The organism is Rhizobium sp. Root1203 (assembly GCF_001424945.1).
GTDB lineage: Bacteria > Pseudomonadota > Alphaproteobacteria > Rhizobiales > Rhizobiaceae > Rhizobium.
On the sequence record NZ_LMCW01000056.1, the window covers coordinates 170979 to 228649 of the forward strand.

52 protein-coding genes and 1 pseudogene (2 of these 53 cut by a window edge) are annotated in these 57671 nt (G+C 60.7%); 26 read left to right on the plus strand and 27 right to left on the minus strand.

Translation table 11 applies throughout. From position 1 onward, the window contains the following. The 4 genes from ASC97_RS28970 to ASC97_RS28985 form a co-directional block, all read right to left on the minus strand. On the minus strand, nt 1-1125 hold the 5' portion of the coding sequence (locus tag ASC97_RS28970; protein WP_057471777.1) for an FAD-containing oxidoreductase. Its footprint begins 243 nt before the window's first position; 1125 of the gene's 1368 nt are visible here — the first part of the coding sequence; its start codon is at nt 1123-1125; its stop codon lies off the left edge, out of view. Further along, on the minus strand, nt 1122-1583 hold the full coding sequence (locus tag ASC97_RS28975; protein ID WP_057471778.1) for a DUF4126 family protein: 462 nt from the start codon (nt 1581-1583) through the stop codon (nt 1122-1124). The genes ASC97_RS28970 and ASC97_RS28975 overlap by 4 nt, the downstream gene beginning before the upstream one ends. 94 nt (nt 1584-1677) lie before the next feature. Further along, entirely contained in the window at nt 1678-2865 is a 1188-nt protein-coding gene (locus tag ASC97_RS28980; RefSeq protein ID WP_057471779.1) for an acyl-CoA dehydrogenase, read from the minus strand. A 105-nt stretch (nt 2866-2970) separates the two neighbouring features. Further along, nucleotides 2971-3891 carry a LysR family transcriptional regulator gene (locus ASC97_RS28985; RefSeq protein ID WP_057471780.1) on the minus strand — a complete coding sequence of 307 codons (921 nt, stop codon included), beginning with the start codon at nt 3889-3891 and terminating at the stop codon, nt 2971-2973. 320 nt (nt 3892-4211) lie between these two features. Here ASC97_RS28985 and ASC97_RS28990 point away from each other — a divergent pair, with 320 nt between their 5' ends. The 6 genes from ASC97_RS28990 to mmsB all read left to right on the plus strand — a co-directional run bounded on the left by ASC97_RS28990 (nt 4212) and on the right by mmsB (nt 9770). Then, on the plus strand, nt 4212-5417 hold the full coding sequence (locus tag ASC97_RS28990; protein WP_057471781.1) for an ABC transporter substrate-binding protein: 1206 nt from the start codon (nt 4212-4214) through the stop codon (nt 5415-5417). A gap of 7 nt (nt 5418-5424) precedes the next feature. Then, entirely contained in the window at nt 5425-6207 is a 783-nt protein-coding gene (locus tag ASC97_RS28995; RefSeq protein ID WP_057471782.1) for an ABC transporter ATP-binding protein, read from the plus strand. Continuing rightward, on the plus strand, nt 6207-6908 hold the full coding sequence (locus ASC97_RS29000; protein ID WP_057471783.1) for an ABC transporter ATP-binding protein: 702 nt from the start codon (nt 6207-6209) through the stop codon (nt 6906-6908). The genes ASC97_RS28995 and ASC97_RS29000 overlap by 1 nt, the downstream gene beginning before the upstream one ends. Before the next feature lie 4 nt (nt 6909-6912). Continuing rightward, entirely contained in the window at nt 6913-7800 is an 888-nt protein-coding gene (locus ASC97_RS29005; RefSeq protein WP_057471784.1) for a branched-chain amino acid ABC transporter permease, read from the plus strand. Nucleotide 7801: 1 nt separating this feature from the next. Beyond that, nucleotides 7802-8791, plus strand: coding sequence for a branched-chain amino acid ABC transporter permease (locus tag ASC97_RS29010; RefSeq protein ID WP_057471785.1), 990 nt, complete (start codon nt 7802-7804; stop codon nt 8789-8791). 76 nt (nt 8792-8867) lie between these two features. Continuing rightward, nucleotides 8868-9770: a 3-hydroxyisobutyrate dehydrogenase gene (mmsB, locus tag ASC97_RS29015; protein WP_057471786.1), complete on the plus strand. Its 903-nt coding sequence runs from the start codon at nt 8868-8870 to the stop codon at nt 9768-9770. Here mmsB and guaD read toward each other — a convergent pair. From guaD to ASC97_RS29055, 8 genes are all read right to left on the minus strand, one after another. Beyond that, nucleotides 9751-11118, minus strand: a complete 1368-nt coding sequence (gene guaD, locus ASC97_RS29020) for a guanine deaminase (protein ID WP_057471787.1) — start codon at nt 11116-11118, stop codon at nt 9751-9753. The genes mmsB and guaD overlap by 20 nt on opposite strands. A 16-nt stretch (nt 11119-11134) precedes the next feature. After that, the gene (locus tag ASC97_RS29025) at nt 11135-12466 is read right to left on the minus strand and encodes an amidohydrolase family protein (RefSeq protein ID WP_057471788.1); all 1332 of its coding nucleotides are present in this window, start codon (nt 12464-12466) and stop codon (nt 11135-11137) included. Then, on the minus strand, nt 12463-13320 hold the full coding sequence (locus tag ASC97_RS29030) for an aromatic ring-hydroxylating oxygenase subunit alpha (protein ID WP_057471863.1): 858 nt from the start codon (nt 13318-13320) through the stop codon (nt 12463-12465). The genes ASC97_RS29025 and ASC97_RS29030 overlap by 4 nt, the downstream gene beginning before the upstream one ends. A gap of 13 nt (nt 13321-13333) precedes the next feature. Next, on the minus strand, nt 13334-14734 hold the full coding sequence (locus ASC97_RS29035) for an 8-oxoguanine deaminase (protein ID WP_057471789.1): 1401 nt from the start codon (nt 14732-14734) through the stop codon (nt 13334-13336). 14 nt (nt 14735-14748) lie between these two features. Then, complete coding sequence (locus ASC97_RS29040; protein ID WP_057471790.1) at nt 14749-15684, minus strand: ABC transporter permease; 936 nt, start codon at nt 15682-15684, stop codon at nt 14749-14751. Nucleotides 15685-15696: 12 nt separating this feature from the next. Continuing rightward, a complete protein-coding gene (locus ASC97_RS29045; RefSeq protein WP_057471791.1) occupies nt 15697-16740 on the minus strand; it encodes an ABC transporter permease in 1044 nt (347 codons plus the stop codon). Nucleotide 16741: 1 nt separating this feature from the next. Next, complete coding sequence (locus ASC97_RS29050; RefSeq protein WP_057471792.1) at nt 16742-18316, minus strand: ABC transporter ATP-binding protein; 1575 nt, start codon at nt 18314-18316, stop codon at nt 16742-16744. Nucleotides 18317-18391: 75 nt separating this feature from the next. Continuing rightward, a complete protein-coding gene (locus tag ASC97_RS29055) occupies nt 18392-19513 on the minus strand; it encodes a BMP family ABC transporter substrate-binding protein (protein WP_057471793.1) in 1122 nt (373 codons plus the stop codon). A 449-nt stretch (nt 19514-19962) separates the two neighbouring features. Here ASC97_RS29055 and ASC97_RS29060 point away from each other — a divergent pair, with 449 nt between their 5' ends. The 11 genes from ASC97_RS29060 (at nt 19963) to ASC97_RS29110 (ending at nt 30996) form a co-directional block, all read left to right on the plus strand. Then, on the plus strand, nt 19963-20208 hold the full coding sequence (locus ASC97_RS29060; RefSeq protein ID WP_244481617.1) for a hypothetical protein: 246 nt from the start codon (nt 19963-19965) through the stop codon (nt 20206-20208). Between the two features lie 13 nt (nt 20209-20221). Beyond that, entirely contained in the window at nt 20222-20896 is a 675-nt protein-coding gene (locus tag ASC97_RS29065; RefSeq protein ID WP_057471794.1) for a Rieske 2Fe-2S domain-containing protein, read from the plus strand. After that, nucleotides 20896-21528 (plus strand): glutathione S-transferase family protein, encoded by a 633-nt coding sequence (locus ASC97_RS29070; protein WP_057471795.1) that lies wholly within the window; start codon nt 20896-20898, stop codon nt 21526-21528. The genes ASC97_RS29065 and ASC97_RS29070 overlap by 1 nt, the downstream gene beginning before the upstream one ends. Nucleotides 21529-21547: 19 nt before the next feature. After that, nucleotides 21548-23350 carry an adenine deaminase gene (locus tag ASC97_RS29075; protein WP_057471796.1) on the plus strand — a complete coding sequence of 601 codons (1803 nt, stop codon included), beginning with the start codon at nt 21548-21550 and terminating at the stop codon, nt 23348-23350. Beyond that, the gene (locus ASC97_RS29080) at nt 23350-24279 is read left to right on the plus strand and encodes a LysR family transcriptional regulator (RefSeq protein WP_057471797.1); all 930 of its coding nucleotides are present in this window, start codon (nt 23350-23352) and stop codon (nt 24277-24279) included. The genes ASC97_RS29075 and ASC97_RS29080 overlap by 1 nt, the downstream gene beginning before the upstream one ends. 93 nt (nt 24280-24372) lie before the next feature. Continuing rightward, the gene (locus tag ASC97_RS29085) at nt 24373-24873 is read left to right on the plus strand and encodes a thiamine pyrophosphate-binding protein (RefSeq protein ID WP_057471798.1); all 501 of its coding nucleotides are present in this window, start codon (nt 24373-24375) and stop codon (nt 24871-24873) included. After that, complete coding sequence (locus ASC97_RS29090) at nt 24870-25478, plus strand: thiamine pyrophosphate-dependent enzyme (protein WP_057471799.1); 609 nt, start codon at nt 24870-24872, stop codon at nt 25476-25478. Before ASC97_RS29085 ends, ASC97_RS29090 begins: the two co-directional genes overlap by 4 nt. 16 nt (nt 25479-25494) lie before the next feature. Further along, the gene (locus tag ASC97_RS29095) at nt 25495-27057 is read left to right on the plus strand and encodes a GMC family oxidoreductase (RefSeq protein WP_244481618.1); all 1563 of its coding nucleotides are present in this window, start codon (nt 25495-25497) and stop codon (nt 27055-27057) included. A 37-nt stretch (nt 27058-27094) separates the two neighbouring features. Further along, nucleotides 27095-28474, plus strand: coding sequence for an amidohydrolase family protein (locus tag ASC97_RS29100; RefSeq protein ID WP_057471800.1), 1380 nt, complete (start codon nt 27095-27097; stop codon nt 28472-28474). Between the two features lie 10 nt (nt 28475-28484). After that, a complete protein-coding gene (locus ASC97_RS29105; RefSeq protein WP_057471801.1) occupies nt 28485-29360 on the plus strand; it encodes an aromatic ring-hydroxylating oxygenase subunit alpha in 876 nt (291 codons plus the stop codon). Nucleotides 29361-29481: 121 nt separating this feature from the next. Next, the gene (locus ASC97_RS29110) at nt 29482-30996 is read left to right on the plus strand and encodes an aldehyde dehydrogenase family protein (protein WP_057471802.1); all 1515 of its coding nucleotides are present in this window, start codon (nt 29482-29484) and stop codon (nt 30994-30996) included. A 15-nt stretch (nt 30997-31011) separates the two neighbouring features. Here ASC97_RS29110 and gcvA read toward each other — a convergent pair whose 3' ends face one another. Then, nucleotides 31012-31905, minus strand: coding sequence for a transcriptional regulator GcvA (gene gcvA, locus ASC97_RS29115; RefSeq protein WP_057471803.1), 894 nt, complete (start codon nt 31903-31905; stop codon nt 31012-31014). Nucleotides 31906-32035: 130 nt separating this feature from the next. On the opposite strand from gcvA, the gene ASC97_RS29120 reads away from it, so the two are divergent. The 4 genes from ASC97_RS29120 to ASC97_RS36120 all read left to right on the plus strand — a co-directional run bounded on the left by ASC97_RS29120 (nt 32036) and on the right by ASC97_RS36120 (nt 36202). Continuing rightward, nucleotides 32036-32740 (plus strand): SDR family oxidoreductase, encoded by a 705-nt coding sequence (locus ASC97_RS29120; protein ID WP_057471804.1) that lies wholly within the window; start codon nt 32036-32038, stop codon nt 32738-32740. A 206-nt stretch (nt 32741-32946) separates the two neighbouring features. Then, on the plus strand, nt 32947-33510 hold the full coding sequence (ahpC, locus tag ASC97_RS29125) for an alkyl hydroperoxide reductase subunit C (protein ID WP_057471805.1): 564 nt from the start codon (nt 32947-32949) through the stop codon (nt 33508-33510). 102 nt (nt 33511-33612) lie between these two features. Next, the gene (gene ahpF / locus ASC97_RS29130; protein WP_057471806.1) at nt 33613-35193 is read left to right on the plus strand and encodes an alkyl hydroperoxide reductase subunit F; all 1581 of its coding nucleotides are present in this window, start codon (nt 33613-33615) and stop codon (nt 35191-35193) included. Between the two features lie 22 nt (nt 35194-35215). Further along, nucleotides 35216-36202 carry a LysR substrate-binding domain-containing protein gene (locus ASC97_RS36120; RefSeq protein ID WP_244481619.1) on the plus strand — a complete coding sequence of 329 codons (987 nt, stop codon included), beginning with the start codon at nt 35216-35218 and terminating at the stop codon, nt 36200-36202. Here ASC97_RS36120 and ASC97_RS29140 read toward each other — a convergent pair. Beyond that, complete coding sequence (locus ASC97_RS29140) at nt 36157-36684, minus strand: hypothetical protein (protein ID WP_057471807.1); 528 nt, start codon at nt 36682-36684, stop codon at nt 36157-36159. The two genes, ASC97_RS36120 and ASC97_RS29140, sit on opposite strands and share 46 nt — an antisense overlap. Before the next feature lie 483 nt (nt 36685-37167). Here ASC97_RS29140 and ASC97_RS33675 point away from each other — a divergent pair. Continuing rightward, nucleotides 37168-37841 (plus strand): annotated as a pseudogene (locus ASC97_RS33675) (SDR family oxidoreductase); the annotation flags it as partial. A 68-nt stretch (nt 37842-37909) separates the two neighbouring features. On the opposite strand, the gene gabD reads toward ASC97_RS33675, so the two are convergent. From gabD to ASC97_RS29175, 6 genes are all read right to left on the minus strand, one after another. Next, a complete protein-coding gene (gabD, locus tag ASC97_RS29150; RefSeq protein WP_057471809.1) occupies nt 37910-39364 on the minus strand; it encodes an NADP-dependent succinate-semialdehyde dehydrogenase in 1455 nt (484 codons plus the stop codon). Between the two features lie 209 nt (nt 39365-39573). Then, nucleotides 39574-40320, minus strand: coding sequence for a ThuA domain-containing protein (locus tag ASC97_RS29155; protein WP_057471810.1), 747 nt, complete (start codon nt 40318-40320; stop codon nt 39574-39576). A 13-nt stretch (nt 40321-40333) separates the two neighbouring features. Further along, nucleotides 40334-41419 (minus strand): ABC transporter ATP-binding protein, encoded by a 1086-nt coding sequence (locus ASC97_RS29160; RefSeq protein ID WP_057471811.1) that lies wholly within the window; start codon nt 41417-41419, stop codon nt 40334-40336. Nucleotides 41420-41440: 21 nt separating this feature from the next. Beyond that, complete coding sequence (locus tag ASC97_RS29165; RefSeq protein WP_057471812.1) at nt 41441-42352, minus strand: carbohydrate ABC transporter permease; 912 nt, start codon at nt 42350-42352, stop codon at nt 41441-41443. 1 nt (nt 42353) lies between these two features. Beyond that, nucleotides 42354-43241 carry a carbohydrate ABC transporter permease gene (locus ASC97_RS29170; protein ID WP_057471813.1) on the minus strand — a complete coding sequence of 296 codons (888 nt, stop codon included), beginning with the start codon at nt 43239-43241 and terminating at the stop codon, nt 42354-42356. An 83-nt stretch (nt 43242-43324) separates the two neighbouring features. Continuing rightward, nucleotides 43325-44617, minus strand: coding sequence for an ABC transporter substrate-binding protein (locus ASC97_RS29175; RefSeq protein ID WP_057471814.1), 1293 nt, complete (start codon nt 44615-44617; stop codon nt 43325-43327). Nucleotides 44618-44817: 200 nt separating this feature from the next. Between ASC97_RS29175 and ASC97_RS29180 the strand changes: the two genes are divergently transcribed. The 3 genes from ASC97_RS29180 (at nt 44818) to ASC97_RS29190 (ending at nt 47935) form a co-directional block, all read left to right on the plus strand. Next, complete coding sequence (locus ASC97_RS29180) at nt 44818-45822, plus strand: Gfo/Idh/MocA family protein (protein ID WP_057471815.1); 1005 nt, start codon at nt 44818-44820, stop codon at nt 45820-45822. A 9-nt stretch (nt 45823-45831) separates the two neighbouring features. After that, nucleotides 45832-46830, plus strand: a complete 999-nt coding sequence (locus ASC97_RS29185; RefSeq protein ID WP_057471816.1) for a LacI family DNA-binding transcriptional regulator — start codon at nt 45832-45834, stop codon at nt 46828-46830. A gap of 154 nt (nt 46831-46984) precedes the next feature. After that, nucleotides 46985-47935: a lytic transglycosylase domain-containing protein gene (locus tag ASC97_RS29190; RefSeq protein ID WP_057471866.1), complete on the plus strand. Its 951-nt coding sequence runs from the start codon at nt 46985-46987 to the stop codon at nt 47933-47935. Between the two features lie 46 nt (nt 47936-47981). On the opposite strand, the gene ASC97_RS29195 is transcribed toward ASC97_RS29190, so the two are convergent. Next, nucleotides 47982-48413: an Lrp/AsnC family transcriptional regulator gene (locus ASC97_RS29195; RefSeq protein ID WP_057471817.1), complete on the minus strand. Its 432-nt coding sequence runs from the start codon at nt 48411-48413 to the stop codon at nt 47982-47984. 124 nt (nt 48414-48537) lie between these two features. Here ASC97_RS29195 and ASC97_RS29200 point away from each other — a divergent pair, with 124 nt between their 5' ends. Next, entirely contained in the window at nt 48538-49641 is a 1104-nt protein-coding gene (locus ASC97_RS29200; protein ID WP_057471818.1) for a saccharopine dehydrogenase family protein, read from the plus strand. 122 nt (nt 49642-49763) lie between these two features. Here the strand turns inward: ASC97_RS29200 and ASC97_RS29205 are convergent, their stop codons facing one another. The 6 genes from ASC97_RS29205 to ASC97_RS29235 form a co-directional block, all read right to left on the minus strand. Beyond that, the gene (locus ASC97_RS29205) at nt 49764-51041 is read right to left on the minus strand and encodes a DUF3422 family protein (RefSeq protein ID WP_057471819.1); all 1278 of its coding nucleotides are present in this window, start codon (nt 51039-51041) and stop codon (nt 49764-49766) included. 217 nt (nt 51042-51258) lie between these two features. After that, nucleotides 51259-52803, minus strand: coding sequence for a DHA2 family efflux MFS transporter permease subunit (locus tag ASC97_RS29210; protein WP_057471820.1), 1545 nt, complete (start codon nt 52801-52803; stop codon nt 51259-51261). A gap of 204 nt (nt 52804-53007) precedes the next feature. Continuing rightward, complete coding sequence (locus ASC97_RS29215; protein WP_057471821.1) at nt 53008-54036, minus strand: Ldh family oxidoreductase; 1029 nt, start codon at nt 54034-54036, stop codon at nt 53008-53010. Between the two features lie 119 nt (nt 54037-54155). Beyond that, a complete protein-coding gene (locus ASC97_RS29220) occupies nt 54156-55067 on the minus strand; it encodes a dihydrodipicolinate synthase family protein (RefSeq protein WP_057471822.1) in 912 nt (303 codons plus the stop codon). A 160-nt stretch (nt 55068-55227) separates the two neighbouring features. Further along, entirely contained in the window at nt 55228-56370 is a 1143-nt protein-coding gene (locus ASC97_RS29225) for a M24 family metallopeptidase (protein WP_057471823.1), read from the minus strand. Between the two features lie 586 nt (nt 56371-56956). After that, a protein-coding gene (locus ASC97_RS29235) for a GntR family transcriptional regulator (RefSeq protein WP_057471825.1) crosses the window boundary here: on the minus strand, nt 56957-57671 show its 3' portion. It continues 5 nt past the right edge of the window; the window shows 715 of its 720 coding nt (coding positions 6-720); the start codon falls outside the window, past its right edge — the gene reads right to left on this strand; it ends in the stop codon at nt 56957-56959.

Here is a 57671-nt window from a genome sequence, read left to right on the forward strand (position 1 = left end):
GCTCATCGGCCGGGTGGAGATCAGGATCTCGCGTCCTGAGGCACGCGCCTCTTTCTCCGTCATGCCGACACGGCCGAGTGGCGGATCGATGTAGAGCGCATAGGCTGGAATGCGGTCGCTGAGCTTGCGATCCTCGCCGTCGAGCAGATTGGCGGCGGCGATCTCGAAGTCGTTGTAGGAGGTATGGGTAAAGGCACCCCGGCCATTGCAATCTCCAAGCGCCGAAATACCTTCAACGTTTGTCGCCAGCTTGTCGTCGACGATGATATAGCCGCGCTTGTCGGTTGCGACGCCGGCAAGATCGAGCCCGAGATCATCCGTATTGGGAGTGCGTCCGGTAGCGACGAGCACGTGGCTCGCCAGGACGTCCGGCCTGCCCGCGGCGACCGAGACGGCGATCCCGTTGCCGGATTTCGCAAAGGCGATCCCGTCTGCATCGGTCTGCACCGTGATTCCCTCCGCACGGAGAATATCGGCGATCGCATCCGAAATATCCGCATCTTCACGCGACGCGAGCTTCGGCCCACGCTCGATGACCGTCACGTCAGCACCGAAACGCCGATACATTTGCGCGAATTCGAGGCCAATATAGCTGCCGCCTATGACCGCCAGATGCTTCGGCAGCGTATCGAGCTGGATGATCGAGGTGCTGGTGAGGTAGTTGATGTCGGCAATGCCCGGCATATCGGGGATTGTCGGCCTTGCGCCGACATTGAGGAAGAAGCGGGGAGCCGTCAGCCTCTCCCCGTTGACGGTGACGGTTCGTGCATCTTCGAAGCTAGCATGTCCATAAATGACGGTCATGTCCTGCATCCCGTCGAACCAGCCGATCAGCCCGTTTCGCGCATTCATGGTGACGGTTCGGGCGCGGTCCCGTACCACACGCATGTCGATCCCGATTTCACCCGGGATCGTCACTCCATAGTCGCCGGCACCGCGAGCGACATGGGCCGCGCGTGCGCTTGCCACAAGCGTCTTGGTCGGCATGCAGCCGGAGTTTACGCAGGTGCCGCCCAGGAACTTGCGTTCGATCAGCGCGACCGTCATGCCCTTTTCGACCATGCGGGCAGCGAGAAACGGCCCGGATTGACCGGCGCCGATCACGATTGCGTCGAAGGTCCTCATGACGCCGCCACCACGATGATGATGGCGCCGACGATCGCGACCGCGTCCTCGATGAAGGCAGCAGGCGGGTCCTTGCCGAAGAGTGCGGCGAGCCTGCTGCGCGCTGCCGCGCCGCCAAGCGTGCCGACAACGGCGCCGAGAACGCCCGCAATCAATCCGCCGACAAGCACGCCGCCGGATGCGCCGATCGTCGCGCCGGCCAGCGCGCCCATGATAACGCGCGCGCTAAACTGTATCGGGACCTTTCGCGAAGGTGTCGAGGGCAACTGGTCGGTGACGAATTCCAGCAGCGCCAGCAGGGTAAAAATCCAGGGTGTCCAGGCGTTCGCCATGAATGCGAGCGGCGTCTGCGACACGCCGAGCCAGCCTTGAGCCGCGCCCCAGGCAACGGCCGCGGGTGCCGTCATGGCGCGCAGGCCCGCAATGATGCCGATCAGAAATGCAAGAACCAGAAGCATGTGAGGTCCCCCTTGCGACACGGGTTCGTCCCGAGGTCAACAGAGGCTTGCACATTGTAAGGCCGGTTTCAATTTGTCCGACGACGATTGTGTCCTAATTCGCAAAAGCCGCGATGCCGGTGATGGCTCGGCCGAGGATCAGCGCATGGATATCATGGGTGCCTTCGTATGTGTTCACGACCTCGAGATTGACGAGATGACGGGCGATGCCGAACTCATCGGAGATGCCGTTGCCGCCGAGCATGTCGCGTGCCGTCCGGGCGATATCCAGAGCCTTGCCGCAGGAATTGCGCTTGACGATGGAGGTCAGCTCCACCGGCGGATGGCCGTCTTCCTTCATGCGGCCAAGGCGCAGGCAGCCCTGCAATCCGAGCGTGATCTCGGTGGCCATATCCGCAAGTTTCTTCTGGATCAACTGGTTGGCGGCAAGCGGCCGGTCGAATTGCTTGCGGTCGAGCACATATTGGCGGGCCTTGGCATAGCAATCCTCGGCCGCACCAAGTGCGCCCCAGGCGATCCCGAAACGGGCAGAGTTCAAGCAGGTGAACGGACCTTTGAGGCCAGTAACATTGGGAAAAAGGTTCTCTTCCGGCACGAAGACATTGTCCATCACCACTTCACCGGTGATCGAAGAGCGGAGCCCGATCTTGCCGTGAATGGCGGGGGCAGACAGTCCCTTCCAACCTTTCTCAAGGATGAAGCCCCGGATGACGCCGTCCTCGGTCTTGGCCCAGACGACGAAGACATCGGCGATCGGGGCGTTGGAGATCCACGTCTTGGCGCCGGTCAGATGATAGCCACCGTCGACCTTCTTGGCTCGGGTTACCATCGAGCCGGGATCGGACCCGTGATTGGGTTCGGTCAGGCCGAAACAGCCGATCCATTCGCCCGTTGCAAGCTTCGGAAGGTATTTCTGTTTTTGGGCCTGCGACCCGAAAGCATCGATCGGGACCATGACGAGGGAAGATTGTACGCTCATCATCGAGCGGTAACCGCTGTCGACGCGCTCGACCTCGCGGGCGATCAGGCCGTATGCGACATAGCCGAGGCCGGCGCCGCCGTATTCGGGGGCAATGGTCGGGCCGAGGAGGCCGAGTTCGCCCATTTCACGGAAGATAGCAGGATCGGTCTTCTCGTGACGAAAGGCCTCCAGCACGCGGGGCGCGAGCTTCTCCTGGGCGTAGGCGTGAGCCGTATCAAGCACCATGCGCTCCTCGTCCGTCAGCTGCTCGACAAGCCGGAACGGATCGGCCCAGTCGAAGATCTCGCGGCTGTGCTGCATGGTTCATCCTCCTCGAATGTGTTGCCGGGTGCCGCCGGCACCTGTTTGGCATAGCTCCGCGGACATGGTGCGTCAACACGCCGGCGCAGGACGGTCGCGGAGCGCCTATCGCTTCGCCCAGGGCGGAACGAACCGTGCATCCTCGCCCGCAGCTGCTTCGCGCAGAAAGTCGAAGACGGCACGAACGCGCGGCGATTGCAGCAGGTCGCGATGACAGCTGATCCAATAGTGCCGCTTGAGGTCTATCTCGCCGGGCAGCACGATCTGAAGTTCCGGGTAACGGCTCGCGAAGAAATAGGGCAGAATACAGAGGCCCAGCCCATTTCTGGTCGCGGTCAGCTGCGCGAAAATGCTGGAGCTCTGAAACTTCGGCTTGATGCGCGGGTGCACGTCGCCGAGATAGTCCAGCCCGGGTGCGAAGATCATCTCCTCGATATAACTGATGAAGGGATGCATCAGAAGGTCGTCGCGAGTGGCAATGGGCGCGCTTCTCGCGAGATAGTCCCGCGAGCCGTAGACCTGCAGATGATAGTCCGTCAGCTTTTCCGCCAGATAAGGCCCGCCCTTCGGTTCATCGAGCACGACGGAGATATCCGCCTCCTTGCGCGATAGTGACATGATCTGCTGGATCGTCACCAGCTCGAGCGACAGGTGCGGATGTCGCGCCGCGAATTGCGCCAGCACCGTTGCGAAGAAGAAGTTGGAAAAGCCCTCCGGCGCGCTCAGCCGCACAACGCCCCGCTGGGTCATCGATCCATCGGCAAGATCGGTGCGCAGGCGCTCGGTCTCCTGCTCCATCTTTTCCGCGGTCTCGACGAAACGCGTGCCCATACCGGTCATCACATAGCCACGGGGGTTGCGCTCAAAGAGCTTGACGTTGAGGGCAGATTCGAGCCGGTCGATCCGTCGAGAAACCGTTGCATGGCTGCTGCGCAGCTGCCGGGCTGCCGTCGAAAGCTGTCCGGTGCGGGCGACAGCCAGAAAGAACTGAAGGTCGTCCCAGGTAAACTGCGGCCGGTTGCTCATCCATGCCTTCCCATTGGCCCAACGATAACGAGGGGTCGGCGATTGGTCTTTCGTCTAATGCCGTCCTGCCTGCACAATCATCTGGTCCGCCCTACTTCCACGACATGTCCCGCAACGCCCTGCATTCATTGGGGGCTGGGCGGCTCGGATCGGCAATCTGTTCAAAAACGAACAGATACTGTTTGGAATTGGTTGTAAAGCGGTCTTGCTTCGCCGATGCAATTCCGTGATCTTGAGGCATGGGCTGGTCGCTTTGAGGAGGGCAGCTGGCCAAATTTGAACAGATCTGTATTCCGGCCAATCTCTGGGAGGAGAGAGACATGCGAAAGAATTTGATTGCATCGATCGCGTTTTTGCTTGCGAGCAGCACTGCTGTGCTTGCCGACGGTGCATCCGACGGAAAGGTGAAGATCGGGATCCTGAACGACCAGTCGGGCGTCTATGCCGATTTCGGCGGAAAATCGTCGGTCGAGGCGGCAAAGATGGCGGTCGAGGATTTCGGCGGCAAGGTGTTGGGGGTGCCGGTCGAGATCGTTGATGCCGACCACCAGAACAAGGCCGATATCGCTTCGAATATTGCGCGCCAATGGTACGACACCGAACAGGTGGACGCGATCATGGAGCTGACGACCTCGTCGGTGGCGCTCGCGGTCCAAGCCGTCGCCAAGGAAAAGAAGAAAATCGACATCGTCACCGGTGCGGCGACCACGGATCTTACCGGCAAAGCCTGCTCGCCCTATGGCTTCCACTGGGCCTACGACACGCATGCACTTGCGGTCGGTACCGGCGGCGCACTCGTCAAGCAGGGCGGCGACACCTGGTTCTTCCTGACCGCCGACTATGCGTTCGGATATTCGTTGGAGCAGCAGACGAGCGATTTCGTCAAGGCCAATGGCGGCAAAGTCGTCGGCTCGGTCCGACATCCGCTGGCGAGCCAGGATTTCTCGTCCTTCCTCCTGCAGGCGCAGTCCTCAGGCGCCAAGGTGATCGGCCTTGCCAATGCCGGTCTCGATACCGCTAACGCCATCAAGCAGGCGGCCGAATTCGGCATTACCCAGGGCGGCCAGCATCTGGCGGCGCTGCTCTTTACGCTTGCCGAAGTGCATGGCCTAGGCCTCGAGGCGGCACAGGGACTGACGCTGACCGAGGGCTACTATTGGAATCGCGACGACGAAAGCCGGGAATTCGGCAAGAAATTCTTCGCCCGTACGGGCAAGATGCCGAACATGATCCATAGCGGCACATACTCGGCCGTGCTGCAATATCTCAAGGCGGTGCAGAAGGCAGGAACTGATGACACGGAGGCTGTTGCCAAGCAACTGCATGAGATGCCGGTCGACGACGTCTTCGGTCGCGGCGGTACCGTCGGCCCCAACGGACGCATGATCCACGACATGTACCTGCTTCAGGTCAAGAAACCTGCCGACAGCAAGGAACCCTGGGACTACTTCAACGTGCTGGCGACCATCCCGGGCAAGGAAGCCTACATCGATCCGGCAAAGAGCGGCTGCGATCTGGTAAAGTAGGCGTCCCATGGTGGTCTCCACGACAAGCACTCAATCAGAGCCGCGGGTGGTCCTTTCCGCCCGTGGCCTTCGGCGTGATTTTGGCGGCTTCACCGCCGTGAAGAACGTCGATCTCGACGTGTATGACGCCAGCGTGCATGCGCTGATCGGTCCGAACGGTGCCGGCAAGACGACGGTCTTCAACCTGCTGACCAAGTTTCTGCAGCCGAGCTCAGGCACGATCACGCTGATGGGAACCGACATCACCCGGACGCCGCCAGACAAGGTTGCGCGCATGGGCCTGGTGCGTTCCTTCCAGATCTCCGCAGTCTTTCCGCATCTGACGGTGCTCGACAATCTCCGGGTTGCCCTGCAGCGGCCGAACCACCTGTCGACCCAGTTCTGGCGCCCGGTCTCGGCGCTCGATCGGTTGAATGACCGCGCCGAGCAATTGCTTGCGAAGGTCGGTCTCTCCAAGGAGCGCGACAGCTTCGCCGCCGACCTCTCCTATGGCCGCAAGCGGGTACTCGAAATTGCCACGACGCTGGCGCTCGATCCAAAAGTGCTGCTGCTCGACGAGCCGATGGCCGGTATGGGGCAGGAGGACGTGAGCGTCGTCTCCGCCATCATCCGCGATGTCGCTCGCGACCGGGCCGTTCTGATGGTCGAGCACAATCTCTCCGTCGTCGCCAACATCTGTCAGCAGGTGACCGTGCTTCAGCGCGGCGAGATCCTTGCCGAGGGCGACTATGCAACGGTCAGCGCCGACCCACGGGTTCGCCGGGCCTACATGGGAACGGAGGACGGCTGATGACCACGCTTCTGGAGGTCCAGGGATTGAATGCCTGGTACGGCGAAAGCCACATCCTGCACGGCGTCGACATGCGGGTCGCCGAGGGTGAAACCATCACGATCCTTGGCCGCAACGGCGTCGGCAAGACCACGACCCTGCGCACGATCACCGGTATTGTGCGCGCCCGCAAAGGCAAGATCAGCTTCGGCGGTTCGGACATGATGCAAGTGCCGTTGCACAGGACGGCCCACAAGGGGATCGGCTTCGTTCCGGAGGAGCGCGGCATCTTCTCGACGCTGACCGTCTCTGAAAATCTGCTACTGCCACCCGTCGTGGCGGATGGTGGCATGACGCTGGAGGAGATCTACGAACTCTTTCCGAACCTATACGAACGGCGTAACAGTTCCGGCACAAAGCTGTCCGGCGGCGAGCAGCAGATGCTGGCGATAGCCCGCATCCTGCGCACTGGCGTTCGCATGCTGCTTCTCGACGAGCCAACCGAAGGCTTGGCACCGGTCATCGTCCAGCGCATCGGCGAAGTGCTGAAGAACCTCAAGCAGCGCGGCATGACAATCCTGCTTGTCGAACAGAATTTCCGTTTTGCTAGCCGGATCGCCGACCGTTTCTATCTAATGGATCACGGGCAGATGGTGTCGGAGTTCCCCGTCGGCGAGCTGCCGCAGCGAATGGATACGCTGCACAAGGTTCTGGGAGTGTGATCGTATGATGATGATCTTCGGCATTCCCCTGCAGGCATTCATGGGCCAGTTGCTGATCGGCTTGATCAACGGCTCGTTTTATGCGCTGCTCAGCCTCGGCCTCGCCATCATTTTTGGCCTGCTGCGCGTCATCAACTTCGCGCACGGCGCGCAATACATGTTGGGTGCGTTCGTCGCCTATCTGCTGCTTGCCTATCTCGGCATCGGTTACTGGCCGTCGTTGGTGCTTGCGCCTCTCATTGTCGGGCTTGCGGGCGCGGTGGTCGAGCGGCTGTTCCTGCGGCATCTCTACGATCTCGATCCCCTCTATGGCCTGCTTTTCACGTTCGGCCTGGCGCTCGCGGTCGAAGGGACGTTTCGCTATCTCTACGGCTCCTCGGGCCAGCCATATGCACAGCCGCCGGCCCTTGCCGGGGCGCTCAATCTCGGCTTCATGTTCCTGCCAATCTACCGCGGCTGGGTTGTGGTCATGTCGCTTGTCGTCTGTATCGGCACGTGGTTGCTGATCGAGAAGACGAAGCTCGGGGCATACCTGCGGGCGGCTACGGAGAACGCCACGCTGGTTCAGGCGTTCGGCGTCAATGTTCCACTGCTCCTGACGCTGACCTACGCGCTTGGCGCGGGTCTTGCTGCCTTCGCCGGCGTCCTTGCCGCGCCCATCTATCAGGTCTCGCCACTGATGGGCTCCAACATGATCATCGTGGTCTTTGCCGTGGTCGTCGTCGGTGGCATGGGGTCGATCATGGGTGCAATCGTCACCGGCTATATGCTTGGTATTGCGGAGGGCCTGACCAAGGTCTTCTATCCGGAAGCATCCAACATCGTGATCTTCGTGATCATGGCGATCGTGCTTCTCATCAGGCCCGCGGGCCTCTTTGGCCGGGATGCTTGAAATGACGGAGATCACCCAGACGATCCATGCAGAAAAGCGCCGCGCGGCCGCCTCGGTGAAGACCGGATTCCTCGTGATCGGCACGTTGCTTCTGCTGCTGGCTCCGTTCTTCTTCTACCCGATCTTTCTGATGAAGCTGCTTTGCTTCGCGCTCTTTGCCTGTGCCTTCAACTTGCTGCTCGGCTACACCGGTCTTCTCTCCTTCGGTCACGCCACCTTCTTCGGCGGTGCTGCCTACTTCACGGCATACACCGTGAAAGAATGGGGACTGTCGCCGGAACTCGGCATTCTCCTCGGCGTCGCGGGCGCCGCCTTCCTCGGGCTCGTCATGGGCTTCTTCGCGATCCGACGTCAGGGCATCTACTTCGCGATGATCACGCTGGCGCTCTCGCAGATGTTTTTCTTCTTCTGCCTTCAGGCCGAATTCACCCACGGCGAAGATGGGATCCAGTCCGTACCGCGCGGGCACCTGTTCGGCATTCTCGATCTAAACAGCTCGACCAATATGTATTACTTCGTGCTGGCGGTGTTTATCATCGGCTTGCTGATCATCTGGCGCTTCATCAATTCACCCTTCGGCATGATCCTGAAATCGATCCGTGAGAACGAGCAACGCGCCATTTCGCTTGGCTATTCCGTGGCGCGATACAAGCTCGGTGCCTTCGTCATGTCTGCTGCTCTGGCGGGATTGGCAGGCGCAGTCAAGTCGATCGTCTTCCAGTTTGCTACGCTGACGGATGTCGCGTGGCAGATGTCGGGGGAGGTGATCCTGATGACGCTCCTCGGCGGCATCGGGACGCTGATCGGTCCGCTGTTCGGCGCAGGGCTGGTCGTCACGCTGGAGAACTATCTGGCGACGTCGGAATTCCCGGTCACGATCATCACGGGCGTCGTTTTCATGGTCTGTGTGCTGGTCTTCCGGCGCGGCATCATCGGTGAATTGTATGCCTCGCGGATCGGCCGCAAGATGGGCTTCGTCTACCGCCGCTGAACTTGGGCGGCTGCATCACGTGGATCGCCGAAGAAGCGGCAGCATCCATCCCGGCAGACAAAAGTAGGAGAGCGACATGACAACCATCGCATTCATCGGTCTCGGCAACATGGGCGGGCCGATGGCGGCAAATCTCGTCAAAACGGGCCACCACGTGACCGGGTTCGATCTCGCGGCACCGATCCTGCAAGCCGCCGAAGCAAACGGTATTCAGCCGGCGAGCCACATCAGCCAGGCCGTGGCGGATGCGGAGGTCATCGTCACGATGTTGCCGCAGGGTAAGCATGTGTTGAGCGCCTGGACAGACATCCTGCGCTCGGCTGCATCGGGAACGCTTGTCATCGATTGCTCGACGATAGACGTCGACAGCGCGCGCAAGGCCCACGAGATGGCGACGGCAGCGAGTTGTCTGTCGGTCGACGCACCGGTCTCGGGCGGTACCGGCGGAGCTGCGGCGGGCACACTGACCTTCATGGCCGGCGGGTCGCCGGAAAGTTTTGCAAAGGCCAAGCCGATCCTCGAGGCGATGGGTAAGAAGATCGTCCACTGCGGCGAGGCCGGGGCGGGGCAGGCGGCGAAAATCTGCAACAACATGATCCTTGGCATATCGATGATCGGCGTCTGCGAAGCCTTCGTACTAGGAGAAAAGCTTGGGCTTTCGCACCAGGCGCTTTTCGATGTCGCCTCGACCTCGTCGGGGCAATGCTGGTCGATCAATACCTATTGCCCGGTGCCAGGCCCAGTCCCGGCATCCCCCGCCAACAATGATTACAAACCGGGCTTTGCGGCGGCCCTGATGCTGAAGGATCTGCGGCTATCGCAGGAGGCAGCCCTTTCGAGCGGAGCATCGACGCCGCTCGGCGCGGAGGCGGCGCAGCTATTCTCGCTGTTCGAAAAGCAGGGAAATGGCGGCCGCGATTTTTCGGCGATCATCGAAATGTTCCGGGACAACGCGGAGCTTAGGACAGACGAACGTTGAGCCCACCAACCCAAGTTGACGCGATATTCGGTTTGGAGGCGGTGTTGATGATCTTCTGCAGGATCTGCTCGCCGGCATCGAACTCGTCGAACAACCGAACGGATCCCTTTTGCGCCTTCGTGTCGATAACGATCGCGTCGAAGAGATAGCCGGGTTTGAACTGGCCGACAGGCAGGTCGAGGGCAACACCGCCGCCCGTCGTTGCGATGTAGAAGGCATCGCGAAAATCGATCTGTGCCGGACCGAAGGTGGCGCGCGCTCTATCATCGAGATTGGGATCGACGCCTGCCTCCAAAGCCCGCGACATCAGGATCGCGCCACGGCAATTCTCCAGCATCGAGGCGCTTGGACCACCGGAAATGTCGGTACCGAGGCCCACATGCAGCCCTTTTTCCAGCGCGGCCAGCAACGGAAAGACGGCATTGGCGAAGTAGACGTTCGACAGCGGGCAGTGCGCCACGGCGGCCTCGCGAACACGAACTCGCTCCATGTCGTCAGCCGTCAGGAAATTGGCGTGGGCAAGGACGCTGCGGCGCCCGAGCAAGCCGAAGCGATCAAGCATTTCGGCATCGGTGGCGCCGTGACGCGAGAGCACATAGCCATGTGCCCAGTCGCTTTCTGAGCAATGCGTCTGGACATGGCAGCCGCATTCCCTGGCGATCGCGCCGAGACCTTCAAGAGTTGCATCGGTGCAGGAAGGAATGAACCGGGGCGTAACTACGGGCAGAACGCGGGCTTCGCCGTTTTCCGGATGAACGGTGATATAGTCAATCAGTGCGCGCGTCCCCTCGATCGCCGCCTCCGGCGAGGCGTCGCGATAATAGTCCGGGCACTCGTCGGCATTGTCCATCGCCACTTTTCCGATCAGCGCGCGCTGACCTTTATCGAGGCAGATATCGACCAGCGCCCGCGTGGCCTCCTGATGGATGGTGGCAAAATAGAGCGCCGTCGTCGTGCCGTTCGCCAGCAGGTCCTCGACCAGCAGGCCGTAGCTGTGTCGCGCGAACGCCAGGTCTTCGTACCGGGCCTCGAGCGGGAAGGTGTATTTCTGCAGCCAGATCTCAAGTGGTACATCCAGCGCGCTGCCGAGCTGCGGATATTGCGGCGCGTGCACGTGCAGATCGACGAAACCCGGCAGCAGATACGAACCGGGCGCCAGGCTGACCAGTTCGCCCGTCTCCTCTCGCGCGTCACGTACGGCCCGGTAGTTCGGATCGCCGGGCCGATGGATCGCCTCGATCTTGCCGTCGGCGCCAATGGCGATCAGAGCATTGTCCAAAATGTCGATTTCTCCACGCTCCGGTGCATGAAAGCCGGAGGCGCAGAGGGTCTTATTACGCAAATCCACAAATATATCCCCGAGTTCAGTTGAGGCTTCGACACCTGAGGGCAAGTGCGCGCTCGCGAAATCTATGACGAATTTCCGTCTCGTCTATACCCGGCAGCACGCGGTCTTCCATCAGTATTTGTCCGTCGCAGATGGTGGTGACGACATCGTCTGCGCGCGCTGAATAGACGAGTGCTGCGGCCACGTCGTAGACCGGCATGCAATGCGGCTTGTCGAGATCGACGATGATCACGTCTGCCTTCCTGCCAACTGCAAGGCGACCGGTTTCCGGCCTGTTCATGGCGGCGGCAGCGCCCGTCGTTGCGAGCTCCAGAAGTTCGCTGGTCTTCATGAACTCGACGTCGCCAGTCTTGTCCTTGTGGATCATGCCGGCGAACTTCATTTCCTGGAACATGTCGAGCGCATTGTGGCTTGCAGGTCCATCGGTCGCCAGCCCGACCGGGATACCGGCCTCCCTGACACTGCGGAGACGAAGCGTGCCGGAATTGAGCTTGGCGTTGCAGCAGGGGCAATGAGCGATGCGGGTTCCGGTTTCCGCCAGAATGCGGATGTCGTCGTCATTGAGCTGGGTGGCGTGCGCTGCCGTCACATCAGGTCCAAGGAAGCCGAGCGACTGAACCCACTGAACCGGCGTGGTTCCGTAGGTTTCCTTCACATAGATGATCTCCTGCATGCCTTCCGACAGGTGCGTATGGATAACGACCTTGTGGGCGTCAGCCACCTGGCGCACGAGCTTGAACATCTCCGGACCGCACGAATAGGGTGCGTGCGGCGAGAGTGCGACGTGAACGCGGTCGTTGCGGGTTCGATGATGCAGGGAGACCTTGTCACCGAAGCGATGAAGCGCCTTCCACGACCAATCAGTGATTGGGGCATAAAGGCCGCGATCGGCAAGGCCGTAGCCGAGCGTGGCACGCAGCGGCATCTTGCAAAGTGCCGCGATCTGGGGCTCGACGCGATAGGCGTCGAAGTGCTCGTTGAAGGTCGTAATCCCGGATTTCGCCATCTCGACGAGGCCCATCAGGCTCGCCCAGTAAAGCGTCTCCTCGTCGAAATTGCGCTTAAGCTGCCACATCGTCTGCAGCCATTCAAAAAGCTGGACGTCTTCCAGCAGCCCACGCAAAAGCATGTTCGAAGCGATGTGGGTGTGGCAGTTGACGAAGCCTGGCATGACGACACGGTCGTTGGCATCGATCAGCTTCTTGGCTCCCGCCGTCGAAACGGAGGCCGCTGGCCCGACTGCGGTTATGCTGTCACCGGAGATTGTCAGGCTGCCATTTTCGATCTTTTCTGCGCCGCCCATCGGCAGAATAGTTGCGTTGATGATGGCGATATCGGGAATACTCATGCTGCCATCGCCATCGTACCGTAGGTGATGCCCTTTTCCTTCAGCCAGCGGCGGTAGGCAATCGAGCTTGCATCGGCGCGCGTCGGGATTTCGGCGCGTGCTTCCATCGGCAGCAGCGATGGACGCTGGTTTTCCAGGATGATGCGGTCCTGCAGGAAGATCAGCTGCTGGAAATGCACGAGTTCGGTCGTGGTCGAGACATCGTCGATCAAGAACATGACGGGATGGGCGATGCAGCGGTCCGGTTCCAGCGGCTGCACGAACAGGCAGATCACATCCCAGCGGTTGGTCGCATTCGGGCAGGTCTTGTAGAGCAGGGTCGTGAAAGGCGTCATCACCCGGTAAATGTAATCGGTCATGATGCCGTCGGTCGCCGAAAGCGCTGCCTGCGGCTGGAAGAACTGGCAGTTGGTTGCCCAGACCTCGTCAACGTCGCGACGGATTTCGGCGTTGTAGTGCATGACCTCCGTATGCGGCTCGGCACCCAGGATGTCGGTATGCACGAAAGGAAAATGGGCCATGTCGAGGAAGTTCTCGATGATGCGCAGCCCCGAGGCACGCACCAAGACAGCGCCGCAATTGACCACGCGGCGGTCGTCCTCGTCGGCTTCAGGCAACGCGAACAGGCCGCCCCTGGGCTCGCCGAGCGTTGCCCAGACAAGACCGAAGCGCTTGATGATCGGCAGCGGTTCGGAACGGCCCTCGGCCGTCACGGAGATCGTTCCGTTGGTCGCACTAGTCAGCGACAGATCGAAGCCCAGCAGGCGCGTCGCCGAGTGGCCGAACGCAATCTCCGTCTCGGTGCCAAGCGGATACCACTGGTCGAGGGCTGCCTTGTCCGAACACTGGCTCATGGGATGCTCGCTTTCATTGATCATAGATGCGGTCCATCACAGTCTGGTGGCTTGCCAGCAATCCGTCCACATCCAAATGCCGGAACTGACCGCCCGCGATGATTTCGCGGCCGTTGATAAAGGAATAGTCGACCTTGAACGGGCCGCACATCACGAGCGCGGCCAGCGGGTCACGCTGGGTGCCAGAGAGGCCGAGCTGGTTCAGCTTCACGGCGATGAAATCCGCGCTCATGCCGGGCGCGAGATAGCCGATGTCGTCACGGCCGAGGATCTTGGCACCGCCGCGCGTCGCCATCGTCAGCGCCTCGCGGGCCGAAAGCGCTTTTGGCGATCCGCCGAAGCCGCCGCGGCCGCCAGGGGTTTCGGAAAGATATTTATTGGGCGCGACACGCTGCAGCATCAGGGCAAGGCGGGCCTCCATGAACATGTTGGAGGTGTCGTTTGAGGCCGAACCATCGACGCCGAGGCCGACATTGACGCCCATGTCGAGCATCTCGCGGATCTTGGCGATGCCCTGGCCGCAGCGCATGTTGGCAGACGGGCAGTGGGCAACGCCGGTGCCGGTATCGGCAAAGAGCCTGATCTCGTCCGATGTCATAAAGATCGAATGCGCAAACCATACGTCCGACCCAAGCCAGCCGACGGCATCTGCAAAGCCGACCGAGCGTATGCCGTAGACGTCGTGGCAGTATTTTTCTTCGAAGAGGTCCTCGGCCAGATGCGAATGCAGGTGGACCCCCTTGTGGTTGCGCGCAAGGGCGGCCGCATCCTTCATCAGGCCCGGGGTCACCGAAAACGGCGAGCACGGCGCCAGGATGATACGGCTCATCGAGTGGCGGGAATTGTCGTGATAGCGGTGGATCAGCCGCTCGGCATCCTTGAGGATATCCGCTTCCTTCTCCACGCAGTTGTCCGGCGGCAGGCCGCCCTGGCTCTGGCCGCGCGACATTGCACCGCGCGCAGCGTGGAAACGAAGACCGAGATCGTTGGCAGCGTCGATCGTCGCGTCAAGCGTGCAGTTGTTCGGCAGGATGTAGAGGTGATCAGAACTCGTCGTGCAGCCTGACGCGATCAGCTCCGCCATGGCGACGCGCGCCGAGACGCCGATCGCGTGATCATCGAGCGCCGACCAGATTGGATAGAGCGTCTTCAGCCAAACCAGCAGCTCGTCGTCCTGCACCATCACACGGGTCAGATTCTGGTACATATGGTGGTGGATGTTGACCATTCCGGGCATGACGATATGGCCCGAAAGATCGAGCACCCGATCGGCAACAGCGCCCTCGATGTCGGCCATCGCGCCGACGGCTTCGATCACATTGTCGCGCACAAGCAATGCGCCGTCCTTTATCTCGCGGGCCTCGTCGTCGAAGGTTGCGAGATAGGAGATGTTCTTTACAAGCAGAGTGGTCATGTCATTTCCGGCATTTATCGGACGTCGCGGTAGTAGGGCACGCCGATCGCGGCGGGAGCCGCCATGATCCGACGCATGCGCTGCCAGGCAAGGACCGGCACGATGATGAAGGCCATGGTGCCGAGATAGGGCAGCATGGAGAGGAAGGCGGGCGCAATCGGCCAGCCGCGCGCCTGGCCGACGAAGCCAAGCGCAGTGATGAAGCCGAACAACAGACCCGAGAGGACGGCAGGGATCGGCCGGTATCCGGCGAAGATGACGAGCGCGACCGCAATCCAGCCGCGGCCCGCAACGACGCCGTCCGACCAGGACGGTACGAAGGTCAGCGTCAGATAACCGCCGGCGCCGGCCGCCAGCGCCGAGCCGGCGGTGACATAGGCAAAGCGGATGAGGTTGACGGGAATTCCAGCGGCGTCTGCCGCAGCCGGGTTTTCACCCACGGCACGCAGATTGAGCCCATGGCGCGTGTGGAACATGACATAGCTCAGTCCCACCGGAAGAATGATATAAATGAGGTAGACGAGGATGTTCTGCGAGAAAAAGGCCGGACCAAGGATCGGGATCTTGCTCAACAGCGGCACCTCGATCGGCGAGAAGACTGCCCGTGCAGGCATGCCCGAATAGGCGCGCCCGATCGTCGAGGCGATACCGCTGCCCATCAATGTCAGTGCCAGGCCGCAAAGCACCTGGTTGGCGCGCAAGATAACGGTCGCAAATGCAAAAAACGCGCCGAACAGGGCGCCGACGACGATTGCCGCCAGAAAGCCTATAGTCGGCGACGGGACGGCGGCGACGGTTGCGATTGCCGTCAACGCTCCCATCGCCATCAGGCCCTCGACGCCGAGATTGACGACACCGACGCGTTCGGCAAGGACCTCGCCAAGGGCTGCAAGCGCAAGAACGCCACCGGCAAGGAAGGCCGTAGTAAAGAGGCCTGTCAAAAGATCCATGGTCGCTCTCCTTCAAGCCTTGTCGCGGGCGATACGGTAATGGGCGAGTTCGTCGCCGATCGCTGTCAGGAACAGAATGAGGCCAGTAATCGCGAGCACCGTGGATGTGGTCAGCCCCTGCGTCTGCAGTATGATCCCGGAGTTCAAGATGAATGCCATGAGTGCTGCCGAGAAAATGACGCCGACGGCGGAACTTCGCGCAAGCACCGCGACCATAATACCGAGATAGCCATAGTTGTTGGAAATGCCGCCCTGCAGGCGATGCACCGTTCCGGCAATTTCCAGCATGCCCGCGAGGCCGGCGATGGCGCCGGAGAGCAGCATGACTGTGATCAGGTGGCGGCGGACTGGCATGCCGGCATACCTGGCGGCGGAAGGGTTGGAGCCGACGAGCCGGACTTCATAGCCCCAGCGTGAAAAGGCAAGGAGACAGGCGACCAGGAGCGCCACGATGATGGCGATCGGCAGGCCCCAGTGGATCGAACCCCAGAATTCTGGGATCTCCGCTGAAAGGCGTGGCGTCGCGGAGTTTGCCATCTTGTCGCGCCAGGCATTGGTGGAGACAAAATAGACGAGTAGGATTGCCACGAAGTTCAAAAGCAGCGTGGTGATCAACTCGTTGACGTTGGCATAGGCACGGGCAAGTGTCGGCACGAGGATCCAGAGAGCGCCACCGACAAGCCCCGCAAAGAACATCAGCACCAAGATGAGTGCGGGCGAGCCGGGCACGAAGAGACCAACAGCGGCAGCCGCAAAGGCGCCCGCGTAAAACTGCCCCTCGGCACCGATGTTCCAGGCACCGATCTGTTGGGCAACGGCGACCGACAGACCAGTCAGGATCAGCGGAATGACCAGGACGCCGAGGTCCTCCATGCCGAAGCTTGAGCCAAAACTGGCATCCACAACCTCCGAGGCAAGTTCGATCGGGTTGGCGCCGGTAGCCGAGAGAATAATGCCGGCGAAGACCAGGGCCACAACGATGGCGGCCGCACGGGCGGCAAACGCAATGCCTGGGGACGCTGAGGGCAGGCGCTGAAGACGGAACGAGGCTGCCATACTATGCGACCTCATGCGCCTGGGTGCGGCCGCCCATCAGCAGACCGATCTCGTCGATGTCGGTCTTTTCGTTGTCGACGATTCCCATGATCTTCCCTTCATAAAGTACGGCAATGCGGTCAGAGAGGTTCAGCAACTCTTCGAGTTCTTCGGAAATGAGAATGATGCCGGCGCCTGCATCGCGCAGTTCGACGATGTAGCGCAACATCGTGTTGATGGCGCCAACATCCAGCCCGCGGCTGGGATAGGCTGCAATGAGAACTTTGTCGGCAATGCGCATCTCGCGCCGGGCCACTAGGCGCTGTTGATTGCCTCCCGACAGGTTGCGGATCGGCATAGAGAAATCAGGAATGGCAACTTCGGCAGCGGAAGCGATCTCCCTGGCGAGCGCTGCGGCCGCGCCCGGCCTGTAGGTGCCGCCCGACGACACCGGCTTTTTTTTGTATTCCCGCATCACGGCGTTGACCGTGATACTCAGTGCTGGCGCAAGGCCGCTGTGAAGGCGATCTTCCGGAATGTGACCGATGCCTGCATCTGCAAACGTTGCGGCATTGCTCTTTTCGACCGGACTGCCTGCAATCAGGATCCGGCCGGTGCTCACGGGGCGGATTCCCGTCAGAACTTGGCTCAACTCGCGCTGGCCGTTACCCGCGACACCGGCAACGCCGACGATCTCGCCGGCGCGCACGTCAAGCGAAATCCCGTGCAGCGCCTCGTTGCCGTCGTCACCGATCGCCGAAACGTTCTCAAGCGAAAGCACCGGCATCGCCGACATCGGCGCCGCGCCCGCCGGCCGCTGCCGCATGTCTGCAAGAACGATGTCACGACCGACCATCAGCTTGGCGAGCATGCGCGGATGGCAGTCGGCTGTGTTTTCCGTGGCGATCTTCCGGCCGCCGCGCAGGATGCTGATGCGGTCCGAGATCTCAAGCACTTCGTCGAGCTTGTGGCTGATGAAGATAACGGCGTTGCCGGCGGCCACGAATTCGCGAAGCGCCTTGAACAGGTCGCGCGCTTCGGCCGGCGTCAGGACGGCGGTAGGCTCATCGAGGATCAGGACGCGCGCCTGCCGGGCGAGCACCCTAAGAATCTCGACACGCTGCTGCTCGCCCGTCGACAGGTCGCTGATACGGGCGCCCGGGTTTGTCTTGAGATTGAATTTCTGAGCGAGGGCACGAGTGCGCTGTTCCAGAACCTGTGCGGAGGCGCGGCGCGGCGTTTGCGACCAGCCGAGATGGATGTTTTCGGCAACAGTGAAGGCCTGGACGAGTTTGAAGTGCTGGTGCACCATGCCAATGCCGGATGCAATCGCCTGCAGCGGGGTAGAGAATTCCTTTGCGTAGCCGTCGATGATGATTTCGCCCGCATCCGCCCGGTAAATGCCCGTGAGGATGTTCATCAGTGTCGATTTCCCGGCGCCGTTTTCGCCGAGAAGGGCATGGATCTCGCCCGGCATCACTTCAAGATCGACATTCTCGTTGGCGATGACCCCCGGAAAGTACTTGGCGATGCCCTTCAGCTGGACAAGAGGCGGAGTACCCGGAGGGGGCAGATAGCGGGACGCATTTTCAGTCATGGAATGGCACCGGTGATTGAAGGCGGGAAGCCCGACCGATACTGGACGGCCGGGCTATTGGCTTGGGAGGCCAGATCAGGCGGACAGGCCGGTCACACCGTCGACCGACCAGTCCCAGTTGTAGAGGTCGAGCTCGGTCATCTTCTGCCCGGCCTCGACACGCACCTTGCCGGTTGCGTCCTTCAACTCGCCAACGAAGGGCGACCAGCCGCCTATGATCTTTTCGCGCACCGCGTCGGCGGCAGCGGCAACGTCGGCCGGAACCTTTTCGCCCCATTTGTCACGATCAACGCCCGCGCCCATCGCAAACAGCTGCTCGCTCGGTGTCCAGGTGCCGGCAAGACGCTTGCCGACCTGATCGACATAGAACTTGGTGAAGTCGATGAGGATCGACGAGACGTAGGAGTTCGGGCCGTAACGGCGGATGTCGGTGTTCCACATTGCAGCCCAAACCCCGCGCTTTTCGGCGACCTGGAGGTAGCCGGCTTCGTCCATGATGCCGAACAGGAAATCGCAGCCGTTATCGATCAGCGCCGTGCCGGCCTGCGTTGCCGCCTGCGGGTCGAACCAGGAGTTGATAACGATCGTCTGGACGGTTGCATTCGGGTTGACGGTGCGCGCTCCCATCAGGAAGGCGTTGGTGGATGCATAGACCGAGGCGACCGGGAAGGAAGCGACGTAGCCGAGCTTGCCCGTCTTAGAGAGGTGGCCGGCGGCAACGCCCAGAACATAGGTGGGATACCAGTGCGCGAGATAATACCAGCCGAGATTGTCCATCGTGACATGGCCGTTGCACTCCATGAATGCGACGTCCGTGGCGCGCTTGACGACTTCATGCAGGAAGTCGCCGTTCGACGAGGTGTCGAAAATAATGTTCGCGCCTTCCGAGACAAACTGGCGGTAGGTGCGGGTCGCGTCGGCGGAGTAGGGGATGTTCTCGACTTCGAGGACTTTCTTGAGTTTTGGGTAGGCTTGCTTGACGGCAAGCAGACCCTGATGGTGCGCCCATGTCCAGCCTTCGTCGGAAATCGGACCGACATGGCCGAAGCCGACGACGGCGTCTTCTTCCTTGACCGCCGGCAGCGGGGAGGCTGCAAGCGCCTGGCGGGCAAAGCCGGCAGGCAGCATCATGGCCGCTGCACCTACAGCGCTCATGTTCAGAAATCCGCGGCGGGAAAGCGTACGCAAGTCAATCATGGGATCCCCTTTTGGTTTTGGCGCGAAAGCCGCGTCTATGGTCTGTGACCGTTTCGGTTATGGTGTCTTCAACGCAACAATTATGCCAGTTGCCGCGCATCAACCGGTTCGTCGGACACGAAGCCGGTCAAACCGTTATGCCGTCGCGATCGCATGTCGAGAGGCCTTGGTCGAATTGCCCCGGCGATGCTGCGAATGCCTTTTGCGGAAAGCCCTGATGGGCCGGAAACAACGAGACGAGCCGACACTGGCAAATCGCCACTGTTCCGCATAGAGCGAAATTTCGGATGACGAAGTTGCGTAAAAGGCAACAAGCGGTGATGCAAAGTCTCTTGAAATCCGCTCCAGACAATGCCTAAAATGCCCAAAAGTAAAGCATGAGTAATTTTTATGCATTACGGCGAAGCTTTGGGCATGAGATTGAGGCAAGTGCAGGCGATGAGCGAACAATGTCGGGTGTGATCGAGACGGCGCGCTTCACTTTTCGGGGACAGATGGTGTGTGCGAGCTTCGTGGAGTTCGCGCACCACCGAGCCCGGCGGCTGGACCTGGAAATCGCTGTTGGCGCCTGTGACGCGGCGTCAGCGACGGTGTCGGTCAAGGGACAGGAAGATCTGGTCGACGCCTTCGAAATGGCCTGCAGCCTTGGGCCCTACGATTGCATCATACTCGATATCGAACGCGCAGCGGTGTGAACAGGAGTGAACTATGAAATTGAACGAGGGATGGGTGCCGGTCGCTCTGTCGGCGTCGATCGAGGCCGGGACATCGACAGGCGCCATCGTCGAAGGCAGCGAGATCGTCGTCTGGCGCGACAACAGCGGCAACGCCCATGTATGGGAAGATCGCTGTCCGCATCGCGGCATGCGCCTCAGCTTCGGCTTCGTGCGCGGCGATCACATCGCCTGCCTCTATCACGGCTGGCAATACGATACCGCCGGTCAATGCCGCTACATTCCGGCTCACCCGACGCTGGAGGTGCCTGAGACGATCAAGGTTCCGACATTTCAGGCGAAAGAAAAATACGGGATCGTCTGGACGACGACGGCATCCGAAAATCTGCTGCCGGATGCAGGCCCTTCGGCCGCGATAACACCGGTTAGAAGCGTTTACGTCGATCGTGCGAAGAGCGATGTCCAGGATGTATTCGAACAGGCCGGCATGACGATGCTGTGCGAACAGGTCGGCAAGCTCGTGTCCGGCGACGACGTGCTGCTGCTTGCCTTCCAGGCAAAGGCGGAAGCGAAAACTGCCGTGCACATCGTCATATCAGGCTCGCATGCGATCTATGGCGGCGCCAAGCAGAAGCACTATGCGCAGTGGGCGGAAAATCTCCGCTTCCACCTCGAGCAGGCAACGCCTAGCGCGGCGGAGGTGGCCTGATGTCTGAGATTGCGCTCTACAACTACGAACTCGATGAATCGAGCTACCGCGCCCGCCTGCTTCTCTCCATGCTCGGGCTTCAGTGGACGACGATCGCGGTCGACATGTTCCCCGGCGCCGAGCAGAAGAAGCCGCCGATGCTGGCGCTAAGCCCACTTGGGACGCTCCCGGTCATTCGTGACGGCGACCTCCTGCTGCATGGCACGGGGGCGATCCTGCTCTATCTCGCCAAGGCTCATGATCCCGCAAAGCACTGGCTTCCGGACAATGCTGTGGCCTTCGGACAGGTCTCGATGTGGCTGTTTTTCTCCGAAACTGCATTGGCACCCGCCATAGAGGCCCGGCTACAGGCGCTGTTCGATGTCGCTGGCGACGAAAAGGCGCTGCGTGCCAGCGCGCGCAACGCCTTCCGCATCATGGACGACCACATGACGGCGCGCCATTTCGACGGAAAGGAATGGTTCGTTGGCGACAGGGCAACACTTGCCGATGTCGCTCTGTTTCCGTCCTTTGCGCTCAGCCGCGACTTCGGGGTCGATCACGACGAGTATCCCGCGTTGCGCCGCTGGATCCGGCGTTTCCGCACGCTGAAGGGCTTCCACACAATGCCCGGCATTCCCGATTATCATTGATTTCCAGATTGGAGTTCTCATGAGCACTTTGACCCGTTTTTCCGTGAGGTCGTTGTCGACGCTGACGCGAACGCTGGCTGACGTCGCCTCGGGGCGAAAGGACCCCGATCTGGTAATCCAGGGAGCCCGCGTGCTTTCGACCTACTCCGAGCGTATTCTCCGCGACAGGGAAGTCTGGGTGTCCAACGGGCGCATCGCCGCCGTGAAGCCATCGGGCAGCTTCAAAAACGGCTCTGCCAGGCTTTATGACGCCCGCGGCGGCATCATAGCGCCAGGCCTCGTCGATCCGCATATCCATATTGAGTCCAGTATGGTGACGGCCTGCGCCTACGCGGAAGCAGCGCTTCTCAACGGCACAACCACGATCTTCTGCGACAGCCACGAGATCGGCAACGTCATGGACGTGGCCGGCGTCGAGGCGATGCTGGAGGATGCCCGCCAGGCGCCGCTCTCGATCTTCCTGACAGTGCCAAGCACCGTGCCGGCGACCTCGCCGCAACTTGAAACGGCCGGCGGCAACCTGACGCCGGAGAAGATTGCGGCCCTCTTCGACAAATGGCCCGAGGCCGTGGCGCTCGGCGAGAAGATGGATTTCGTGCAGGTGGCGATGGGCGACGAGCGCAGCCATGCCATCCTTGCCGCTGCCTTGCAACGCGGGCGACCAGTGTCAGGTCACGTCTATGGGCGCGAGTTCGTCTCGGCCTATGCCGCATCGGGTGTCACCGACACACACGAGGCGATCGACCGCGAAATTGCCGACGATATGCTCGAAGCCGGAATCTGGCTCTTCCTTCGAGGTGGTCCGCCGACGACGCCCTGGCACAGCCTGCCGCATGCGATCAAGACGATTACCGAGCTCGGCTCCTCACACAAGCGCATCGCGGTCTGCACAGACGACCGCGACGCCGACGATTTGCTTCTCTTCGGTCTCGACTGGGTGACCCGCGAAGCGGTGAAAGCGGGCATGACGCCGGAACAGGCCTGGGCGATGGGCTCTTTGCATGGAGCAACGCGCTTCGGTATGGAAAATGAAATCGGCGGCCTCGGCGGCGGGCGTCGTGCCGACCTCGTGTTGTTGACCGACGACCTGAAGCCGGTCAACACCTGGTACGGCGGCGAGCTGGTGGTGGAAGACCGGAAGGTGACGCCCATCCTGGAAGAGGCGCTCTCCAGGCCCTATCGCTATCCGCAGGCCGCCTACCACACCGTCAAGCTGCCGAAAAACCTCAAGCTGACGCCCAATCTCCCGACCGAAACCGTGATCGCTCACACGATCAAGACGGAGCTACCCGGCATCACGCTCGGCCACGCAAAGGTCGCCCTGGAGCCCGCCAACGACTGGCAGAGCCATTTCGACCGCCACGGCCTTTGCTTTGTCACCGTCGTCGAGCGCCACGGCAAATCCGCCGGCAATGTCGCGCACGGCCTGCTGAACAGCTTCGGCCTGAAAAAAGGCGCGGTCGCCTCATCCGTCGGCCACGACAGCCATAACATCATCGTTGCCGGCACCAACGAGCGCGATATGCAGATCGCGCTCGATGCGATCGAGGAGAAGCAGGGCGGCGTCTGCGTCGTCATGGATGGGAAAGTGACGGCCATGGTGCCGCTGCCGATTGCCGGCCTTATCTCCGACAAGCGCGTGCACGAGGTTGCCGAGGAGGTGAAGGCTCTGAAGGTCGAGTGGGAAAGGGCCGAGTGCACCATCGCCTACATGGGCTTCAACCTTATTCCGCTGTCGGTCATTCCGGAAATCCGCATCACCGACAAAGGTCTCGTGCTGGTCCCCGAGATGGAGATCCAGCAGCTGTTCGAGACGCTCTGATGGATCCTTACCGTCTGGGACTTGTCGCCACACGCATTCACTACTTTCAGCTGGTCGCAAGGCTAGGCTCGATAAGACAGGCCGCCCAGGCGCTCAACGTCGCGCCGTCCTCCATCAGTCGCATCCTGCGGCAGCTGGAGGATGAACTCGGCACATCCCTGTTCGAGCGCGTGCGCCAGCGCCTCAAGCTGACCAGCGCCGGCGAGTTGATGCTCTATCACGCCCGACTCAGTCTCTCCCAACTGAACCGAGCCTGCAGCGAGATCAACGACCTGCATGGCCTGCATCGCGGAACGGTGTCGGTGGCGGTGATCGAAAGCGTTTCACGCGGCGTGATGCCACAGGCTCTACAGGAATTCTGGCAGCGGCATCCGGCGATCACCGTCAATGTACGCGTCATGGGGTCGCAGCAGGCTGCCAATGCGGTTGCCGAAGGCGAATGCGATCTTGCTGTCGTCTTCGATATCCGGGTGCCACGCAACGTTCGGCGGATCGCTATCGTCTCCTTGCCACTGGGCGTTTTGGCTTTGCCCGACAGCCACTTTGCCGAGAAGAAGGAGCTCAAACTGTTCGATCTCGCCGGCCAGCGCGTCATCCTGTCGGATTCCAGCCTGACGCTCGGCACATGGATAGAGGAAGCCTTCAGCCGCTCCTTCATTGATCTGACGCAACGCGCCCGCACAAATTCTATCGGGCTGATGGTCGATCTCGCCAAGCGCAACCTCGGTACGGTGTTGCAGACGCGTGTCGGCATCGAACAGGAAATCGCCGACGGCGCGCTGAAATTCGTGCCCCTGCGCGACGCCAAGCTCAATCCGCGCAAGCTGATGCTTTTGTCTCGCTCGGAAAAGGAGATGTCGGATGCTGCTTCGGCTCTGGGCAAGCTTCTGGCAAAGTCCATCGAGCGTTCGGGTGAAGACGGCATTTAGGGTGTTGCGTTCGGCGCATCACTTCAATCAGAAAATAAGGACTATTGCGAACAACTGCAGTTTGTCAATTTCGCTCCGAAATGAGGACGCACAATGAAAAAAACTGCAGTTGACGCCGTCATCCGTGGTCTGAAGAAGGCCGGCGTGAGCATCGTTTGTTATCTTCCGGATTCCCTTTTCAAGGAACTTTACCCGGCGCTCGACGCGGATCCCGATATCCGTACCATTCGCGTCACCAATGAAGGCGAGGGCGCTGCCATCTGTGGCGGTGTTTTCCTTTCCGGCAAGCGCGCGGCGCTGATCATGGAAAACTCAGGCCTTCGGGCGTCTGTGGAGCCGCTTGCCCGCATGGGCCTCGGCGCAGGCATCCCTGTCGTCATGCTGATGAGCTATCGCGGCGAGATGGGCGAAAACAACTGGTGGGCCATTCCCCACGGCATCACGATGGAACCGGTCCTCAATGCGTTGCGCATCCCTTATCAGGTGGTTCGCGAAGAAGAGCGCATCGAACGGGCGATTGCCGATGCCTACAACTGGTCCTACGCCGCCTACTATCATTCGGCTGTGGCACTTGGCGGGGAGATCGTTCGATGAAGCGCTTCGATTGCATGACCGTCCTTTCGGCGCGCCTGAAGGACGAGTTGGTCATCCTCTCGCTCGGCGCCAGCGTCGACGAATGGTACAACGCCGCGCCCCATATGCGCCAGGCAAGCCTATTCCAGCAACAGCTCGGTTGCGTCACGCCGCAGGCGTTCGGGTTGGCAGCGGGACTGCCGCGCCGGCGCATCGTCTCGCTCGATACCGATGGCGGCATGATGTTCAACCTGGGCATCCTGGCGACGCTCGGCAACGAGCAGCCAAAGAACCTCTTTGTGGTGGTGTGGGACAACGAATGCTACCAGTCGATCGGCGGCCCCCCGACGCATACGGCCTTCGGCCGAGTGGATATCGCGGCGATCGCCCGCGGCGCCGGCGTCGAGCACGCCTATACCGCCCGCACGCTGGAGGAATTTGAAACTCATTGCAATGCCGCTCTCAAGGCCGACGTTCCCTATCTCGTCGTCGCCAAAGTGGCCGGCACGGTGCAGCCGGATATCAAGCGCAAGCAAAGCGATGGTCGCGAGGACAAGTACATTTTCGTCCGCCATGTTGAAGCAACGGAGGGCATCGTCATCATGGGCCCGAGTGAACACAACTGAGGAAATGCTGCATCCGATGCCTGCTTTGATGATCCCTAGGAGACCCATTTTCGCCGCCTACGACTATATCGTCGTCGGTGCCGGCTCGGGCGGTTGTGCGGTTGCCAGAAGGCTGATTGACGGCAGCGACGCCACCGTTCTGGTGATCGAGGCAGGCGGCCCGGGTATCGGAGTTCCCGAAATCGACGATCCAAAATCCTGGGTGCCGCTCGGGCGGAGCGCCTACGATTGGGGCTACGACTACGCGCCGACGCCGCGGATCAATGGCCGCACGATAGGCATTCCGCGCGGCAAGGTGCTCGGCGGTTCGAGCAGCATCAACGCGATGATGTGGTATCGCGGGCATCCCACGGACTACGACGGCTGGGAGGCAGCCGGCGCCAAAGGCTGGTCGTTCAGCGATGTCCTTCCTTATTTCAAACGGTGCGAAGACTGGCAGGATGGAGAGACGGCACTTCGTGGCGCCGGCGGACCCTTGCGGATAGAGCGCAGTTCATCTCCCCACCCCGTTGCCGAGGCGATGCTGGGCGGATCTGCAGATCTCGGCATTCCTGTGATCGACGATCCAAACGGCCCCAGCAACGAAGGGGCCGCGCTCTCGAACCTGAATATCTCTCAGGGAAAGCGCTGGAGTTCGGCAAAAGGCTATCTCTGGCCAATCCTCGACAACGAGCGGCTGACGATCCTGACCGATACTGTGGCAACCAGGCTCGGTATCGACAACGGGAGATGCGCTTCCGTCGAATACGTGCAAGAGGGAAAGCTGCATGCGGTCAGGGCCACCACCGGCGTGATCCTTTCGCTCGGCGCGATCGACACGCCGCGGCTTTTGATGATGTCGGGCATCGGCGATCCGTCGGAACTGAAGCGGCTGGACATCGATATCCGCCTCGGTCTTGCCGGCGTCGGGCAGAACCTGCAAGATCACCCGCTCGTCCAGGCCTGCGTCTTCCGATCAAGGCAGCCGCTTGGTCCGGTCCGCGACAATGGCGGCGGCACCGTCATCAACTGGAAATCCTCGGCCGCGCTCCCGCAGGCCGATCTTCATGCCTTCCCGGTGCAGGGCAACAGTGCCGAACCCCGCATTCGCGAACTCTACGATCTGTCCGGTGATGTTTTCTCCATCGGCTGCGGCCTGATGCGCTCGAAGAGCGTTGGATACATGCGGCTAATGTCTGCCGTTCCCGGCGGCGCTGTCGAAATCCAGCCGAACTACCTCGCCGAGCCTGGTGATCTCGATGCGCTGGTAATCGCGGTCGAGACCATGATGGAGCTTGCGGCGACGCAGAGCTATGCCGGCTGGTTCGGCGGCTACGCAGCGCCGGCGCGGCGTCTGTCGCGGACCGAGATCGTCGATTATGTGAGAAACGCCTGTTCGACCTTTTTCCACGTGAGCGGCACCTGCGCGATGGGAAGAGGCGATCAGGCCGTTGTCGACAACAGGCTGCGGGTGCGCGGAATCGAGGGTCTCACGATCGCCGATGCCTCTGTGATCCCCGTCATCCCCACCTGCCACACGCACGCGCCGGTCACGATGATCGGAGAACGCGCTGCCGATTTCCTGCTGTCGGCAGCATGACACGGAAAAGACAAACCCGAAGCGAACTGGACAAAGCATGACAGCGGACAAGCAGATTATCGCCGGCGACTACATTCTGACGATGGACCCGAGAAATCGCGTCATCAAGGACGGCGCCGTCCTCATCAATGGCGGTACGATCGAAGCCGTTGCCTCGCTTTCCGAGGTCACGGCCTCCAATCCCGGCGTCATCGTCAGGAAAACTGCCAACTCCGTGATCATGCCCGGCCTCGTCAATGCGCACGCCCACTCCGGATTTCTTCGCGGCACAGCCGAGCATCTGCCCGTCTGGGACTGGCTGACGCTGCACATCAATCCGATGCACCGCATGCTGCAACCGCATGAAGCAGAGGCCGCGTCCTTTCTTTGCTACGCCGAGTCGGTAGTCGGCGGCACGACGACCGTTGTCGACATGTGGCGCTTCATGGATGGCAGCGCCAAGGCCGCCAGCGCTATCGGCAACCGGCTGGTCGCTGTGCCCTATGTTGGCGAGCATCCCGAGTACAACTACTTCGATACGCTCGACATGAACGAGGCGATGATCGAAAACTGGCATCGAAAGGTCGATGGTCGGGTCAACGTCTGGGTCGGGCTTGAACATCTGTTCTACGCGGACGAGGCAGGCCAGCAGCGCGCGATTGCGCTCGCCAAGAAACATAGGACCGGCTTTCACACCCACTGCAGCGAGGCCGAGATCGAGCTTGCCGAATTCGACAAGCGCTACGGCAAGCGGCCGATGTATGCGCTTCACGACCTTGGCTTCTTCGAGGCGCCGCTTACGATGATCGCCCATGGCGTTTGGCTGGATTCGGCCGAAGTTGAGCTCATCTCGAAGTACAATGTATCGGTGGCGCACAATCCCGTCAGCAACATGAAGCTTGCGAGTGGCATCGCGCGGGTCGGCGAAATGCTCGCGGCCGGCGTGCCGGTCGGGATAGGCACCGATGGCGAGAAGGAAAACAACAACTTCGACATGTTCGAGGAGATGAAGGTTGCTTCCCTGCTGGGCAAGCTGAAGGATCTGGACGCCGCCGCCATGGACAGCTGGGATGTCCTGCGCATGGCGACCATCGAAGGCGCCAAGGCCATCGGCCTCGATCATGAGATCGGCTCGCTGGAAGCCGGCAAGCGCGCCGACCTCATCGCTGTGCGAACCGATACGCCGCGCATGACGCCGGTCTTTGGTGAGGGCGCCTATTTCAACCTGCAACACAATCTGGTCCACGCGGTTCGCGGCAGCGATGTCAGCCTGACCATGGTGGATGGCAGAATCCTGGTCGAAGACGGGGTGCTGAAGACAGCCGACCTCAAGGATATCATCGCCGAAATTCACCGCATTGCTCCGCCGCATTTTGCGCGCCGCGCCGCCTGGCTCGCCGACAACCGCGAGGGAACCCCGCAATGGACGAAAGGCTGAGGAGGAGATCATGTCAAAGACGACCGACAAGGCTGTGCTCAACGAATGGTACGCGGTCGAGACTTCAGCAGATCTGACCGGCCAGCCGATCCGCTCGCGCCTCCTTGGACAGGATATCGAACTCTTCCGTCGCAAGAACGGTGAGCCCGTCGTCCACGAAGTCGTGGCTGGCCGGCCTTCCGTCCCGGCCCTGGAGGTGCGGGAGAAATACGGATGCGTCTGGACGACGCTCGGTCACCCTAACAAGGACGTCTTCGAGATATCGGAAGCAGATGAAGCCGATCGCCGTTTCGTGCCCTGCGGCTGGGTAAAGATGCGTGCCTCTGGGCTCAGGGTCGTGGAAAACTTCCTCGACATGGCGCATTTTCCCTTCGTGCATGCCGACATACTCGGCTCCGAACCGCATACCGAAGTGCCAGGCTATCTCAGCGAAATCCGTCGGGACGTTGATGAGGTCTGGGCAACGAACTGCACATTCTTCCAGCCGCGCATCGCCGCGACCGAAAGCGAAGGCGGCTTCGTGCAACTCACCTACCGTGTTCCTGCTCCGTTTGTCGTGATGCTCTATCGCGTCTGTCCGACCGCCCCTGAGCGGCTGGACGCTATCGCACTCTTCATCCACCCGCTCGAGGAACACCTTTGCCGGGCTCAGCCCGTGATGTACCTGGTCGATACCGCATCGACCCAGACCTCGCTCCTCAACTTCGAACAGGTGATCTTCCTGCAGGATCGTATCATCGTCGAGAACCAGCGCCCCTTGCTCCTACCGCTTGAGCCGCGGCAGGAAATCCCGACGCGGGCCGACAGCTCTTCGGTTGCCTATCGCCGCTGGCTGAAGGAAAAGGGCGTGCGCTTCGGCACCACGATGGGGGAAGAAAGACGATGATCCCCGTCTATCCTTCCATCATGCGCAGTGCATCAAGCAAACGCATCGGATCTGGCAAGCGCGGCGCACCCGGCTCCGTAGAACGTTTTCGCGCCGCCAAACGTCCTGGAGATCTGGTGTCATGACACTGTCCATCCCCTTCATTCAACCAGCAACCGAAGGCGCCCTGCGCTTTCTGGCAAAGCAACGCAAGAAGCTGCTGATTGACGGCGAGTGGGTCGACGCGTCGTCGGGTTCGACCTTTACGACGCACGACCCCGCAAATGGGCTGCTGCTTGCAGTGCTGGCGGAGGCAAATGGGGCCGATGTCGACGCAGCAGTCGCTGCCGCGCGCCGCGCCTTCCAAGGTGATGCCTGGCGTGGCATGACGCCATCGGCGCGCGGCAAACTGCTTTGGCGGATCGCCGATCTGATCGATGCGCATGTGGACGAGCTGGCGGAACTGGAGACGCTCGATCAGGGCAAGTCTTTGAAGACCGGCCGTTTGGCCGAGATCCCCGCATCGGCCGAACAGTTCCGCTATTTCGCAGGCTTCGCCACGAAGATCCTCGGCACGACCATTCCGACTTCGATCGGCTACCAGCCTGCCGGCAAGAAAGTGTTCGCCTATACGACACGCGAACCGATCGGCGTCGTCGCTGCCATCACCCCGTGGAACTCGCCGATGCTGATGGCGGCGATGAAGCTTGCGCCGGCGCTTGCGGCGGGCTGCACTGTCGTGCTGAAACCCGCCGAGGAGACTTCGCTGACGGCCCTTCGGCTCGGCGAGCTGATGGTCGAGGCGGGATTGCCGGCCGGTGTGGTCAATATCCTCACCGGGCTCGGCGAATCTGTCGGCGCTGCACTGACCGGTCACGCGGGTGTCGACAAGGTCGCGTTCACCGGATCCACCGAGGTCGGCAAGCTGATCGTTGGCGCGGCGCGGGGCAACTTGAAAAAACTGACCCTGGAACTCGGTGGAAAGTCGCCGGCAATCGTCATGCCGGACGCCGATATGGACCTTGCCATCCCTGGCATTGCTCGCGGCATCTTCTCAAATGGTGGTCAGGTCTGCGTTGCCGGCTCGCGGATATACGCTCATCGCGCGGTCTACGAGCAGTTGCTGGAAGGGTTGGCAAGCGAGGCCGGCAAGCTCAGGCTCGGGCATGGCCTGGACCCGCAAACCGATCTCGGGCCGCTGGTTAACCGCAAGCAGGCGGATCGTGTCTCTGGCTATGTCAGCGAAGGCGTGGGGGAGGGCGCGGAGATTGTCGCCGGCGGCAGGCAGGCAGGCGATCAGCAGACATTCTTCGAGCCGACCGTTGTCACGGACGTGCGTCAGGATATGCGGATGATGCGGGAGGAGATCTTTGGGCCCGTCGTTGCAGTTACACCGTTCGACGATGTCGAGCAGGCAATTGCCTTTTCCAATGATTCTCCTTACGGGCTCGCTGCGAGCGTCTGGACCAGAGACCTCAGCGCTGCTCACCGGCTATCGGCCCGCATCCGCTCCGGTACCGTATGGATCAATTGCCATTCCTATTTTTCGCCGGAACTTCCGAAAGGTGGGCACAAGCAGTCGGGCTGGGGCTATGAGAATGGCGCTCCCGGCCTCGAAAACTATCTGGAGCTGAAGACCGTGTGCGCCGTCATTTGAGCTGATGGGTCGCTCTCAGGACGACGGTTCTTGATGACGCAACAGCCAGTCGCGTACCTTGGCAACCGATTGCGCATTTTGCGGCCGGCGCGGTGTGACCACGTAAAAGTCGGTGGTGGCGCGCATCGTTTGTTCGAAAGCGCGCACCAGTCGTCCGGCGGCGATATCCTCGTCGACAAAGACGCTGCTAGCCAATGCCAACCCCTGTCCGGCAATGGCCGCCTCGATTGCGTGGGAGGTGTGGTTGAAGCGCACGCTTTTGGATAGGTTGGACGCCGTACTGGCGAGCACCGTCTCGATGAATGCCGGCCACTGATCGTGCGTGTCGTGCAGCAGCACGAAGCGACTAAGCTCGGCTGGCGACAGGACGCCATCCAAGGGCATCAAATCCGGACTGCAGACCGCCACCAGATCCTGCTTGAACAAGAGGTCGGTGACAAGTCCGGTGTCGAACGGCGGTCGCGCCAAACGAACTGCGATATCGACAGCATCGGAGCGGAAGTTCGAAACCCTTTCGCTGGCAAGGATGCGTATGTCGAGTTCGGGATGGGTGGCCAGCAGGTTTGGCAGGCGAGGCATCAGCCATTTGGAGGCAAAGGTGGGTGTTACGCTGATGGTCAGCCGAAAGGGTTCGGGCCGGATCATGGCTGTCGCCTCGGCCACCAATTCGAGGGCACGTCTGACGCTGACCGCGTAGGTGTGGCCGCCATCGGTCAATGCGAGCATCCGCGGAAGGCGGTGAAACAGCTTGCAGCCCAGCTCGGCTTCCAGTCCGCGCACCTGTTGCGCGACAGCACCTTGCGTCACTCCGAGTTCCTCGGCGGCCAGCCGGAAATTCAGGTGACGTGCGGCTACTTCGAATGCACGCAGGGCGTTGAGAGGCGGAAGACGATGAAGCGGCTTGGTCATTCAATAGAATTTCTACTGTTAGATATCAACGGAATTGGCTCGAACAGGCCATGTTGCAATGATATCATGTTGGCGAACGACTGGAAACAATGCGCTGATTGCGCGCCACACTTAAGGGAAGGCAAGAATTATGGCAGTAGAAAAAGTAGCGCTCGTGACGGCCGGCGGCAGCGGCATGGGCGCCGATGCGGCGCGCCGCCTTGCGGCCGATGGGTTCAATGTCGCCATTCTTTCCTCATCCGGCAAGGGCGAAGCGCTGGCAAAAGAACTGAACGGCGTCGGTGTAACGGGCTCCAACCAGTCGAACGAAGATCTCCAGCGTCTGGTCAATCTGGCAATGCAGAGCTGGGGACGCATTGATGTGCTGGTCAACAGCGCCGGACACGGCCCCCGCGCGCCGATTCTCGATATCACCGACGAGGATTGGCACAAGGGCCTTGATGTCTATCTGATGAACGTCGTCCGCTCGGCCAGGCTGGTGACACCGATCATGCAGGCTCAGAAGTCAGGCACGATCATCAATATTTCCACCGCATGGGCCTTCGAACCCTCTGCCATGTTCCCGACGTCGGCCGTATTCCGGGCGGGGCTTGCCGCCTACACCAAGATCTTTGCCGACACCTACGGCGCCGACAATGTCCGCATGAACAACGTGCTGCCCGGCTGGATCGACAGCCTGCCGGCAACAGATGACCGCCGGCAGTCTGTTCCCATGCAGCGCTATGGCAAAAGCGAGGAGATCGCCGCAACAGTTGCCTTCCTTGCGTCGGAGGGTGCGGGCTACATTACCGGCCAGAACATCAAGGTCGACGGCGGTCTCGGTCGTTCGGTCTAACCTTGAAACATGGGGAAGTGCACGAGGGGACAAGCGCTCGTCGCATTTTCCCTTGTCGCCCTTCGCGACGCGGCAGATGGGACTGCGGCCGATAGACACCCCCTATCGAAATTTTAGGATTTATCTATTTCATTTATCGCCGGGCTCCATTTATGTTGCGGCGCGAAAGCGGTATTTCGCCTCGCAGCAATTTTACAGGAGCCTTCATGTCCCTTATCAACACATCCATTAAGCCCTTCAAAGCGCAGGCTTTCAGGCAGGGCAAATTCATTGAAGTGACCGACGTCGATACCAAGGGGAAGTGGGCTGTCTTCTTCTTCTACCCGGCTGACTTCACATTTGTGTGCCCGACAGAACTTGGCGATGTCGCCGATCACTACGCCGAACTGCAGCGCCTCGACGTCGAGGTCTACTCGGTCTCTACCGACACGCATTTCACCCACAAGGCCTGGCACGACAGCTCCGAGACGATCGGCAAGATCCAGTACACGATGATCGGTGATCCGACAGGCACGATCAGCCGCAACTTCGAGGTCATGCGAGAATCCGAGGGTCTTGCTGACCGCGGCACTTTCGTCGTCGATCCGGATGGCGTCATTCAGGCCATGGAAGTCACGGCCGAAGGCATCGGCCGCAACGCCGCAGACCTGATGCGCAAGATCAAGGCCGCCCAGTACGTTCGCTCGCATCCGGGCGAAGTGTGCCCTGCCAAGTGGGAAGAGGGCGAAAAGACGCTTGCCCCATCCTTGCACCTCGTCGGCAAGATTTGACCTGAAGTGAAAGGTTGCCCTTCTCCAAGCGGAAGGGCAACCGTCGCCTGCTGTATTGAGCACCCAAGCGGTGCTGCCATCTATTTTTTAGCGGAGTAGTTCATGCTCGACGAGAATCTGAAGTCCCAGCTCAAAGCCTACCTGGAACGGGTCGTGCGCCCGATCGAGATTACCGCCTCTGTCGACGACAGCGCGAAGTCGCAAGAGATGTCGGCGCTTCTCACCCAGCTGGTCGAGCTTTGCAGGCAGATTTCCGTCACCGAGCGTCGTGACGATGGCGAACGTGCGCCGTCCTTTGCGCTAAACAGCCCCGGCCATGACATCCAGCTTCGCTTTGCCGGCATTCCGATGGGCCATGAATTTACATCGCTCGTGCTCGCCCTGCTGCAGGTCGGCGGCCATCCGCCGCGCGTCGAACAGACAATCATCGACCAGATCAAGGATCTCGATGCCGACCTCAGCTTTGAGACCTATTTTTCGCTCTCCTGCCAGAACTGCCCTGACGTCGTACAGGCGCTGAACCTGATGGCGGTCCTCAATCCGCGCATCAGCCACGTCGCGATCGACGGCGGCGTCTTCCCGGCCGAGGTTGAAAGCCGTCAGGTGATGTCGGTGCCGACCGTCTACCTCAATGGTCAGATCTTCGGACAAGGCCGTATGGAGGTCGAGGAGGTTGTCGCCAAACTCGATACTACGTCGGCCGAGCGTGCCGCCGAACGGTTGAACAATCGCGAAGCCTACGACGTGCTCGTCATCGGCGGCGGACCGGCGGGTGCGGCAGCGGCGATCTATGCCGCGCGCAAGGGTATCCGCACGGGTCTCGCGTCCGAGCGATTCGGTGGTCAGGTGCTGGACACCATGGCGATCGAGAACTTCATTTCGGTACGCCACACCGAAGGCCCGCAATTCGCTGCCTCGCTTGAGGAACACGTCAGGGATTACGATATCGACGTGATGAACCTGCAACGAGCAGAGAAGCTGGTTGCGGGCAAGGAAATGATCTCCGTCGAGCTTGTCAACGGCGCGACGCTGCGCTCAAAGGCGGTCATCCTGTCCACCGGCGCCCGCTGGCGGCAGATGGGTGTCCCGGGCGAGGACCATTATCGCAACAAGGGTGTCGCCTATTGCCCGCATTGCGACGGCCCGCTCTTCAGGGGCAAGCGCGTGGCAGTGATCGGCGGCGGCAACTCAGGCGTCGAGGCGGCGATTGATCTCGCCAACATCGTGAGCCACGTGACGCTGATCGAATTCGACAGCATGCTGCGCGCAGACGACGTTTTGCAGCGCAAGCTTCGGAGCCTGCCCAACGTCGATGTCCTGCTGTCGGCCAGGACGACCGAAGTGCTTGGCGACGGCCAGAAGGTCACGGGTCTTGTCTATGAGAACCGCATTGCCGGCCAGCGCCACACGCTGGATCTGGATGGCATTTTCGTGCAGATTGGCCTCTTGCCGAATACGGAATGGCTGAAGGGTTCTGTCGACCTTTCGTCGCGCGGCGAAATCATCGTCGATCAGCACGGTCAGACGTCGGTTCCGGGCGTCTTTGCTGCTGGCGACTGCACGACGGTTCCCTACAAGCAGATCGTCATCGCGCTCGGCGAGGGAGCAAAGGCCTCGCTTGCTGCTTTCGACCACCTGATGCGCACGTCGGCGCCGGATACTGACGCCGTCAAGGCAGCATGACAAGCAGCGGCCCGATCGCATTGTGACGCTACGAGAGCTGGAGTATCTGATCGCGCTCGCAAACCACCGGCATTTTGGCCGGGCTGCGGAGGAGTGTCAGGTCGCCCAGCCGACGTTGTCGACGCAGATCAGAAAGCTGGAGGAGGATCTCGGCGCGCCGCTCATCGAGCGGACGTCGCGTTCGCTGATGTTGACGTCTTTCGGCCAGGATACCGTTGAGCGTGCCCGGCGCATCATGACCGAGGTCGAGGAGATGAAGGCGGCGGCCCGTCGCAGCCGCAACCCCGAGGCAGGCACGCTTCGCCTCGGCATTTTCCCGACGCTCGCACCGTATTTCCTGCCACATGCGGTGCCGCGCATCCGCGAGACGTTCCCCGGCCTGGAAATGCTGCTGATCGAGGAGAAAAGCGATGGCCTTCTGTCGCGTCTGCACAACGGCAATCTGGACGCAGCGATCCTCGCTCTGCCGGTTGGCGACGATCGCCTGACAACAGAGCTTCTGTTTTCGGAGCGTTTCCTGCTCGCCGTGCCGGCGTCCCATTCACTGGCAGAGCGAAAGGAACTCGCACTTGCCGACCTCAACGGCTATAATCTGATGCTGCTTGAAGAAGGCCATTGCCTGCGGGATCAGGCACTGGACGTCTGCCGGCTCGCGGGTGCGAGCCGAGCGTACATCGTTTCGCGCAACCAGCCTGGAGACGCTTCGCCAGATGGTTGGGGCCAAGGTCGGGATGACGTTGCTGCCGGAGCTCGCCACGCGTCACTCTCCTTCCAGCAACATCAGGCTTCTGAGTTTCACGGATTCACCGCCAAGTCGCCAGATCGGCATCTGTTGGCGGAAGGGCTCGGCGATGCGTCACTTCCTGCCGGAGATCGGCGTGTTGCTGCGTGGCGTCTCCAAAGCGTTGCTGGCTCCCCCGCCGACGCCTGCGCTCGACTAGGCGTTTCAACACGGGAAGTGCTTCATTTCCATTCCCACAGCACCGACGATGAAAATGGCCGGTCCTGAACCAGCAGATCCTGTCGCCCCAGCATGCGCTCATAGGTATCGGCATCGGCATCGCCATTCAGCCCGACGAAGAGCATTTTCATGGAGCTTGTCTCCGGCTGTCCCTTTTTCCGATAGCTAAAGTGCACCGCACAGGTAGGGTATTCCCAATCCGCCGTCAGGGTCTCGGCAAATCCGTTCTCGGCAAGCCCTCCGGTGCGTCCCGACGAGGCCAGAAACTGACCGAGGCCGAAGAAGCCTGCAAACAGCTTAAAGGCGGTCTGTTGCTGCATCTGCGCGCCCTGGTCGTTTGTCGTGTCTCGCCGATAGAACAGGCTGTCGGTCTGGCCGCGCTGTCTCGTCAGGCTGTAGCTGACGAGGTTGCGTTGCGCCAGCAGTTCCATCGACAGTACGTACGTCTGGTAGCTCTCTGGGTCGGTGTGAAGATCGTCGATCCTTGACCTCAGGTCGGCGATGTAGTCCCGATAGAATGCCGCGGTCATCTGAAATTCCTTCTTGCGATGGCGGCGTGTTAGCAGAAAACGCGAAGAGACCAAAGCGTGTCGGGTGGGTTGCGTCTTAGACGCCCGATGGTGTCGCATGGAGCAATAAGTCACGCGTTACGCGCATGGCGCATAGCTGCGCTGCAGAAATGTGCCTATCATTTGGGCGAACCATCTGTATATTCAGTTTCATCGAAGCGATGCACCTCCTCCCGCAGAGCTTCGTGTTTGCAAGCGGCCTTATCCTCCTCCCGAGGGCGCTTGCGGGAACAGCAGCAACCTCCTCCCAGCTGCTGTTCGGTGTTTTCGAAAGCCTGCCGCACCTCCTCCCGCGGCAGGCTTTTTTCGTTTTGCCGGACGGTTGTTCTCAGCCATTCTTGCGGCGGAAAAAGCGTGCCAGGTCCTATCCGTAAAGGTTCGCAGGAAAGAACTCTCATGGATTGGGATGGAAAGCGCGTATAGTTAACCGGTGCCGGAAAGGGCATAGGGAGGGCGACCGCCGTCATGCTCGCGCGGCGCGGCGCAAAAGTTGTTGCGCTAAGCCGCACGCCGGAAGACCTCGAGACGCTCGTCTCGGAGATCGGATGCGAGCCAATCTGCGTCGACCTTGCAAGGACAGACACCCTGGGGTCGGCGGTCAGCGTCGCGCTGCCAGTCGACTTCCTGGTCAATTGTGCGGGTACGACCGTATTGCAGTCTTTTGTTCGAGCGAGCTCTCGGACTTCCATCGTGTCCTGAACGTCAATACCGTCGCGCCGAAGGTGCTGTCGCAAATCGTCGTCCGCGAGTGGCTGCGGCTTGGCATTAAGGGTGCGATCGTCAACGTCTCCAGTGATGCCGCCCGTCGCGGCGTGGTAAACCACACGGCCTATTGCGCCTCGAAGGCCGCGCTCGATGCCATGACACGGGTGCTTGCCGCAGAGCTCGGGCCCTCCGGCATCCGCGTCAACAGCGTCAATCCGACCGTTACCTTGACGCCGATGGGCGAGCTGGCATGGAATGACCCCGCAAAGGCCAATCCCTTGAAGGCGCGCATACCACTCGGCCGGTTCATCGATCCCGATGAAGTGGCGGAAGCCATACTCTTCCTGCTGGGCGACGGCTCTTCCATGATCAACGGCGCTACACTGCCGGTCGATGGCGGGCTGTCGATTTCCCAAGGCGCCGATCTTGCCGTCAGCCACGCCTTCCGACTGTTTCTGCTGACGTGGGTTTCGTCGGCTCTTCAGCCAATCCCGCCCAGGCACACATATTTGATCTCGGTGAACTCCTCGATGCCGTACTTCGAGCCCTCGCGGCCGAGGCCTGACAGCTTGACGCCGCCAAACGGCGCCTCGGCCGTCGAGATCAGGCCGGTATTGACCCCGACCATGCCATATTCGAGCGCCTCGGCCACCCGGAAGACGCGCGCCAGATCCTTGGCGTAGAAGTAGGACGCAAGGCCGAATTCGGTGTCGTTGGCCTGTTCGATGACGTCGGCCTCGTCCTTGAAGCGGAAGAGCGGCGCCACCGGCCCGAAGGTCTCTTCGCGGGCAACCGCCATCTCCCGGGTCACATTCGCCAGCACCGTTGCCTCATAAAAGGTGCCGCCTAGTGCATGGCGCTTGCCGCCTTGCACCACGCTTGCCCCCTTTGCGAGTGCGTCCGCCACGTGTTCCTCGACCTTCTCCAGTGCAGGCCGGTCGATCAGGGGCCCGAGGATGATACCCTCATCGAAACCGTTGCCCGTCGTGAGCTTGCCGACCGCTGCGCCAAGCTTCTGGGAAAAGGCCTCGTAGACGCCCTCCTGGACGTAGAGCCGGTTGGCACAGACGCAGGTCTGGCCGTTGTTGCGGAACTTGGCGATCAGCGCGCCTTCGACGGCGGCGTCGAGATCGGCATCGTCAAAGACGATGAAGGGCGCATTGCCGCCGAGCTCCAGTCCCAGCTTCTTGATCGTCGGCGCGCTCTGTTTGTAGAGCTCGGCTCCCACCTCGGTGGAACCGGTGAAGGTGAGCTTGCGAACCATGGGGTTCCCCGTCATCTCTGCACCGATGGCCGCAGCCGAGCCTGTCACGACGGAAAACAGCCCCTTCGGCAGTCCCGCACGCTCGGCCAGAACCGCGATTGCGATTGCTGAGAACGGTGTCTGCGAGGCAGGCTTCAGCACCATGGCGCAGCCGGCCGCAAAGGCCGGCCCAGCCTTGCGGGTAATCATAGCATTGGGGAAATTCCACGGCGTGATTGCCGCAACGACGCCGATTGGCTGCTTCATAACCATGATGCGCTTGTCGGGCTGGTGGCCGGGGATGAGATCGCCATAGACGCGGCGGCCCTCTTCTGCGAACCACTCGATGAAGCTGGCACCGTAGACGATCTCGCCGGTCGCTTCGGCAAGCGGCTTGCCCTGTTCGAGCGTCAGGATGCGACCGAGATCATCCTTATTCTCGATCATCGCCTCGAACCACTTGCGAAGAATGCCGGCGCGCTCCTTGGCTGTGCGCGCCGCCCAACTCTTCTGGGCAAGCTGCGCGGCCTCGATCGCCGTCTTCGTCTCCTTGGCGCCGAGCTTCGGAACAAGGCCGATGATCTCGCCGGTCGCAGGATTGTTCACCTCGATCGCATTGGAGGGATCGGCTTCGATCCAGCTGCCGCCGATGAGGGCTGCCTGGCGAAAGAGCGAGGGGTCTTTGAGGTTCATTTTATCCATCCTGTGCGAGAATTCACCGGATACCGGCCCAGCGAGCAGGTCCCACGACGTCAAGGGGAAAACTGGCGCCCGTTTCCGTCATGTCAAATTGGCCCGCCTGAAAATAGAATACAACGCGTCGGCGTTAGCCAACGCATCGCAGGGCGCAAATCGATTGTCTGCACCCTGCATGTTCTCACCACAAAACAGGTCTTGACGGTCTAGGATCTTTTTGCGGGACGGCCGTGGATCGGCTCTGCCCGATGCCAGTTCTCCAGGATGCGGCCGTCGGTATGGGTCTGCTTTGCCCAGCGAATGCCGTTCGAGATGACCTTGTGAATGATCCTGTCATGATAGATGGGGTAGGTCTCGTGGCCAGGGCTGAAGAAGAAGATACGCCCGCGTCCGCGCTGGAAGGTGCAGCCGCTGCGGAACACTTCGCCGCCAGAATACCAGGAGATGAATACCAGTTCGTCGGGCTGGGGGATGTCAAAGGGTTCGCCGTACATCTCTGACGCGTTGACCTCGAAATAGGGCGGCAAGCCCTCGGCGATCGGATGCGAGGGATTGACCACCCAAACCCGTTCCAGGTCTCCATCCGGCGTCTCGCGCCAGGAGAGGTTGGCATTCGTGCCCATCAGGCGGCGAAAGAGCTTGGAGTGGTGTCCCGAGTGTAGAACCAGCAGCCCCATACCCTTGAGCACGCGCTGCTGGACACGGTCGATCAGGCCGTCGCTGACGTCGTCATGGGCCATATGGCCCCACCAGAGCAGCACGTCGGTATCGTTCAGGACGGAGTCAGGCAGGCCCTCGTCCGGATCGTCGAGCGTCCCGCGGCGAATCTCAAAGTCGGGGTGTTTGATGCCGGCGGCGATCGCGCCGTCGATACGGTCAGGGTAAATCTCCTGCACTTCCTTGTGCAGTTGCTCGTGGCGCCCCTCGTTCCAGATGGTAACCTTGATTGTCATGATGTCCTCGATGTTAAGAAGCTTGGGCCTGGCGGATAACCCGCCCGGCGGAGTCGAATAGATGGCAAGCAGCAGCATCCGCGTTGAGCGAGACGCGGTCGCCGGGCCGTACAGCAACGTCGCCCTCGGCGCGCACCACGATCGGCTGTTCGGGTGAGCCGACGGTCATGTATGTTTCGACCCCAAGGCGCTCGACGATGACGACGTCGGCGCTGAAGTTTCCTTGGCCCTCGGAGGCGATCTTGAAGTGCTCCGGTCGAATCCCGAGCGTGGCTGCGCCTTGCGGCACCGTGCCGTTCGCATCCGCAAGGTCCAACGCAAGGCCGATCGGGCTTTGCGCGCGCAGTTCGCCGGCCTTCGGCCTGGTGATTGCCACCGGAATGGTGTTCATCCTTGGTGAGCCGATAAAGGTCGCGACGAATTCGTTGTCGGGCTGATGGTAGAGGTTCATCGGCGCACCCTGCTGGGCAACCAGCCCCTTGTTCAGGACGACGATGCGGTCCGCCATGGTCATGGCTTCGACCTGATCGTGGGTGACATAGACGACTGTTGCTTTGAGCTCCCGGTGCAGGCGCTGTAACTCGGCGCGCATCTGGACGCGCAAGGCGGAGTCGAGATTGGAGAGCGGCTCGTCGAACAGGATCAGCGAGGGCTTTTTGATGATCGCCCGGCCGATCGCGACACGCTGTCTCTGGCCGCCGGAAAGGGCCGCCGGCCGGCGATCGAGATAGTCGGTCAGCTGCAGGATCTCGGCCACACCCTCAACCTGCTTTCGGATGTCGGCCTCCGGTACCTTCTTAAGGCTCAGCGAAAAGCCGATGTTCTGAGCAACCGTCATGTGCGGATAAAGGGCATAGGACTGGAACACCATGGCGATGCCGCGCTTGTCCGGCGGCACGTCGTTGATGCGCCGGCCGTCAAGAATGAGATCACCGCCGTCTATCCCCTCAAGGCCGGCGATCATGCGCAGCAACGTCGATTTTCCGCAGCCGGACGGGCCGACGAAAACTGCGAATTCGCCATCTTCGACGGTGATGTCGACGCCCTTGATGACCTCCAGAGCACCGTAGAATTTGCGAACGTTCTTGAGATTGATCATCTTTGAAACTCTTTCTGGATATCAGCCTTTGACGCCGCCTGCGAAGGTCTGGACGAGGAAGCGCCGCGCGAAGCCGAAGGCGACCACTGCCGGCAGGAGGTAGATGAAGGCAAGGGCGGCAAGCAGGCCGTAGTCGATCTCGTTGATGCGTAGAAAGGCACGAAAAAGACCGAGTGGCAGTGTTTGCAGCTCCGGTGACGACAGGAAGATCAGCGGCAGCAGGAAGTCGCCCCAGGCCGACATGAAGGCAAACAGCCCTGCGGCGGCCAGGCCCGGCAGCGCCAACGGGATCAGCACGCGGCGAATGCGTTGCATCAGCGTTGCTCCGTCCATCAATGCAGCTTCTTCATAGTCACGTGGGAGACCATCGAAGAAGGTCTTCATGATCCACAGCGCAAGTGGCAGCTGCATCGTCGCCAGCACCAGGATCAGTCCGAGATAGCCGTCGATGAACCCTGTCCAGCGCATGATCGGCCGGGCGTATCCGCCGAAGATTGGCCGAAGAATGGCGCCCTCGATGTTATTCAGCGTCAGCAGGAACTTGTAGAGCGGCACGACGAGGGCTGTCGGCGGCAGAACGCGGATCAGGAGGATGGCATAGAGAAACGGCAGCTTCCACCAGGCGCGGGTGCGCGACAGCGCATAACCGCCGAGACCGGCAAGCACCATGACCAGGACGGTCGCTCCGCCAACGACGAAGAGTGAGTTGAACAACCACCTTGCCCCGTCTTCCTTCGTGAATACCCTGACATAGTTGGCAAATGTCCACTGTTCCGGCCAGCGCAGGAACAGTTGGGCGTTGCCGTCGACCGATGCCAGCAATACCCAGAAGAAGGGGACGGCGCAGAAGATCGAGATCAGGGACAGGGTTGTGTAGGCCAGTAGATCCGAACGGGTCTTGTTGGCATTTTCCGTGGGGGACATTGCGGCCATGTCAGACCTCCACTTTCATGGCTCGGACATAACCGATGCCGAGGACCAGCGAGATCAAAAGGGCGACCACCGCGACGGCTGCTCCGTAGCCGAGCTGGAAAGCCGTGAACGACTGGTTATAGATGTAGATGCTGATTACCTCTGTCGCGCCACCCGGGCCGCCGCGCGTCAAGGCGTAGACGAGGCCAAACACGGCGATCGTGGAGACGGCAGAGATCAGCATGTAGAGCAGGATCGTCGGCATCATCAGCGGCAGCGTGATGCGGCGGAACATCTGCGACGGTGTCGCGCCATCCATTCGGGCGGCCTCATAGATTTCGTTGGGAATGGTGCTCAGGCCGGCGGTCAGCAGGATCATCGCGGTCGCGATGCCGCGCCAGGTGTTGACGATGATGACCATCGACAGCGGAAAGACCTGAAGCCAATCGGCAGGCGTGACGCCGAAGAAGCTCACGATACGACTGAGCGTTGCGTGCTCGCCGCCCGCCAGCATGGAAATCCACATGAAGCCGGCGACGACCTCGGGAGCCGCGTTCGGCAAGAGAATGATGGACGAGAATATCTGACGGAAGCGAATGTTCCGGCGCAGCGCAATCGCCGAGATCAGGCCGAGAACGAACTGGCCGATCACGGCTGAGCCGACCACGAAGAAAAAGGTGACGAGCAGTGCATTCCAGAATTTCGCGTCGTTGAGAAGACGCGTGTAATTGCGCAGACCGACGAAACGTGGCCGAAGCGCTGCAGCACCCGTCAGCGCCTCGTTGGTGAAGCTCAGATAGACAGAATAGAGAGCGGGATAGATCACGAAAGCCAGAAGCAGCACCAGCGATGGCAGCAGGATCACGAGAAGCTGACGCTCGACGCGTCTTTCGTGAGAATTGGGGACCATGAAGCTCACAACCTTGTCTGATGAGCGCAGACGCGGCGAAAGGGCCGCGCCTCCGTCTTGGCGGAAGTTGAAAAGCCTGAGGCTTACTTGACCGCGTCGTCGCCGAGCGTTTCCTTGACGTAGTCGACAAGGATTTTCTGGGCCCCGGCGGCATCGGTTTCCTTGCGCAGCAAGGCTTCCGTCGCGCGGGCGACACCCTCGGCGACCGTGCCGAAGCCGGAGGCCTGCTTGAGGAAGACGCCGTTGCCGGCGGCTGCGTGGATGGGAACCAGTTCGGTGAGTTTCTGGAATTCGGCGTTCTTTGCCGCATCCTTGCTGGCCGGAATATTGCCGATGCGCGCTGCATAGGAAACCTGGGTTTCCACCGAGCCGATTTCCATCAGCGCCTTCGTTGCAAGTTCGACATTCGCCGACTTGGCGTTGACGGCCCATGGAGCGGCAAGGTTGGCCAGAACGTACTGGCCGCTTTCCTGGCCAGGGACGGTCCAGGTGCCGACGATCTTCGTCACGTCAGGGATCGGGTTCTTACTCTCGCGACCCCAGTCGAAGATATAGCACCACGACCCGCAGGTGGTCGCCACAAGCTTGCCCTGGGGGAACATTTCGTATTTTGGCACGACCCAGGGCTCAGGTCCCAGCAGCGGCTGCGTCGGCATCAGGTCCTTGTCGATCAGTTCCTTGTAGACGCCGAACACATCCTTGATGCCTTCACCGCTGAGATCGAGCTTTCCCTCGGCATCGACCAACTGTGGCGTCTTGGAGCCAACGAGAAGATGCTGGAAGCCTTCGTCGAATGCGCCGCTACCCCAGGAAACGCCTGCAGGGAAAAGCAGGCCGTAGGCGCCGGTCTTCGCCTTGACTTCGGCGGCACGATCGAGGAGATCCTTCCAGGTCTTCGGCTGTTCCGTCGAGATGCCGGCTTTTTCGAGAACGTCCTTACGGAAATAGATCTCCTGGATGCCGAGCATGAACGGCATCACGTAGGTCTCGCCGTCGGGGCTGACGGCGAGCTGCTTGGCGACGTCATAGAAGTTGGCGTAGCCATCCCAGGCGTTGATCTCTTTGGTCACCGGCGCAAGGTAGCCGGCAGCGACCATATCGGCGACGGCTGCCGTTGTCGGAATGGAGAACAGATCCGGCGCGTTGCCGGCACCAAGCTCTGTCAGCAGCTTCGTCAGGTAATCCTTGTCCGGCGCGGGGTATTCGATGACCTCGACGGTCACACCGTATTTCTTTTCGATCGCCTCCACCGTCGACTTCATGGAGTCGATGCCGGCCTGGCCATGGTTTGCAATTCTGATTGTCTCGGCATGTGCCAGCGTCGACACAGCGCTGAGCAAAATGGCGCAAAGGCCACCTATGACCGTCTTCTTCAACGGAAGTCCTCCCTTTTGGTTCTACAGCGCCCTCCAGCACCGTGCGTAAAAATGTACACGCATTCTGAAATCAGGCAACAGAGAATTTGTCATGAATCAGATTCAACAATTAACATGTTGATATTGCGTAATTAAATAGAACTTGCCTTCATGTTTATGATTGTGTAACCGTATACACACCGCATTCGGGAGGAGTTTTCATGTCAAAGAAATTGCGGCTCGGCGTCATTGGCGCGGGCCTGAAGGCGGCTGAATATGCCGCGAGCTGGGCGATGATGCCCGAGATCGAATTCGTCGCGCTGGCGGACCCCGTTTTCTCCTCGCGCCAGCGCTTGATCGATGTCTGCGTCGCCGCCGGAGCTGCTGAGCCAAGAAGCTTCGACGACTATCGGGAGATGTTGTCTGCGTGCCGCGATGACCTCGATATCGTCTATGTCTCTACCCCGCACGCTTACCATGGCGAACAGGCTGCAGCGGTTGCAGAGGCCGGGCTCGACCTCTTTCTCGAAAAACCGATGGTCACCACCGTCGCGGAAGCCGAGAGGCTGATTGCCGCCCAGAAGAGAAGCGGCGTGACTGTTGTCACCGCATTCCAGGGCGGGCTTTCTCCACTGGTGATCGATACGCGCAAGCGCGCACTCGCTGGCGAGTTTGGCGATCTGATCGCGATCTCAGGGGTGATCTGGGAGAGTTGGGCAGACAATTACGACGGTCATTGGAAGCAGCGGCCCGAGATCTCCGGCGGCGGGTTCATGTTCGACACTGGCGCGCACATGATGAATACCGTCTGCCTTCTTGCAGATTCGGATTTTGACAGCGTCTCCGCCTATATGAACAATCACGGCAAGAAGGTGGATATTGCCACTGCCGTCTCCGCACGCTTGCACAATGGTGCCCTGGCGACGCTGACGGCGGCAGGTGAGGGGCCTCCCGGGTGCGCTTCCTACATCACCTTCTTCTACTCCAAGGCGATCGTGCGGATCGACGCATGGGGCGGATGGCGCGAAATCAGCGTGGGGCGCACCAGCGAGCCCCGTGAGGAGGCCGAGATTCTCGGCAACCCGATGAAGAACTTCCTCGCCATTCGCGCCGGTACCATGGAAAACACGGGTTCCGTTGAAATGGGCTTGCGATTCGCTAGGCTGTGGGATGCAATCAAGGAATCAGCCGCAGCAGACGGGGTGCCCGTCAGGATCGCCGGATAAACAGGTGGAATATCTGAAATGAGCAAGCGGCGGATCACCTCGAAGGAACTGGCAAAGCTCGCCGGGGTGTCTTCCGCAACGATTTCGCGCGCCTTCTCGCCCGATTCAAGGATCGGCAGCGCTACCCGCGACCGTATTCTCGCGGTTGCGCGCGAACACGGCTATCAGCCGAATGCGATTGCGCGTTCGTTGAACAACCAGCGCTCGCGTCTCGTCGCCCTCGTCGTCAACGCGATCGGGAACCCTTGCGAAGCCGAGGAGCAGCAGCTCCTCGTCCATCGCCTGCAGGCCCGGCAACTCCTGCCGATCATTCTTTGCTGCGCAGATCATGACGACAGGCTGCAATTGATGCGCCTCGCCTCCACCTATCAGGTCGACCATGTCGTGGTGTTCTCCGACATGGTCTCGATGCAGGATGCCATCGATATCTTTCACACGACGAAGCCGATCATCGTTTCCTTCGAGCCGCTGGAAAACGAAAACGTTTCCAGCATCCGCATCGACGGTTCTGGTGCTGCCGACGAGATCATCGACAAGATCGTCCGGGACGGCAAGAAACGCTTTGCGTACCTCTCGGGCACAAAGTCGAGCTGGATCGACAAGCTGCGCCGGAAGTGGTTCGCCGATGCGCTTGCAAAGCGCGGGTTGTCGTTTGAGGCCGAGGCATTCGGCGACTACAGCTACGATTCCGGTTTCAAGGAGGCGGTTCTGCTGCTGCACCGGTCAAAAGTCGACGCCATCATCTGCGGCAATGATGTCATGGCCATCGGCGCTCGGGACGCCGCACGCCGCGTGCTCGGCAAGAATACACCCGATGATCTGGCGATAGTCGGCCAGGACGGCATCGCAATGGCCGCCTGGGACTGCAACGACCTGACAACGCTGAGCCAGGACCATCCCGCATTCATGGATGCGGTCGTGGACCTGATCGAGCGCCACGACGCCGGTCTGGAAGGGCCGCACAGCATAACGCTCACCTGCACGGCACGCTGGGGCTCGACTGCTTAGGCAGAACGGTCTCCGGCGATGTCGCTTTGCAGGCAACCGATTGCGGATTGTCGCCGGATCAGCGACGATGTCTTGACTGCGGTCGGCAAAAGAAATGGTATAAGCGGCCAGGTGCTACTCGATGGCGGTGTTGCGGCAGCAGCAGCGGAACCACATGACGGCGGGAAATCGGCGCGACACTATTCACCTTCGGGCGGTTGAGGCATTGGCCTCCCTGCTCCTTTTTCTGTTTTCGGCCTCCCTCTCTCTTGCCGAGCCGCCTCAGAGCCCCGCTCCAGTCGCCTGCCTTTATACCCGGCCGGTTTCCTCGTCCGGGGAAATGCTTTGTATTCGAAAGGACAGTTTTGTCAGCGACCTCTGTGGCGCAATCGAGCGCACCGCCACAGATCACGACCTGCCTCCGGACTTTTTTGCACGCCTGATCTGGCGCGAGAGCAGGTTTCGTCCGGATGCGCTGAGCTACAAGGGCGCGCAGGGCATCGCACAATTCATGCCGGGAACGGCGAAGCTGCGAGGTCTCCAGGACAGCTACGATGTGCTTGAGGCATTGCAGAAGTCGGCGGAGTATCTCGATGAACTACGCCATCGTTTCGGCAATCTCGGACTGGCCGCTGCCGCCTACAATGCGGGTGAGAACGGACTGTCCAACTATCTTGGCGGCGGGAACCTGCCATCCGAGACGCGCAGCTATGTCATGGCAATCACCGCCCGCAGCGTCGATGATTGGAAATCCAACGATTCCGATGTGCCGGAGCGCGCGATGAACAAGGATCGCCCCTTCGTCGAAAGCTGTGTGGCACTTGCTGACAAACGCAGTTGGAGCCAGCCATCCTGGCAAACGGAGGGCACATGGGCGCCTTGGGGGGTGCAACTCGCGGCGCACGCCAATCCCGACGTTGCCCGCCGCCTTTTTTTGGAAGCGGTACAGGGGTTGCCTGCGCCACTCAACCAAGAGCAACCACTTATTCTGCGGCAACGCGACCGGAGTTTCGGCTTCCGCCCACGCTACGTGAGTCGGATCGCGCGTCAGACGAGGGCGGAGGCGAACGACGTCTGCGCTCAAATCCGCAAAAGCAAGAGGATCTGCCTCGTCTTCAAGAACTGAAGTCGCAGGTGGCGCCCCCTGCCGAGAGCCGACACGCCGGAATATTTCATCGATCAATCCGCGTCGACAATATGATCGAGGACAGGGTTCTGTCCACGCCTTCAATGTCGCCAATCTGATCGATGATCTTGTCGAGTTCGCTGATGGAACTCGCAGCGACGATGGCAATCAGATCGAAGCTTCCGCTAACGGAAAAGACCGATCGGACATGGGAAATGGCGTGGAGATCTCGTGTCACGCCCCCCAGCGATTTCGCAGCGAGCGTGATGAGGATGTGTGCTCTGACGAGCCCCCTTTCGAAATCATCAGACAGGCGCACGCCATAGCCTGAAATGACGCCGTCGCGTTCCAGCCGCTCGATCTTCGCCTGAACGGTCGTGCGCGACAGGCCGAGTTTGCGTGCTAGCAGGGCAACCGGCGTCCGTGCGTTTTCACTCAATAACGCCAGGAGGTCACGATCCTTCTCGTTCAACGTCATATTGTCTTATCCAGGCGTCAGTCTGTCCAAAGTCCTTAGTAGAATTAGTCATTCTGGCGCTTGGATTCAACAGGTGGAGGCTGAATAAAAAAACCATAAAGATTGGCCGACAGAGGAGGTTCAAATGCGAAGTGTGGTTGTGGTGGGCGCAGGCAAGATCGGATCGACGATTGCAAGATTGCTGGCCTATTCAGGGGACTACCAGGTCACCTTGGCGGACAGGAGCGCCGAGCAGCTCTCGCAGATCGAAAAGCACGACGCCATCTCCGTTGCCGAGATCGACATTTCCGACGGCGACGCCATGGTACTCTTGCTTGCCGGCAAATTTGCCGTTCTGAGCGCTGCGCCCTATCATCTTACGATCCCGATCGCAGAGGCGGCGGCCAAGGCTGGCGTGCATTATCTTGACCTGACGGAAGATGTTGAATCGACGCGTCAGGTAAAGGCGATCGCTGCCGCAGCCGACACTGCGTTCATTCCACAGTGCGGCCTTGCACCGGGGTTCATCTCGATTGTTGCCAACGACCTTGCCAGCCGCTTCGATACGCTCGACAGCGTGCGGATGCGCGTCGGCGCGCTGCCGCAGTATCCGTCCAACGCGCTCAACTACAACCTGACCTGGAGCACAGACGGCGTTATCAACGAATACATCGAGCCATGCGAGGCGATCGTCGAGGGGCAGCTGATCAAGGTTCCAGCGCTGGAAGAACGAGAAGAATTCTCACTCGATGGCGTAACGTACGAGGCCTTCAACACCTCCGGCGGGCTGGGCACGCTTTGCGAGACCTTGAAAGGCAAGGTTCGGACCCTGAATTACCGCACCATCCGCTACCCCGGCCATGCGGCGATCATGAAGGCGCTGCTGAACGATCTGGGGCTTCGTCATCGTCGCGAGGTGCTCAAGGATATCTTCGAAAACGCGCTTCCTTCGACCATGCAGGACGTCGTGATCATCTTCGTGACCGTCTCCGGTCGCAAAGAAGGACGACTGGTGCAGGAGACGTATGCCAACAAGGTCTATAGCGCTGTCATTGGCGGCCGGATGATGAGCGCAATTCAAATCACCACCGCCTGCAGCATATGTGCCGTCCTCGATATGCTGTCGCAGGGCGTCCTTCCTGCCAAGGGCTTTATCCGCCAGGAGGACATTGGCCTGGATGCTTTCCTGAAGAGCCGCTTTGGCCATCACTATGAGCAAAAGGCCTACTCCGAAAGGGTCGCAAGCTAGAAGTATCGCACCGGCAGTCTCGCCGACAGCGAGGCTGCACCGCCCTGAACGCGGAGCAATTCTGAAACGTCAAGTTCCTCCTATCGAGACACTTGGCGGATGCCTCTCGCCACCTCGTGCGGTCACTGCCTGTCTTCTTCTGCATGCCGCCGCCGGATGTTGCGCACGACCAGCCACATGCCCGCGACGACAAGAGGCACCGAGAGGCCCGTCAGCGCCTCGGGCGCGACGTCGAAGCCGATGATGTGGGCGCCCTTCGCCAGATATCCAAGCAGACCGACGACATAGTAGGAGATAGCGGCGACCGAGAGGCCTTCCACCGTCTGCTGCAGGCGCAGCTGCAGCTGGGCGCGCCGATCCATCGAGTTCAGCAGCGTCGAGTTGATGCGCTCCAGCTCGACATCGATCCAGCTTCGCAGCAATGCCGTGGCGCGGGCGAGCTTGCGCGACAGGTTGGCCTGCCGCTCCTCCACCGATTGACAGGTCCGCATCGCCGGCGCCAGGCGCCGGTCGAGAAACGAGCCCAAGGTTTCGTTCCCCGACGAAGCGGTCTCGGCAAGCGCCCGCACGCGCTCCTGCACAATTTCGTTGTAGGCGCGGCTTGCTCCGAAGCGGTATAGGCTGAGGGCAGCATTGGCCTCAAGGTCAGCCGCCAGGCGCGTGATTTCGGACAGCATTTGGTCGGCCTCGTCGCGGGCATGCTGCTTCATCCGCTGCGTGATTGCCGTCAATCCAGATTCGATGCGGCGGATTTCCGGCGAAAGCGATTGGGCCAGCGGCAGCCCCATCATCGCCAGCGTGCGGTAGGTCTCGATGTCGAGCAGCCGCTGAACGAGGGCGCCGCGCGCGCTGTCGGTCATGCCGCGGTCGATCACGAGGATCTTCGTCAGCCCATGGCCATCCTGACGAAAGTCGGTGAGGATCGTTGCCTGGCCGTTCTTGAGGTCGCTGCGGCACAGGCTGGTCGGATCGAAAACGACGATCTCGTCATCGGTCTCGGCAGTGTCCGGCCTGATTTCCAGTCGAATCCCCGAAATGAACGGTCCAGGCGCTGCAAAGCCGTCGCCAAAGGGATGCACCGGGATGTCCATCCCGAACCGCGCCGGCGCCGGGCTGTCCCAGAAATAGGTCGAGAATTCGGTATGGCGTTCCCATCGCAGCGTTCCCTGGCCCCAGCTTAGCGCGTGATGGCTCGTTTCAAGGGCAGGGGGCGCGACGCCACTCGAGCGCGAGAGGCCGGCAAGTGTTTCCTGGTCCGCGTCGGCTGCAGAGTCTGTCAGAAATGCGAGTTGGAAGATGACGCGCGGGGCTGTGACAAGCGCAAATGGTCGCGCATGTATTTCGCCGATCGCGCGTGCGCGCAGTTCGGCGGGAGGGAAGGCAAAGCTTCCTCGTGTCATCGATCATCCTTTCGAGGCCCGTTCCTTCGAGGCGTAAGAGCTCACGCGTCCCGACATTGGACAGATCGCACACAATAAATCCAACGTAAATCATGCACTTAGGGCGAGGGGGTCGCGAAAGGCAATTCAATCGATTAGCCGACAGAATGCCGCAGCGAAGGGGGCCCCCGGAGGCGTTGGGGTCGACAGCCTGTTATCGATGGCCAACCTGCGATAGTCATTGGGTTGCGGGCTGACGTCGGGCGATCGGGATACAGAGCAGCGCAAAGGCCGTGAGGATGGCAATGATCATCCATGCCTCATTGATGGCCTGAACGCTCGCAGCCGTCTGGACCAACGGATCGAGCATGGCCGTCGTATCCTCATCGAAGCTTCCCGCATGGCCCAAAATGACTTGCACCGGTGCGCCGACGAACGATGCGGCTGCGACGTCGCCGGCCTGTAAGCGGTTCCACAAATCCTGTCCCAGAGGCTCCGACCGTGTGTAGATGATGGTATCGATCAGGGCGATGCCGATCGCCCCGCCAAGATTTCGCATCAGGTTGAAGAGGCCGCTCGCATCGGGCACCTGCTCGGGCGAAAGCGTTCCCAGCGCCAGGCGTGTCGGCGGCAGCAGACAGAACATGATTGCAACCCCACGCACAACCTGTGGCCAAAACATTGCCTTGAAATCGGAAGTGGGGTCCTGGAAGGCACTCATGCCGACCCCGACTGCGAAGAGCGTGAAGCCTATCGCCGACAGCGGCCGCGCGTCCGTCCGTTTCTCCAGTGCAACGACGATCGGCGCAGTCAGAAGTTGGGCGATTCCTGTCACCAGCATGGTTTCTCCGATCTCCAGCGCGCTGTGACCCCTGACGAATGCGAGAAAGACCGGCATCAGATAGACTGAGCCGAACAGGCCGATTCCGAGAGCGAAACTAAGAATGGAGCCCACGAGAAAGTTTCGGTCGCCAAAATTTCGGAGATCGACCAGTGGCTGCGCCCCGCGGAGCGTTCGTGTAGCAAAGATCGCTCCGGATGTGAGGCTGAGCAGGAGCAATCCCGCAACATATGGCGAGCTCCAGCCGGCTGTCGGCGCCTCTTTCATCGCGATCTCCAGGGTGGTCAGGGCTGTTGCCATCATGAGTAGCGACAGGGCATCGAGGTGCCTGATATGCGACGCCTCCAGCCTTTTCCTCGGCAGGGACAGCGACGCCACGACGGCTGCAACAAGACCTGGCACAACGTTAATCAGGAAGAGCCAGTGCCATGAATAGGTTTCGGTGATCCAGCCTCCGACGATGGGTCCCACAGTCGGGGCGAGCACCGCGAGAACGCCGGCTATCGTCGTCGCCAAGGCCTGACGCCTGTTGGGAAACAGAATGAACACGGCTGAGAATACGGATGGAATGATGGTGCCGCCCGAGAAGCCTTGAAGCACCCGCCAGGCCACCAGTTCACCAAAGCTGCTGCTTGCCGCGCAGCCTGCCGAGGCTATGGCGAACAAGGTAATGGCGGTGACGAAGAGCCATCGCATCGTGAGGAGCCGCGTGAGGAAGCCCGTGAGCGGGATCGCAACAACCTCTGCGATCAGGTAGGCCGTTTGGATCCAGCTCATCTGATCGGGACTGATCTCAAGGGCGGATTGTATGGTAGGCAGGGATGTCGCGACGACCTGTATGTCGAGGATCGCCATGAACATGCCAGCGCACATGGCAATAAAGCCAATCCAGACGATGGCAGTTCTTTCGTCTGAGTAGCCTGCTTCAGATCTTCCCGACATTTGACGATCCTGAGCGCGCGGCTCGTATGCAATTGGAAAGGACAATCTGTGCGATCGAAATGACCAAGGCATCGACAGGCAAGCCGATACAGGAGAGCAGGACCGCGATCTCCCCTACACCGACAACATAGTTCGGATGGCGCGAGAAGCGATAGCGGCCGTTCGAGTCAGGTGATCAGGAGGGATCGTTCTGAATTGCACCCATTACCTGCGGAGTTCAGCGAGCACCCGTTCCAGTTCGGCAAGCAGCTCGGCCTGAACGGGAATGCCAAGCGCCTCGTTCCGGTCACGGGCTTCATAGCGCCGCTGCGATGGAAGTCTTGCGCCTTGGTCGGTGATGGAGTGGAACAAGCTCTCGGCTCGTTGAAGGTTTTCCGCTACACCTCCTCCCAGGAACGAGTGCGGATCGAGTGCGATGATAAGCTCGCCGTGACAGGGCGTAACGCCTGCGCCTTCGTCGAAGACCATCGACTCCGCGCTCATCATGTCACCGATCAGCGGTCCGGCAAGAAGTTCGATCATCGCCGACAGGGCTGAGCCCTTGTGCCCTCCAAACGTCAGCATTGCACCCTGCAGCGCTTCGGTGGGATCGGTCGTATCACGTCCCTCGCTATCCAGGGCCCACCCGATGGGGATTGGCTTTCCTGCGCGCCGGTGGAGCTCAATTTCACCGCGGGCAGATGCACTTGTGGCGAAGTCGAAGACAAACGGTCTTCTCTCCGGCCGCGGCCAGCCAAACGCCAGCGGATTGGTCCCAAATGCTGGCTTTGTGCCCCCCGCGGGTGCAACCCAACTGTGGCTCGGTGTGAAGGCCAAAGCCACCAGACCGGTTTCGGCGATAGCCTCCACCTCGGGCCAGAGAGCAGAAAAGTGATAACAGCGCGTGATGGCCATGGCGGCTATGCCCTGTTGCCGCGTCTTGCTGACCAGCTTCGGCAGACCGGTTTCGAACGCAAGCAAGGAATAGCCGTAGTTGGCATCGACCCGAACGATACCCGGCGCCGCATCGTCAACAACCGGGACCGCGTTCGGGTCGATCTTGCCGGCCTTGATGGTTTGGACGCAACCAAGCAGCCGATAGAGCCCATGCGAGTAGCATTCGTCCTGTTGCGCGGCCAATATGGAGCCCGTCACGGTGCGGGCGTGATCGGGTGTCAGACCTGCCGCCAGGAGAATTTCGGTGCTGAGCGTCTGCGCAGCCTCGCGCGTGAGATATATGCTGTTGGAAGACATGCGAGCGTGCCCTGTTGTCACACATGGAAAGAGGCGCGATAGAGCGCCTCTTTTCGATTTGCGTCCAGGGACACCATCCGGATTGCCCCGCGGAATGCAGGTGGAGACGTATGTATCCGTTACGCCGCTTTCTTGCTGAGCGAGGGGCGCGTGGCAGCGGCTTTTTCGACCATGGCAGTCACCTCGGCGCGGCGGGCACCCGTTAGCGGCATGCGCGGCATGCGCACACGTTCCGTGCCGCGGCCCATGATCTGTTCGGCGAGCTTGATCGACTGAACCAGATCGTGTTCCGCATCGAGATGGAGAAGCGGCATGAACCAGCGGTAGATGCGACGGGCTTCTTCCCAGTCACCGCGCTCGGCTGCAGCAATGAGCTGAACGGATTCCTGCGGGAAGGCGCTGGTGAGGCCCGAGACCCAGCCCTTGGCGCCGAGCATCATTCCCTCGAGAGCGACGTCGTCGAGACCGGCAAAAAGGTCGAAGCGATCGCCGAACTCATTGATGAGGTCGGTGAAGCGACGCGGATCCGGTGCGCTTTCCTTGACAGCCTTGATGTTCTTCACACCCTCGAGCTCGCGCAGCACGTCGACGCCGATATTGACGCGATAGGCGGGAGGATTGTTGTAGAGCATGATCGGCAGGGATGTCGCCTCGGCGACCGCCTTGAAATGGGCGACGAGTTCATTCGGCTTCGGCACATAGACCATGGCCGGCAACAGCATAAGGCCATCGGCTCCAAGCTTTTCTGCGTCCCTTGCGTAGGCAATAGCGCGGCGGGTGTCGAACTCGGAGACGCCGGTAACGACAGGCACGCGACCGTTGACGACCTCGACCGCGGCCTTGAGGATCGTGCGCTTCTCCTCGGGATCGAGCGAGTTGTTCTCGCCGCAGGTGCCCATCACGATCAGGCCGGTGACGCCGTCATTGACGAGCGCATCCTGCACACGTTGGGTGTTGTCGAGATCGACCGACAGATCTTCATGGAATTGCGTTGTTACAGCGGGAAAAACGCCGCGCCAGCCAGTGGTCATTTCAGCCTCCTATCGTGTTGGTGAAAACATCAGTATACAAACTGTCGACAAAATCAAGAGACTTGTCGAGCGGAACCGGGACGAGCCCGGCGAGGGTGGCTCGGGCTTGGCTCGTTTGCGCCTGAGACGAACGCAAACCGTTGCTGTGGAAAGAGGCGCGTCAACCAAACGGATCGATCGGGCTCGTCGCTGGGGTCGTGAACCATCGGGCACCGCTTTCCGTCATATAGATGTGGTCTTCCAGACGGATGCCGAACCGGTTCGGGAAGACGATCATCGGTTCATTCGAAAAGCACATGCCTGGTTTCAGATGCATCGCATTTCCACGAACGAGATAGGGCTCCTCATGAATTTCGAGACCCAGTCCGTGGCCGGCGCGGTGCGGTAGACCCGGCAGGTCGTAGTCCGGACCGAGGCCGTGCTTTCTCAAAACACGCCGCGCCGCATCGTCCACGCTGCCGCATAAAGCCCCCGGAACGGCCGCCTCGAAGACAGCCTGTTGCGCTTCCCGCTCGATTGCCCATGCCTCGGCAAAGGCCTCACTCGGCGTTTCCAGCACGTATGTACGGGTCAGATCCGAATGATAGCCATCGATGCGGCAACCGGTGTCCACCAGCACGACATCTCCCGGCTGATATACCTGATCGCCGTCGGCGCCGTGCGGAAGGGAGGTTGCTTCGCCGAAAGAAACGATGCTGAAGGAGGACCCGCCTTCCGCGCCGAGCGCGCGATGCTGTTGGTCGATATACTGGACCACGTCGGAGGCGCGGATGCCGGGCTTGATGAAGTCGCGGGTTCGACGCTGTACCTCGAGCGTCAGATCCATTGCATATTGGATAAGGTCGATTTCGGCCTGCGACTTGCAGAGGCGCAGATCGCGGATCGTCCGGCCGCCGTCAAGCAGTTGTTGGGGTCCCATCTGCGAGGCCAAGGCGTGATAGACGAAGAGGGGCAGGGCGTCGTCAAGAGCCAGCCGCTTCCTCGGGCCGAGAAGCGTTGCGACCAGGGCAGCACTGCTCTCGTCTTCCTCCCAGGTGAGGATCTCGCCGGCAAGTTTTGGCAGGCTTTCGACGCGACTGCGCTCGAAGCCGGGGACAATGTAGTAGAATTCCGAGGGTGTGATCAGAGCGCCCAGAAGGCGTTCGCTCTGATGCCAGACCAAGCCGGTGAAATATCGCAAACTCTCAGTCGGGCCAAGTAGAATGCCGCCTATACCGTCGTCCGAAAGCTTGGTCCTTAGGCGGGCGATGCGCTCCTGACGTTCTTTGTCGGTGATAGGCTGGACGGGATGAGGCCAGGACATTTCTCTGGTTCCAATCTTGAATATTTTGGACAGTGGCGACGAGGATTGACGGTTGGTCTGGAGCTTATAGTGAATGTCGTCAGTTTGTCGACATGGATTTTGGCTTGGCTATCGGCATGGAGATGACGCCGTCGGCGCGATCGCGACGGCATCAATGCGTTCACGGTGGATGATTTGACGGCCACCCGTTGCAATGACCAGTTTCGTGGCGAACAACGGCCTCCGGCGTTGCTCCCTTGTAAGTCCTGTCGACGGCAATGATCTCGCATCGGTTGGCACGTTGAGCGCTACAGCCCCGCATATCCCCGATTGCTTTGTCGGGTACGTCGTGTCGGGCGAAGAGTGCGTTGCACGCTGCCTTCAGCTGCAGCTGAGGGATCTTGTGGATCGTCAACCTGCCGGGATACGGGTGATCGTATCGAGCTGGAGGAATCCACTCGCCGTCGCGGGGGCCGGCAAAGGCTGGCTGGACAAAAATCCCCAGCATGCTCGATAAGACCAGGAAGCCGGCAACTCTCATTCATCTCTCCGTGGATCAATTCGCAAGGGACGTAGCTGAATGGCTGGTTGCGCCGACTGTCCGGCTTCAGAGGTTCTTTATTTCGCGCGCATTGCTGGTTTCGCGCGCGATATATTCCTGAATCTGCCGCACGATCTGGGCTGCGTGTTCGATTGCGAGGCGATCTGCCTTTTCGACGTCGCCGGCTTCGATGGCCGCAATGAGCTGCTCATGCTCCTCTACATATTGACGGGGCAGTCTGTCGTCGAAAGTTGAATAGTAAAGCCTGAGAATTCGGCGCCCTTCATCGAGGAGACGGGAGAAGAAGGCCGTATAGTACGGATTGCCACCTTGCTCGGCGATGGCAACGTGAAACTCCCTGTTCGCCTCGATCATCGCATAAGCATCTCTTGCGACGACGGCACGGGCAAAGTTCTCCTGATGCACGCGGATTTGCAGCATGGTCGCCGGATTCGTCTTTGTTGCTGCGCCTCGCGTGGTCACGCGGTACATGAGCGTCAGTGCATCGAAATAGGTCGGCAATGTCGCAAAGTCGATCGTCGCAACGATTGTGTTGCGGTTCGGCAGCGTCGTCACCAGCCCGTCCGCTGCCAGGCGCAACAGCGCTTCGCGAATAGGCGTTCTCGACATCCCAAAGCGTTCGGAAAGCCGCACCTCGTCGAGCGGGCTGCCGGGTTCCAACGACATCGAGAGAATTTCGCTACGGATTGTGGTATAGACTGATTGCGTGCCCGAGCCTCGGGCTCTATTGACATCGCGACTAGGCTCCGGGCTGGTAGTC

Bases quoted from the DNA above. Each gene is read 5' to 3' on its own strand.
- ASC97_RS28975 (WP_057471778.1), bottom strand. From the start codon at position 1,583: ATGCTTCTGGTTCTTGCATTTCTGATCGGCATCATTGCGGGCCTGCGC.
- ASC97_RS28980 (WP_057471779.1), bottom strand. From the start codon at position 2,865: ATGCAGCACAGCCGCGAGATCTTCGACTGGGCCGATCCGTTCCGGCTT.
- ASC97_RS28985 (WP_057471780.1), bottom strand. From the start codon at position 3,891: ATGAGCAACCGGCCGCAGTTTACCTGGGACGACCTTCAGTTCTTTCTG.
- ASC97_RS28990 (WP_057471781.1), top strand. From the start codon at position 4,212: ATGCGAAAGAATTTGATTGCATCGATCGCGTTTTTGCTTGCGAGCAGC.
- ASC97_RS28995 (WP_057471782.1), top strand. From the start codon at position 5,425: ATGGTGGTCTCCACGACAAGCACTCAATCAGAGCCGCGGGTGGTCCTT.
- ASC97_RS29000 (WP_057471783.1), top strand. From the start codon at position 6,207: ATGACCACGCTTCTGGAGGTCCAGGGATTGAATGCCTGGTACGGCGAA.
- ASC97_RS29005 (WP_057471784.1), top strand. From the start codon at position 6,913: ATGATGATGATCTTCGGCATTCCCCTGCAGGCATTCATGGGCCAGTTG.
- ASC97_RS29010 (WP_057471785.1), top strand. From the start codon at position 7,802: ATGACGGAGATCACCCAGACGATCCATGCAGAAAAGCGCCGCGCGGCC.
- mmsB (WP_057471786.1), top strand. From the start codon at position 8,868: ATGACAACCATCGCATTCATCGGTCTCGGCAACATGGGCGGGCCGATG.
- ASC97_RS29025 (WP_057471788.1), bottom strand. From the start codon at position 12,466: ATGAGTATTCCCGATATCGCCATCATCAACGCAACTATTCTGCCGATG.
- ASC97_RS29030 (WP_057471863.1), bottom strand. From the start codon at position 13,320: ATGAGCCAGTGTTCGGACAAGGCAGCCCTCGACCAGTGGTATCCGCTT.
- ASC97_RS29035 (WP_057471789.1), bottom strand. From the start codon at position 14,734: ATGACCACTCTGCTTGTAAAGAACATCTCCTATCTCGCAACCTTCGAC.
- ASC97_RS29040 (WP_057471790.1), bottom strand. From the start codon at position 15,684: ATGGATCTTTTGACAGGCCTCTTTACTACGGCCTTCCTTGCCGGTGGC.
- ASC97_RS29045 (WP_057471791.1), bottom strand. From the start codon at position 16,740: ATGGCAGCCTCGTTCCGTCTTCAGCGCCTGCCCTCAGCGTCCCCAGGC.
- ASC97_RS29050 (WP_057471792.1), bottom strand. From the start codon at position 18,316: ATGACTGAAAATGCGTCCCGCTATCTGCCCCCTCCGGGTACTCCGCCT.
- ASC97_RS29055 (WP_057471793.1), bottom strand. From the start codon at position 19,513: ATGATTGACTTGCGTACGCTTTCCCGCCGCGGATTTCTGAACATGAGC.
- ASC97_RS29060 (WP_244481617.1), top strand. From the start codon at position 19,963: ATGTCGGGTGTGATCGAGACGGCGCGCTTCACTTTTCGGGGACAGATG.
- ASC97_RS29065 (WP_057471794.1), top strand. From the start codon at position 20,222: ATGAAATTGAACGAGGGATGGGTGCCGGTCGCTCTGTCGGCGTCGATC.
- ASC97_RS29070 (WP_057471795.1), top strand. From the start codon at position 20,896: ATGTCTGAGATTGCGCTCTACAACTACGAACTCGATGAATCGAGCTAC.
- ASC97_RS29075 (WP_057471796.1), top strand. From the start codon at position 21,548: ATGAGCACTTTGACCCGTTTTTCCGTGAGGTCGTTGTCGACGCTGACG.
- ASC97_RS29080 (WP_057471797.1), top strand. From the start codon at position 23,350: ATGGATCCTTACCGTCTGGGACTTGTCGCCACACGCATTCACTACTTT.
- ASC97_RS29085 (WP_057471798.1), top strand. From the start codon at position 24,373: ATGAAAAAAACTGCAGTTGACGCCGTCATCCGTGGTCTGAAGAAGGCC.
- ASC97_RS29090 (WP_057471799.1), top strand. From the start codon at position 24,870: ATGAAGCGCTTCGATTGCATGACCGTCCTTTCGGCGCGCCTGAAGGAC.
- ASC97_RS29095 (WP_244481618.1), top strand. From the start codon at position 25,495: ATGCCTGCTTTGATGATCCCTAGGAGACCCATTTTCGCCGCCTACGAC.
- ASC97_RS29100 (WP_057471800.1), top strand. From the start codon at position 27,095: ATGACAGCGGACAAGCAGATTATCGCCGGCGACTACATTCTGACGATG.
- ASC97_RS29105 (WP_057471801.1), top strand. From the start codon at position 28,485: ATGTCAAAGACGACCGACAAGGCTGTGCTCAACGAATGGTACGCGGTC.
- ASC97_RS29110 (WP_057471802.1), top strand. From the start codon at position 29,482: ATGACACTGTCCATCCCCTTCATTCAACCAGCAACCGAAGGCGCCCTG.
- gcvA (WP_057471803.1), bottom strand. From the start codon at position 31,905: ATGACCAAGCCGCTTCATCGTCTTCCGCCTCTCAACGCCCTGCGTGCA.
- ASC97_RS29120 (WP_057471804.1), top strand. From the start codon at position 32,036: ATGGCAGTAGAAAAAGTAGCGCTCGTGACGGCCGGCGGCAGCGGCATG.
- ahpC (WP_057471805.1), top strand. From the start codon at position 32,947: ATGTCCCTTATCAACACATCCATTAAGCCCTTCAAAGCGCAGGCTTTC.
- ahpF (WP_057471806.1), top strand. From the start codon at position 33,613: ATGCTCGACGAGAATCTGAAGTCCCAGCTCAAAGCCTACCTGGAACGG.
- ASC97_RS29140 (WP_057471807.1), bottom strand. From the start codon at position 36,684: ATGACCGCGGCATTCTATCGGGACTACATCGCCGACCTGAGGTCAAGG.
- gabD (WP_057471809.1), bottom strand. From the start codon at position 39,364: ATGAACCTCAAAGACCCCTCGCTCTTTCGCCAGGCAGCCCTCATCGGC.
- ASC97_RS29155 (WP_057471810.1), bottom strand. From the start codon at position 40,320: ATGACAATCAAGGTTACCATCTGGAACGAGGGGCGCCACGAGCAACTG.
- ASC97_RS29160 (WP_057471811.1), bottom strand. From the start codon at position 41,419: ATGATCAATCTCAAGAACGTTCGCAAATTCTACGGTGCTCTGGAGGTC.
- ASC97_RS29165 (WP_057471812.1), bottom strand. From the start codon at position 42,352: ATGGCCGCAATGTCCCCCACGGAAAATGCCAACAAGACCCGTTCGGAT.
- ASC97_RS29170 (WP_057471813.1), bottom strand. From the start codon at position 43,241: ATGGTCCCCAATTCTCACGAAAGACGCGTCGAGCGTCAGCTTCTCGTG.
- ASC97_RS29180 (WP_057471815.1), top strand. From the start codon at position 44,818: ATGTCAAAGAAATTGCGGCTCGGCGTCATTGGCGCGGGCCTGAAGGCG.
- ASC97_RS29190 (WP_057471866.1), top strand. From the start codon at position 46,985: ATGACGGCGGGAAATCGGCGCGACACTATTCACCTTCGGGCGGTTGAG.
- ASC97_RS29195 (WP_057471817.1), bottom strand. From the start codon at position 48,413: ATGACGTTGAACGAGAAGGATCGTGACCTCCTGGCGTTATTGAGTGAA.
- ASC97_RS29200 (WP_057471818.1), top strand. From the start codon at position 48,538: ATGCGAAGTGTGGTTGTGGTGGGCGCAGGCAAGATCGGATCGACGATT.
- ASC97_RS29205 (WP_057471819.1), bottom strand. From the start codon at position 51,041: ATGACACGAGGAAGCTTTGCCTTCCCTCCCGCCGAACTGCGCGCACGC.
- ASC97_RS29210 (WP_057471820.1), bottom strand. From the start codon at position 52,803: ATGTCGGGAAGATCTGAAGCAGGCTACTCAGACGAAAGAACTGCCATC.
- ASC97_RS29215 (WP_057471821.1), bottom strand. From the start codon at position 54,036: ATGTCTTCCAACAGCATATATCTCACGCGCGAGGCTGCGCAGACGCTC.
- ASC97_RS29220 (WP_057471822.1), bottom strand. From the start codon at position 55,067: ATGACCACTGGCTGGCGCGGCGTTTTTCCCGCTGTAACAACGCAATTC.
- ASC97_RS29225 (WP_057471823.1), bottom strand. From the start codon at position 56,370: ATGTCCTGGCCTCATCCCGTCCAGCCTATCACCGACAAAGAACGTCAG.